Annotated in this window: 45 protein-coding genes and 1 other annotated feature (1 of these 46 only partly in view); of the genes, 2 read left to right on the forward strand and 43 right to left on the reverse strand. The window is 50.6% G+C overall.

Annotated elements, in window-relative coordinates:
* Positions 1 to 226: 226 nt before the first annotated feature.
* From DWZ45_RS08860 to DWZ45_RS09015, 32 genes are all read right to left on the reverse strand, one after another.
* Positions 227 to 829, reverse strand: coding sequence for an ECF transporter S component (locus DWZ45_RS08860; RefSeq protein WP_118468649.1), 603 nt, complete (start codon positions 827 to 829; stop codon positions 227 to 229).
* A gap of 117 nt (positions 830 to 946) precedes the next feature.
* Complete coding sequence (locus tag DWZ45_RS08865; RefSeq protein WP_107000407.1) at positions 947 to 1597, reverse strand: thiamine diphosphokinase; 651 nt, start codon at positions 1595 to 1597, stop codon at positions 947 to 949.
* Positions 1598 to 1602: 5 nt separating this feature from the next.
* Positions 1603 to 2268 carry a ribulose-phosphate 3-epimerase gene (gene rpe, locus DWZ45_RS08870; RefSeq protein WP_022360278.1) on the reverse strand — a complete coding sequence of 222 codons (666 nt, stop codon included), beginning with the start codon at positions 2266 to 2268 and terminating at the stop codon, positions 1603 to 1605.
* Between the two features lie 32 nt (positions 2269 to 2300).
* Positions 2301 to 3194 carry a ribosome small subunit-dependent GTPase A gene (gene rsgA / locus DWZ45_RS08875; RefSeq protein ID WP_106999960.1) on the reverse strand — a complete coding sequence of 298 codons (894 nt, stop codon included), beginning with the start codon at positions 3192 to 3194 and terminating at the stop codon, positions 2301 to 2303.
* Between the two features lie 25 nt (positions 3195 to 3219).
* The gene (gene pknB, locus DWZ45_RS08880; RefSeq protein WP_118468651.1) at positions 3220 to 5466 is read right to left on the reverse strand and encodes a Stk1 family PASTA domain-containing Ser/Thr kinase; all 2247 of its coding nucleotides are present in this window, start codon (positions 5464 to 5466) and stop codon (positions 3220 to 3222) included.
* Complete coding sequence (locus DWZ45_RS08885) at positions 5463 to 6209, reverse strand: Stp1/IreP family PP2C-type Ser/Thr phosphatase (protein ID WP_106999962.1); 747 nt, start codon at positions 6207 to 6209, stop codon at positions 5463 to 5465. Before DWZ45_RS08885 ends, pknB begins: the two co-directional genes overlap by 4 nt.
* Entirely contained in the window at positions 6206 to 7270 is a 1065-nt protein-coding gene (gene rlmN, locus DWZ45_RS08890; RefSeq protein WP_118468653.1) for a 23S rRNA (adenine(2503)-C(2))-methyltransferase RlmN, read from the reverse strand. Before rlmN ends, DWZ45_RS08885 begins: the two co-directional genes overlap by 4 nt.
* Positions 7271 to 7341: 71 nt before the next feature.
* Positions 7342 to 8673, reverse strand: a complete 1332-nt coding sequence (gene rsmB / locus DWZ45_RS08895) for a 16S rRNA (cytosine(967)-C(5))-methyltransferase RsmB (protein ID WP_118468655.1) — start codon at positions 8671 to 8673, stop codon at positions 7342 to 7344.
* Positions 8666 to 9376 (reverse strand): zinc metallopeptidase, encoded by a 711-nt coding sequence (locus DWZ45_RS08900; protein WP_118468657.1) that lies wholly within the window; start codon positions 9374 to 9376, stop codon positions 8666 to 8668. The genes rsmB and DWZ45_RS08900 overlap by 8 nt, the downstream gene beginning before the upstream one ends.
* 65 nt (positions 9377 to 9441) lie before the next feature.
* Positions 9442 to 10386, reverse strand: a complete 945-nt coding sequence (fmt, locus tag DWZ45_RS08905) for a methionyl-tRNA formyltransferase (protein WP_118468659.1) — start codon at positions 10384 to 10386, stop codon at positions 9442 to 9444.
* A 49-nt stretch (positions 10387 to 10435) separates the two neighbouring features.
* Complete coding sequence (def, locus tag DWZ45_RS08910) at positions 10436 to 10909, reverse strand: peptide deformylase (RefSeq protein WP_118468661.1); 474 nt, start codon at positions 10907 to 10909, stop codon at positions 10436 to 10438.
* A gap of 18 nt (positions 10910 to 10927) precedes the next feature.
* The gene (priA, locus tag DWZ45_RS08915; RefSeq protein WP_182426652.1) at positions 10928 to 13144 is read right to left on the reverse strand and encodes a primosomal protein N'; all 2217 of its coding nucleotides are present in this window, start codon (positions 13142 to 13144) and stop codon (positions 10928 to 10930) included.
* Positions 13145 to 13305: 161 nt separating this feature from the next.
* Positions 13306 to 14715: a UDP-N-acetylmuramoyl-tripeptide--D-alanyl-D-alanine ligase gene (gene murF / locus DWZ45_RS08920; protein ID WP_117795534.1), complete on the reverse strand. Its 1410-nt coding sequence runs from the start codon at positions 14713 to 14715 to the stop codon at positions 13306 to 13308.
* Between the two features lie 18 nt (positions 14716 to 14733).
* Entirely contained in the window at positions 14734 to 16197 is a 1464-nt protein-coding gene (locus DWZ45_RS08925; RefSeq protein ID WP_118468665.1) for a UDP-N-acetylmuramoyl-L-alanyl-D-glutamate--2,6-diaminopimelate ligase, read from the reverse strand.
* Between the two features lie 42 nt (positions 16198 to 16239).
* Positions 16240 to 19536: a DNA translocase FtsK gene (locus tag DWZ45_RS08930; protein ID WP_227589732.1), complete on the reverse strand. Its 3297-nt coding sequence runs from the start codon at positions 19534 to 19536 to the stop codon at positions 16240 to 16242.
* 139 nt (positions 19537 to 19675) lie between these two features.
* Positions 19676 to 20482: an ATP-dependent Clp protease proteolytic subunit gene (locus tag DWZ45_RS08935; protein ID WP_118468813.1), complete on the reverse strand. Its 807-nt coding sequence runs from the start codon at positions 20480 to 20482 to the stop codon at positions 19676 to 19678.
* 326 nt (positions 20483 to 20808) lie between these two features.
* Positions 20809 to 22488 (reverse strand): SH3 domain-containing protein, encoded by a 1680-nt coding sequence (locus tag DWZ45_RS08940; RefSeq protein WP_118468667.1) that lies wholly within the window; start codon positions 22486 to 22488, stop codon positions 20809 to 20811.
* Between the two features lie 15 nt (positions 22489 to 22503).
* Entirely contained in the window at positions 22504 to 24189 is a 1686-nt protein-coding gene (locus tag DWZ45_RS08945; RefSeq protein WP_118468669.1) for a C40 family peptidase, read from the reverse strand.
* 556 nt (positions 24190 to 24745) lie between these two features.
* Positions 24746 to 25543, reverse strand: coding sequence for an ABC transporter ATP-binding protein (locus DWZ45_RS08950; RefSeq protein ID WP_117795542.1), 798 nt, complete (start codon positions 25541 to 25543; stop codon positions 24746 to 24748).
* A complete protein-coding gene (locus DWZ45_RS08955) occupies positions 25543 to 26460 on the reverse strand; it encodes an ABC transporter permease (protein ID WP_118468671.1) in 918 nt (305 codons plus the stop codon). The genes DWZ45_RS08950 and DWZ45_RS08955 overlap by 1 nt, the downstream gene beginning before the upstream one ends.
* Positions 26461 to 26590: 130 nt before the next feature.
* Positions 26591 to 27613 carry an ABC transporter substrate-binding protein gene (locus DWZ45_RS08960; RefSeq protein ID WP_106999973.1) on the reverse strand — a complete coding sequence of 341 codons (1023 nt, stop codon included), beginning with the start codon at positions 27611 to 27613 and terminating at the stop codon, positions 26591 to 26593.
* A gap of 182 nt (positions 27614 to 27795) precedes the next feature.
* Positions 27796 to 29196: an ATP-binding protein gene (locus DWZ45_RS08965; protein WP_118468673.1), complete on the reverse strand. Its 1401-nt coding sequence runs from the start codon at positions 29194 to 29196 to the stop codon at positions 27796 to 27798.
* Between the two features lie 7 nt (positions 29197 to 29203).
* On the reverse strand, positions 29204 to 29932 hold the full coding sequence (locus DWZ45_RS08970) for a response regulator transcription factor (protein WP_117795548.1): 729 nt from the start codon (positions 29930 to 29932) through the stop codon (positions 29204 to 29206).
* The gene (locus tag DWZ45_RS08975) at positions 29932 to 31605 is read right to left on the reverse strand and encodes a Na/Pi cotransporter family protein (protein ID WP_118468675.1); all 1674 of its coding nucleotides are present in this window, start codon (positions 31603 to 31605) and stop codon (positions 29932 to 29934) included. The genes DWZ45_RS08970 and DWZ45_RS08975 overlap by 1 nt, the downstream gene beginning before the upstream one ends.
* A gap of 166 nt (positions 31606 to 31771) precedes the next feature.
* Positions 31772 to 32872, reverse strand: a complete 1101-nt coding sequence (locus DWZ45_RS08980; protein ID WP_118468815.1) for a tRNA-dihydrouridine synthase family protein — start codon at positions 32870 to 32872, stop codon at positions 31772 to 31774.
* A 5-nt stretch (positions 32873 to 32877) separates the two neighbouring features.
* Complete coding sequence (gene cbiT, locus DWZ45_RS08985) at positions 32878 to 33444, reverse strand: precorrin-6Y C5,15-methyltransferase (decarboxylating) subunit CbiT (protein ID WP_117795550.1); 567 nt, start codon at positions 33442 to 33444, stop codon at positions 32878 to 32880.
* Positions 33445 to 33483: 39 nt separating this feature from the next.
* Positions 33484 to 36666, reverse strand: coding sequence for a cobyrinate a,c-diamide synthase (locus tag DWZ45_RS08990; RefSeq protein WP_118468677.1), 3183 nt, complete (start codon positions 36664 to 36666; stop codon positions 33484 to 33486).
* Positions 36659 to 37342 (reverse strand): precorrin-3B C(17)-methyltransferase, encoded by a 684-nt coding sequence (gene cobJ / locus DWZ45_RS08995; RefSeq protein WP_117795792.1) that lies wholly within the window; start codon positions 37340 to 37342, stop codon positions 36659 to 36661. Before cobJ ends, DWZ45_RS08990 begins: the two co-directional genes overlap by 8 nt.
* A 29-nt stretch (positions 37343 to 37371) precedes the next feature.
* Positions 37372 to 38715: a cobalamin biosynthesis protein gene (locus DWZ45_RS09000; protein ID WP_117795553.1), complete on the reverse strand. Its 1344-nt coding sequence runs from the start codon at positions 38713 to 38715 to the stop codon at positions 37372 to 37374.
* 19 nt (positions 38716 to 38734) lie between these two features.
* The gene (gene cobM / locus DWZ45_RS09005) at positions 38735 to 39508 is read right to left on the reverse strand and encodes a precorrin-4 C(11)-methyltransferase (RefSeq protein WP_022358712.1); all 774 of its coding nucleotides are present in this window, start codon (positions 39506 to 39508) and stop codon (positions 38735 to 38737) included.
* Between the two features lie 23 nt (positions 39509 to 39531).
* Positions 39532 to 40764, reverse strand: coding sequence for a cobalt-precorrin-5B (C(1))-methyltransferase CbiD (gene cbiD / locus DWZ45_RS09010; RefSeq protein ID WP_118468679.1), 1233 nt, complete (start codon positions 40762 to 40764; stop codon positions 39532 to 39534).
* Positions 40765 to 41087: 323 nt separating this feature from the next.
* The gene (locus DWZ45_RS09015) at positions 41088 to 41321 is read right to left on the reverse strand and encodes a hypothetical protein (protein ID WP_022358715.1); all 234 of its coding nucleotides are present in this window, start codon (positions 41319 to 41321) and stop codon (positions 41088 to 41090) included.
* A 128-nt stretch (positions 41322 to 41449) separates the two neighbouring features.
* Between DWZ45_RS09015 and DWZ45_RS09020 the strand changes: the two genes are divergently transcribed.
* Entirely contained in the window at positions 41450 to 42865 is a 1416-nt protein-coding gene (locus DWZ45_RS09020; RefSeq protein WP_118468681.1) for an alanine/glycine:cation symporter family protein, read from the forward strand.
* 65 nt (positions 42866 to 42930) lie between these two features.
* Here the strand turns inward: DWZ45_RS09020 and DWZ45_RS09025 are convergent, their stop codons facing one another.
* A complete protein-coding gene (locus DWZ45_RS09025) occupies positions 42931 to 44109 on the reverse strand; it encodes a phosphoribosylaminoimidazolecarboxamide formyltransferase (protein ID WP_118468683.1) in 1179 nt (392 codons plus the stop codon).
* A 205-nt stretch (positions 44110 to 44314) separates the two neighbouring features.
* Positions 44315 to 45028: an IMP cyclohydrolase gene (locus DWZ45_RS09030; protein ID WP_117795557.1), complete on the reverse strand. Its 714-nt coding sequence runs from the start codon at positions 45026 to 45028 to the stop codon at positions 44315 to 44317.
* 568 nt (positions 45029 to 45596) lie between these two features.
* Here DWZ45_RS09030 and upp point away from each other — a divergent pair.
* A complete protein-coding gene (gene upp, locus DWZ45_RS09035; protein WP_022358719.1) occupies positions 45597 to 46226 on the forward strand; it encodes a uracil phosphoribosyltransferase in 630 nt (209 codons plus the stop codon).
* A gap of 91 nt (positions 46227 to 46317) precedes the next feature.
* Here the strand turns inward: upp and DWZ45_RS09040 are convergent, their stop codons facing one another.
* The 9 genes from DWZ45_RS09040 to DWZ45_RS09085 form a co-directional block, all read right to left on the reverse strand.
* A complete protein-coding gene (locus DWZ45_RS09040) occupies positions 46318 to 48276 on the reverse strand; it encodes a fructose-1,6-bisphosphatase (RefSeq protein ID WP_117795592.1) in 1959 nt (652 codons plus the stop codon).
* A 292-nt stretch (positions 48277 to 48568) separates the two neighbouring features.
* Positions 48569 to 49051, reverse strand: a complete 483-nt coding sequence (locus DWZ45_RS09045) for a GNAT family N-acetyltransferase (protein ID WP_118468817.1) — start codon at positions 49049 to 49051, stop codon at positions 48569 to 48571.
* 386 nt (positions 49052 to 49437) lie between these two features.
* Entirely contained in the window at positions 49438 to 52089 is a 2652-nt protein-coding gene (locus tag DWZ45_RS09050) for a valine--tRNA ligase (protein WP_117795594.1), read from the reverse strand.
* A gap of 110 nt (positions 52090 to 52199) precedes the next feature.
* Entirely contained in the window at positions 52200 to 52391 is a 192-nt protein-coding gene (locus DWZ45_RS09055; RefSeq protein ID WP_022358726.1) for a DUF6472 family protein, read from the reverse strand.
* A gap of 116 nt (positions 52392 to 52507) precedes the next feature.
* Positions 52508 to 52804 (reverse strand) — a binding site (T-box leader).
* A 270-nt stretch (positions 52805 to 53074) separates the two neighbouring features.
* On the reverse strand, positions 53075 to 54007 hold the full coding sequence (locus DWZ45_RS09060) for a type II secretion system protein (protein WP_207663861.1): 933 nt from the start codon (positions 54005 to 54007) through the stop codon (positions 53075 to 53077).
* 195 nt (positions 54008 to 54202) lie between these two features.
* Positions 54203 to 55084 carry a MetQ/NlpA family ABC transporter substrate-binding protein gene (locus DWZ45_RS09065; protein ID WP_118468685.1) on the reverse strand — a complete coding sequence of 294 codons (882 nt, stop codon included), beginning with the start codon at positions 55082 to 55084 and terminating at the stop codon, positions 54203 to 54205.
* 98 nt (positions 55085 to 55182) lie between these two features.
* Complete coding sequence (locus DWZ45_RS09075) at positions 55183 to 55848, reverse strand: methionine ABC transporter permease (protein WP_022358729.1); 666 nt, start codon at positions 55846 to 55848, stop codon at positions 55183 to 55185.
* 1 nt (position 55849) lies between these two features.
* Positions 55850 to 56863 carry an ATP-binding cassette domain-containing protein gene (locus tag DWZ45_RS09080; RefSeq protein ID WP_118468821.1) on the reverse strand — a complete coding sequence of 338 codons (1014 nt, stop codon included), beginning with the start codon at positions 56861 to 56863 and terminating at the stop codon, positions 55850 to 55852.
* Positions 56864 to 57289: 426 nt separating this feature from the next.
* A protein-coding gene (locus DWZ45_RS09085) for a glycosyltransferase family 2 protein (RefSeq protein ID WP_118468689.1) crosses the window boundary here: on the reverse strand, positions 57290 to 57671 show its final stretch. It continues 710 nt past the right edge of the window; 382 of the gene's 1092 nt are visible here — the last part of the coding sequence; the start codon falls outside the window, past its right edge; the stop codon is at positions 57290 to 57292.

Here is a 57671-nt window from a genome sequence, read left to right on the forward strand (position 1 = left end):
ATTTTAAGCAACTTTATAATCTAACATATTCTCGCGGCAGATACGACTGCCTGCAGCATGATTCTGGTTTCTACAAGCGTGTATCTATGCATTTGTGTTTTATAAACCGCACACTCCAATGACGCAACAAGGAGACTGCGCCCGGACAGATGTTTTTCCCATTCTGCCCAATCACAGTCTCCTGTATGTATTTCATTTTAATTCTTCTCGACTGAGATAAATTGCCTTATGCTCTCGCTTCTACAGACAATGCATCCAGAAAACCTGCCTTGCGGAGTGCCGGACGAACTGCCATATATATAACAACAGACGCAATCGTAGATGTCACCGCATTGATCGAAGTCGCTGCGATATTCCATGCAAGTGTAAGCTCTGCCGCCGGTTTACCAATGATCCAGAGTTTATAATAATATCCAATCAGCGGATCTGCAATGACGTTGAATAAAAGACCTGCCACCGCTGCTGCAATCGTAAAACTAAGGATGTGGTTCTTATCGGTGCTCCGGTCAATTTTGCCCATACGATGTGCTACGAATCCGGCGATCAGTCCGATGCAGAGTTTGCAGATAAATGTCTTCGGTGCATATACAATATAAACCGGATCGAGAAGGTCACCTATCGTCATGCCGATAGCACCTCCCAAACCGCCGTAAAAGCCGCCGACTAAGAGTGCCCCGATGACACAGACTGCATTTCCCAGATGAATGGAAGTTGCATCGCCGCCCGGAAGTGTGATCTTCACCTGTCCGTATGTAAATACGACATAGGAGAGAGCTGCCAGCAGACCGACCATCGCGATCTTGTAAGCCTGATTTGATTTGTTTGCCATGATGTTTCATCCTCCCTTGTTATTGGACTCATCATAGCACAATCTTGTCCCCTGAAAAACATACAGTTTTTATCATTTTAAGCAGGTCAGTTTTAACTTGCCACTTTTTTATCCGAATTAATCATGTGCCTCCACGCACAAAAGGACGCCTCTCTCCAGCTCCAGAATGCCCTCTTCCCGTTTGAGTTCATTGCTGATGCAGAGACTCGTCCCCAGCCCGATCGTCCGCCGCTGGAGCGGGTATTTAAATCCCCGCAGCGTCAGTCCCTCGACAGTCTCGGTCATCGGCAGGAACGAAATGTATTTTCCATACACCTCTTCCCGGTGAAATACCTTATGCCCGCCCAGAAGATACAGGCGGTTGCGGGCATCATAAATATTCACTTCCATTCCCTGGCAGAAAAACTGATACATCAGCTGGATATTGCCGATGGCGTGATCCATACGGCCGCCCAGCGCCCCCAGGATATCAACTGCCTCACAGCCCTGGCGCGCCGCCGTCAAAAGCGCCAGCTCCGTATCCGTCTCATCCTTCTCCGGTTTATGGATCTCAAATTCGATGTCCGGCTGGTTCTGATATTCTTCCAGAACCTTTTTGTCCACCGTGTCCAGATCGCCGACCACCGCATTCGGAGAAATATGCAGCGGGCGCAGAACCTCCAGCCCCGCATCTGCCGCAATTACATAGTCATACGAGCGCTGTGAGAGAAAATCTTTCGCAAACGCAATATCAATCGTTCCGCCTGTCACAATCAAACAACGCTTCATCTTCATCATCCCTGTTCAAATTCCTGAAAAATATTTAAAAATGTTTTTACATTCCCAGCCGGGTTTCCCTTAAATACGGCGCTTCCCGCCACGATCACATCGGCTCCTGCCTCTAATACCGTCCGCACATTGTCCGGCGTGATTCCTCCGTCCACCTCAATGCGGGTGGAAAGTCCCCTCTCGCTGCACATTGCGCGCAGCTTCTTGATTTTTTCTACCGTATATGGAATAAATTTCTGACCGCCAAATCCCGGGTTGACCGTCATCAGAAGAACCATGTCCACCTCCGGCAAAATAACATCCAGTGTCTCGACCGGGGTCGCCGGATTTAACGCTACACCTGTTTGCAGCCCTGCCTCACGGATCTGCGCGATCGTGCGGTCCAGATGAAGACAGGCTTCCTGATGCACACAGATCAGATCCGCCCCCGCTTTTTTGATATCCTCTACGTAACGTCCCGGTTCTTCCACCATCATGTGTACGTCAAACACACGATCCGTCACCGGGCGCAGGCTCTTAATTACCGGCATTCCAAAGGAGATACTCGGCACAAACGCGCCATCCATCACATCCAGATGGATGTACTGTGCGCCTGCCTTGTCCACCTCAGCGACCTGCTCTCCCAGCTTCGTAAAATCTGCCCCCAGAATCGAAGGTGATAATATAATCATGGTTCTTTCCTCCCATTTTTTGTATAATATCCTCAACGGCTGCTTCTGCCGTATTTCTTTTTCTCTTTTAATTCCTGATACATCAAACGGTAATTGTCATACCGGCTCTGCCCGATCTTATGCTCCTGCACCGCCGTCTTGACGCCGCATTCGCGCTCGCCAATGTGGACACAGCCTAAGAAACGGCATTCATCCTCATATGCCTCAAATTCCGGGAAAAAGTCCTTGAGCGCCTCCGGCTCCAAATCCTCGATATAGAGAGAACTGAATCCCGGCGTATCCATCATATAGGTGCTCTCTTCCACGAAAAACAGTTCTGAATGGCGCGTCGTATGTTTGCCCCGGCGGATCTTCTCACTGATACCGCCCGTTTCCATCTGTGCCTCCGGCTGGATAAAGTTCGTGATCGACGATTTTCCGACACCCGAAGGTCCTGCTAAGACCGTTGTTTTCCCAATGATCAACCGATGAAACTCCTCCAGCCCTGATTTTTCGTAGGTGCTGATAAAATGCACCGGATAGCCCGCCGGTTCATAGATCGCACGCAGCTTCTCCTGCTCGGCTGCATCAACCAGATCGATCTTGTTGAAACAGATGCTGACCGGAACTTCCTGCCGTTCCATCATGACGAGGAAGCGGTCGAGAAGGTTTAAATTTGGCATCGGATCGGTGATGGCAAAAACCACCACCGCCTGATCAACATTTGAAACCGCCGGGCGGATCAGACGGTTTTTACGAGGAAGGATCTCATCGAGATTGCCTGTCGCCTTCTCCTCATCGAGAACACTGATCTCCACGTCATCGCCTACCAGCGGCTTGATGCCGCGATTTCGGAAAATTCCCTTTGCACGGCATTCATATACCTTTCCAATACCGTCGTGTACATAATAGAAACCGCCGATCCCTTTAATTATCTTTCCCTGCATATCTGTACCTTACAACTACCTCTTATTAATTATCTGAAACTTCCACAAATTCAAGCTGATACGTTTTTAGAACCCGATCGTTCGTCAGATCGAGGATCTGCAGCTCACCTGTCTGCACACCGTCCGCTCCCTCGATATTATAATGAATCGGAAGCGTGATATCGCCGCCGATCTCCCTCGGTTCCATGACCGTCTTAGTCACAGTATTGCCGGCAATCGTCTGCTTCATCACAATACTGACGCGGATATGCGTATCTCCGGAACTTGGTCCAAACAGTTCACTCATCTGGAATTCATCGTTGATCGCCGCCACATAGCGGGTTCCTTTTCCCAGACTGACTGTATAGCCAATGGCACTTCCCTCCGGTGTATCTGTTTTCTCCAGGACATCCTGACTGATGATCTTGCCCTTTGCCACTTCTGAACTCTTCGCTTCCTTGCGCTCGCCAAGCTCTAATCCGACCGCTTCCAGAACAACTTTTGCATTTTCCTCTGAAAGCCCTGTAATCCTCGGCATCGGTACCGTCGGTACGTTCGGACCTGTGCTGACATACAGCGTCACCGTACCGCCTGGATCCACGCTGGACGGACTGTATCGGATCACTATACCGGAGGCAACCGTATCGCTGCTCTCTTTCTGCACTACTACGGTCAGTTTATTTTCTTCTGCCAGAAGCGTCTCTGCATCCTCGCCGGACATCTCTTCCAGTCCAAGTTTCGTCAAATCTATTGCCTCATTGCCTTCTCCGATCGTGACGATAACTTCCGTCTGTTTCGAGACAACCGTGCCGCTGGCAATACTCTGACCGATGACCTTCCCCTTTTCAGAGGTTTCCGACTTTTCATATTCATAACGGATTTTCAACGACTGCTTTTCCAATGCTGTCTTCGCCTCATCCTCCGTCATGCCGTCCAGAGGCGGAACCCTGCACTCCGTTGATTCCAGACTCTCGCTCTCAGACGCATCCGAAGAAGCTTCAACGGTCGTCTTCGGATGCTTCTGACTACCAGATCCCAGATTAAAGATGCCTGTCAACTTCGCAGCAATGACAATCACAACCACCACAATCAATACGGCTGCACCGATTCCAATCATCGTAAGCAGGCGCTCCATCTGCGGATTGACATCCTCGCTGTCTTCTTCTATACGGCGTCCCTTCCGTCTACGGTCTGGGCGCCTTGAGGTTTCTTCCTCATAGACATCCGTCTCTTCTTCCTGCCAACCTTCTATCTCGTTCTCCGACGGTTCCGGCTCTTTCCAGACTACCTCACCACGTTCATTTTCTGTCGGAACCGGTCCGGTCTTTTCACTCACTGCCGGATGTTCCATCGTCTGTTCCAGATTTCGATTTCTCTGTGCCTCCATCTGGCGGTTCAGTTCCTCTGCCCCGCGCACGACTGTCGGGGAATTTTCATCAAATTCCGGTTCTTTTTTCAGGAAATCATCGTTTGGATCCACCAGCGCATGGCGCAGATCCGCGATCAGCTCATACGCATTCTGGTAACGGCGTTCCGGCTTTTTTTGGGTACATTTTAAAATAATGCGGTCCAGGCTTGCCGACACCTCCGGGTTGATGCGGCTCGGCGGCTGCACCGGTTCTTCCAAATGCGCCAGTGCCACTGAAACCGGGTTATCCCCGTCAAACGGAAGTTTTCCTGTTAGCATCTCATACATCGTGATTCCCAGTGAATACAGATCGCTTCGTCCGTCGCTATAATTTCCTTTTGCCTGCTCCGGCGAGATATAATGCACGGAACCGACCGCATTGACCCCGATCGTCTGGGACGATACAGCTCTGGCAATACCGAAATCCGCCACCTTCACCTTGCCGTCACGCGAGATAATCATATTCTGCGGTTTGATGTCCCGGTGCACAATATGCTGGTCATGTGCCGCTGCCAGCCCCTGCGCTACCTGGATGGCAATTCCAATCGTTTCTTTGACGCCCAGATGACCTTTCTTGAGAATGTAGCTTTTCAGCGTGATTCCCTCGATGAGTTCCATGACGATATAATGAAGACTGCCCTCATCCACAACGTCATAAACACTCACAATATTGGGATGGGAAAGCCCTGCCGCCGCCTGCGCCTCCATCTTGAATTTGCTGACGAAATTCGCATCCTGGCTGTACTCATCCTTTAAAACCTTGATCGCCACCAGACGGTTCAGAGTGTGGCATTTTGCCTGATACACCTCTGACATGCCGCCCGTGCCAATCAGTGAGAGGATCTCATAGCGATCCTGCAGATAAGTTCCCGGTTTCAGCATCATGATTCTCTCACCTCCTTGATCTGCGGGTCAATCAATATGACCGCGATATTATCTTTCCCGCCGTTCTGGTTTGCGAGCGCCGTGAGCGCCCTTGCCTTGGTGTCCAGGGTTCCCGGCAGAAGCACCATCCGGTAAATTGCTGAATTATCCACCATATTGGTTAACCCGTCCGAACACAGCAGTATGTAATCGCCCGGGTTCAGTGAAACCTCAAAGAAATCCGGCTCCACATGCCCACCGATCCCGACTGCGCGGGTAATGATATTTTTCTTCGTCTCATATTCCCGGCTGCCGCGGCTCATCTGTCCCAGCGAGACCATCGCCTCCACGTAGGAATGATCCCGGGTAATCTGATGAATGCCGGAGCGCTCAATCCGGTAGAGACGGCTGTCCCCCACGTTTGCCACGTAGAGTGTATTTCCCTGAATTGAAGCCGCTACCAGCGTTGTTCCCATGCCGGCAAGCTCCTCGCGCTCACAGGAAAGGGTATAAAGTTCCTGATTGACTGCCTCGATCCCCTTTCGAAGCGCCGCGACCGGCTCATTCTCACCACTCTCTTTGATATATTCCGGCATATGCTCGATCAGATAGCGCGAAGCAAAATCTCCCGCCTGATGACCGCCCATTCCGTCCGCCACGACAAACAGGTTGGAAAGTTCTCCCACCGGCTCCGTGCTGGCAAACTGAGCATCCTGATTGACCTTACGAGTTTTTCCGATATCCGTCAGTGCGTATGCTTTCATTTGACTGCCGCACCTTCTTTCTCCTGCTCTTTATCCATATAGCTCTTCCGGAGCTGTCCGCAGGCACCGTCTATGTCGCGCCCCATCTCACGCCGGATTGTCACATTGATTCCCTTAGATTCCAGACATCCCTTAAATGCTTCGATCGCTTTCCGTCCCGACTGTACATAAGAGCGCTCCTTGATCGGATTGACCGGAATCAGATTCACATGCCCGTGCTGATCCTGAATCAGCGCCGCCAGCTCGCGCGCCTCGTCCAGATTGTCGTTGACTCCCTGCACCAGGCTGTACTCAAACGTCATGCGGCGTCCCGTTTTTTCAAAATAGTAATGACAGGCCGCCAATACATCCTTTAACGCATATGTACGCGCGATCGGCATCAGGCTCTTCCGCACCTCGTCATTCGGCGCATGCAGAGAAAGTGCCAGCGTGATGGTCAGTCCCTGATCTGCCAGCTCCCGGATCTTCGGAACCAGCCCACAGGTGGAAACCGTCACATTCCGCTGACTGATATGCAGTCCGCCTTCCTCCGTCAAAAGATGGATAAAGCGGATCAGGTTATCGTAATTGTCCAGCGGTTCACCCGATCCCATCACAACCACGTTGGAAACGCGTTCGCCTGTATCGCGCTGAATCTGATAAATCTGGTCCAGCATCTCCGACGGGCGCAGGTTCCGTTCCAGGCCGTCCAGGGTCGAAGCACAGAAACGGCAGCCCATCCGACACCCCACCTGCGAGGAAATACAAACGGAATTTCCATGCTTATAACGCATCAGGACACTCTCGATGACATTGCCGTCCGCGAGGCGGAACAGGTACTTGCGGGTTCCATCGATCTGCGAAATCTGCACCCGTACCTTTTCCAGTGATACATACTCGCACGCGTCCTGCAGCTTCTGCCGGAGTATCTTGGAAAGGTTTGTCATATCGTCAAAGGAAGATGCCAGTTTTTCATGCATCCACTGATAGATCTGGGCGGTCCGGAATGGTTTTTCGCCCAGACTCACCAAAAAGGCACGCAGTTCCTCCTGCGTCATTGATTTTATATCCTGCTTTTCCATATCGGACTGCCTCCCTCTCTCCTATATGCACTCTCGGAGTCTTTCCTGTATTCATACACTGTTCCGTCCAGTTATCCTTTTCTTTTCATCACAGAGATGAAAAATCCATCACACGGATGAACGCCCGGATAGAGCTGGATGTATCCCTCTTTCAGGCTGTCTTCCTGAAAATCAATCCCCAGACGACCACTGATATCAACCGGCTCAAATGGATATTCGTTTAAAAACCATGCCCGGTTTTCATCATTTTCCAGACGGTTGACCGTGCAGGTGCTGTAAACCAGCACTCCACCCGGCTTCACGTACTGCCAGACCACCGACAGCATCTGCCGCTGCAATGCAGCCAAGTCCCGGATTCCGTCCATTGAAGCGTTGTATTTGATATCCGGCTTGCGTCCGATAATGCCAAGTCCTGAACACGGCAGATCGGCAATGACCACATCCGCTTTCTGCTCCATCGAAGCATCGAATTCACACGCATTCCAGGCGCAGGCAGAGACGTTTGTACAGCCGCTGCGGGCAATATTCTCCTTGATCAAAGATACCTTGTAATCACTCACATCCCGGATCTCAACCTGTCCAGTTCCGTGCAGCAGATCCGCCGCATGAAGCCCTTTTCCACCCGGTGCCCCACAGACATCGAGTACAAAATCACCCTCTTTGATACCCGCCGCATCACCAGCCAGCGACGAACTCAGATCCTGAATCCGGATTAGTCCTTCGCGGAACGCATCCAGACTCTCTGGATAGTCCACTCCCGTCAGACGGTAAACGCCGCTTCCCGTCGCTGTCTCCTCTGCCGTCACGCCCTGGGCGGACAGGGAGGCAAGAATCTCTTCTTTCCCTGCACGGTTCTCGGCAAACCGTACCATAAACGGACGTTTCTCCAGACCAGCCTGTGCCATCCTGTGCGTCGTCTCTGCCCCATAGTTTTCCTTCCAGAGAGATAAAATCCAGTCCGGCATTGAATACCGCACTGAATCATCCGGGAAGGTCAGTTTGCCTTTTCCACGCGCCACAGAACGCAGCACACCATTTACAAAGCCGGAAAGTCCGGAAAATCCACGTTTTTTCGCAAGGCGCACCGCCTCATTGCACGCCGCCGAATCCGGTACACGGTCCATATAATAAATCTGGTACACGCTCATCCGCAGAAGTGTGCGGATAAACGGTTTCATCTTATGAACTTTTGTTTTGGAATATGCGTTGATAATATAATCAATCTGGATTTTATACTCCACCGTCCCGTCCACAATCCGTTTTAAAAACGAGCGGTCTGATTTTTCCAGATACTGATATTTAGAAAGAGCCTGAAAAAGGGCCAGATGTGTATACTGTCCCTTTTCCAGAATCTCGGTCAAAATTTCGGCCGCTATTTCACGCAGCGCAGTTCCATCAGTCATCGCGTCGTCCTCCAAATAATATAATCAGACGCAGAAGCTGTAAAATCGAACCAGCCGCCGCTGCCACATACGTCAGTGCCGCCGCACCAAGCACCTGTTTGGTATATCCAACTTCTTCCCCGCGAAGAATCCCTGTTGAATCAAGCAGACGTACCGCACGCGCGGATGCATTGAACTCAACCGGAAGCGTCACCAGCTGGAACAGCACCGACAAGGAAAATAAAAGAATTCCAAGTGAAACGATCGGAGATCCCATGCCGCCGACCAGGACACCAATCAGGATCATAGGCCAGGAAAGCTGTGCGCCGATGTTGACCACCGGCACCATTGAACCGCGCAGGCGCAACGGAACATACTCAGATGCATCCTGCATCGCATGTCCGCACTCATGCGCCGCAACACCGATCGCCGCGACCGAAGTAGAACCATATACACTCTCAGATAAATTCACGGTCTTGGTCCGCGGATCATAGTGGTCGGTCAGGCTGCCTGCCACCTGGCGGATCTGGACATCATAAATGCCCTGTGAATTTAAAAGCTGTCTCGCCGCCTCGGCTCCCGTCATGCCGGTCATGCTCCGGACTCTTGAAAACCGCGCGTAGGTGCTTTTTACCTTCGCAGATGCCCCTAATGACAGAAATACACCAATTAATACCAGAATCATCGTCGGATCAAACATACTGTAATATCCGTATCCGTACATATCACTCCAACTCCTTTCAAACGCCTGGCTGCCTGTAGCAGTTCAGTTCCTGCTGAAGCATTATTTTATCCGAGCTTTACTCCCGTTTCCACCGGATATCCGCGTAAAAATGCCGCCGTATCCATCCGCTTCTTGCCTTCCAGCTGAAGTTCCCGGATCGTGAGAAGCCCTTTGCCGGTCTGGACAGAGAATGCATCTTTACCGACACGTACCACCTGTCCGAATGTCTCCGGTGACGGCCTTCCCGCCGCATCTTCCTCGACATCCGCCGACCAGATTTTCAGGGTTTTTCCTTCAAATTTTGTATAAGCGCTCGGCCATGGATTTAAGCCGCGAATCAGGCGCTCAATCACTGCCGCATCCATCGACCAGTCGATCTGCCCCATCGACTTATCGAGCATTGTCACATGGGTTGCCTCTGCCTCATCTTGTTTAACCGGATGCAGGATTCCTGCCTCCGCTTTCTCAAGCGTGGAGAGAATCAGCTTTCCTCCCGCAAGGCTCAAGCGGTCAAACAGGCTGCCGCCTGTCTCTTTCGGATCCAGGCGTACTTCCACGGTATCCAGGATATCTCCGGTGTCCAGACCGACATCCATCTGCATCGTCGTCACACCGCTGACCTCATCGCCATTGATGACCGCCCACTGGATCGGGGCTGCCCCACGGTATTTTGGCAGAAGCGACGCATGGATGTTGATACAGCCGTATTTCGGCAGGTTCAGAATCCGCTCCGGCAGAATCTGACCAAATGCAATCACGACGATCACATCCGGCTGAATCTTCGTCAATTCCTCAAAAAATGCCTCATCCTTGCGGATGCGCACCGGCTGATACACCGGGATTCCATATTCCAGCGCTTTTTCCTTGACAGGCGGCATTGCCATCGCCTTGCCGCGTCCCTTCGGCTTATCTGGCTGTGTCACCACCGCCGCTACTTCATGCCGACTCTGATAGAGCGCTTCCAGTGTCGGAACCGCAAAATCCGGTGTTCCCATAAATACGATCTTCATATCTGCCTGTCACCCCACTCTTGTTTCTCTCTCATTCTGCCAATGTGCTTTATTCTTCCTCTGCCGCTACATCCTCTAACGGACCTTCTACCAACTCCACATACAGATGTCCGTGCAGATGATCGCACTCATGGCAGATCGCACGTGCCAGGAAATCATCTGCTTCCAGGACAAACTCTTCCATTTTTTCGTTCAGCGCGCGTACCTTTACGTGGCTCGGACGGGTTACCATACCAGCCTTGCCCGGAACGCTTAAGCAGCCTTCCTGACCAGTCTGGCTGCCGGACATTTCCTCGATGACCGGATTGATCAGGACATACTGGTTGCCGTCCTCCACGTCGATTACTACGATCTGTTTGCGGATACCGACCTGCGGTGCTGCCAGACCTACGCCGCCGGCTGAATACATCGTGTCAAACATATCCTCTATCAGTTCAAGTGTGTGATCGGTTACCTCCGTCACTGCCTTACACTCTTTTTTCAGTACCTCATCGCCAATAGTTCTAATTGACCGGATTGCCATTTTATACACTCTTCCTCTCTATGATATATCGTATTGAATCTGGACCGCCTGCCATTTTGTATCTGCGGCAGCCAGGGTTTCAATCTGACCCCTGATTTGATCCAGTATAGCACATTTTTCACACTTTATATATAAAATTTTTCTGTAGATGTCATTAACTTTGTATACCGGTGCCGGAACCGGACCGATACACTCGGCACTTTCGCGCAGCCGCCGCGCCGCCATTTCCGCACATTCATCCAGCACCACCTCATCGCCGCAGGCAAAATAAACCGCAGCCATCTGGCAGACTGGTGGATAATGAAGCAGCCTCCGGTAATTGATCTCATGGCTGTAAAACAGCTCATAATTCTGCGCCGCTGCCGCCTGCACGGCATAGTGTTCTGGCCGGTACGTCTGGATGACCACATCGCCGGGCTTCCCGGCGCGCCCCGCTCTGCCAGCCGCCTGCGTCAGAAGCTGGAACGTCCGCTCCGCGCTGCGGTAATCCGGCGTATTTAAGGAAAGATCCGCCGCCAGGATTCCGACCAGCGTCACTCCCGGAAAATCATGCCCTTTTACAATCATCTGCGTGCCGATCAGGATATCTGCCTCACGATTTGCAAATGCCTCCAGAATCGCTTCATGTCCGCCTTTTTTTGCCGTTGTATCCGCATCCATCCGCAGGATCCTCGCATCCGGAAACCGAATTTTCGTAAATTCTTCCATCTTCTGCGTTCCGGCCCCAAACCCGGCAATATACGGTGATCCGCAGGACGGACACTGCTTCATCAGTGGAATCGTATAGCCGCAGTAATGACAGACCAGACGGTTCTTCCCGTGTAGTGTCAGGGAAACATCACAATGCGGACAGGTCACCGCCTTTCCGCAGGAACGACAGGAAACAAAATTGGAATAGCCGCGCCGGTTCATAAAAAGCATCGCCTGCTCGCCACGTGCGAGTCTCTCTGTCAACATTGCATCCAATGACCGGCTGAACACCGATTTATTGCCTGCCTGCATCTCCGCACGCATATCAGCGATCTGTACCTTCGGCAGGATACTTCCCGCCACTGCCCGGTGATGCAGGGGCAGAAGCACATATTCGCCATTCTGAGCCCGCAGATACGATTCCAGAGAAGGAGTCGCTGAGCCCAAGACCAGCGAAGCCCCGGAAAGCCGGGCGCGCTCCGCCGCTACTTCCCTTGCATGATAGCGCGGCATCGTCTCGCTCTTATAGGCGCCCTCATGTTCCTCGTCGATCAGAATCAGTCCCAGATTGGAAAATGGGGCAAACAGCGCCGACCGCGGTCCGATCATCACGGAAACCTCGCCCCGCGCCGCCCGTTCCCACTGATCATAGCGTTCTCCCGCAGAGAGACGGGAATTCAGAATCGCGATCTGATCGCCGAATCGCCGGTAAAACCGCATCACCGTCTGATATGTCAGCGAAATTTCCGGGATCAGCAGAATCACCTGCTTTCCATCCCGCAGGACACGCGCCATCAGCTCCATGTAGACTTCTGTCTTTCCACTTCCCGTAACGCCGTGAATCAGATACGTTTCACGTTTCCCCGTCTCATAATCCTCACAGAAACGGTCAACCGCCGTCTGCTGCTCTTCATTGAGACGCACGGTCTGTCCGGCTGGACGCGGCAGTTTTGCATGGTTTAACCCGCGTTCCTCACGGGAAACTTTCACTGAAAGCTGTCCCTGTTCCTCCATCGGGCGGATCGCCGCCAGGGTCAGGTCAAGCTCCCGTCGGGCAAATTCCATCGGAATATCCAGATTGTCCCGGAATGCCTCAAGGAGCCGCACCCGCGCCTTATAATGCCGCTTCTGTGCCGCCAGGATTGCCGCTTCCAGCTCTTCCTGGTTTAAAAGACAATGCAGCGTCTTTTTCTCGCGCGGTTTTATCTTTTCCTTGACGGGAAGTACGGTTTTGAGCGTCTGGTTCATCGTCGCGCCATAACGTTCCCGCATCCACCACGCCAGACGGATAAGCTGGGATTGCACCGACATACTGCCCGGTGCGATCCCAGCTATCTCCTTGATGCGGGATGGGTCATACTCCGCCGTATTTCCCATTCCCACCACATATCCAGTCCGAAGTGAATTACCCTTTCCAAACGGTACCGTCACGCACGTTCCCGCCGTAATCTCCTCCGCCAGCTGCGCCGGAATCCGGTACTGAAACGGGCGATCCACCTTCTCATGGGATATATCTATAATAATATCCGCGTATTGATACGCCATGATTCCTTCTCTTTCTATTTCTAATTCAAGTCGAACGTCCGTGAGACTTGGCGCGTGATTCTGGTCAGCGAAGCTGACATATTCTTTACAAAATCACTGCGCATCCTCGCGGAGCGTTTATCTCAGTCGGAGAATGGACTCCCACTGAGACAAACTTGCTATTACTTACCACCTGAAGAGGTGGGAGTCTTCTCGACTGAGATAAACCTCGCTGCCGTCTCCCCCAGCTTCATACTGTTGGAACCCTTGAACAGGACCGCATCTCCCTCGCCGATCTGTGCATCCAGCCAGTCAAGCATATCTTCTTTTTCGTCCTCTTCAAACGAAACGACATGCAGATCCGGTTTGACTTTTTTTGCTCCCTCGGCGATCGCCTGCGCCAGTTCGCCATATACAACCAGGATATCGACCGGTTTTTCCGCCAGAAACGCACCAACTTCACGGTGGAACTGAATCGTATTCTCTCCCAGTTCCTTCATATCTGCCAGAACCGCAATTCTGCGTCCTGCCGGCAGGGAAGAAAGTACACCTATCGCCGCTTTCATCGAATCCGGGCTTGCATTGTAGGTATCGTCCACGATCGTATAACCATTTTTATGATAAATCTGCTGACGGTTCTTGAACCCGCCAAATTCAAGCAGCTTTTCCGCTGCATCGGCAAGCGGCACACCGTAGGCATCCGCAACCGCCAAGGCAGCCAGCGCATTCATGACATTGTGCTCGCCCATAACAGTCAGCTTCACCGGGACGCGCACCTCGCCGTGTACCATCGTAAAGGACGGAAATCCATCCGGGTATGAAAGATCCTCGGCGCGGTAGTCGTTATCTGCTCCAAGTCCATAACGGACGGTATGGCAGCCTGCTTTTGCATGCACGGTGGAAAGCATATCATTATCTCCATTTACAAACAGGATTCCGCCTGCCTTCATACCGTCCTGGATATGCAGCTTTTCTTTTAAGATATTCTCGCGGGAGCCCAGATTCTCAATATGCGTCACACCGATATTCGTCATGACTGCCGAATCCACCGCCGCAATCTCCGCGATCACCGCCATCTCGCCCGGCTCACTCATTCCCAGTTCCAGCACGCCGATCTCATCATTCTCAGAAATCTCCGAGATCGTGAGTGGCACACCGATCTGGCTGTTGTGGTTTGCCGGTGTCTTGAATGTCTTATATTTCGCTGAAAGCGCCGCCGCCACCATTTCGCGCGTCGTCGTCTTTCCCACGCTGCCGGTGATACCAACTAACGGGATAGAAAGACGTGCCCGCAGGCAGCGTCCGATCGTCTGCAATGCCAGTTTCGTATCTTTCACCTGGATCAGCGCGCCGTGAAAGCCCTCCGGTGCCGCCTCATGCTCCGAAGTCAGTGCGGCTGCCGCCCCATTGTCCATCGCCTGAACCAGGAAACGATGCGCGTCTGATTTCTCCCCGATCAGCGGAACAAACAGATCCGCCCCGCGCATACTCCGGGAATCAATGCTGATGTGTTTTAACTCCGTATCTGCATCTCCGCAGAGCAGTGTTCCCGACACTGCTTCCACGATATGTCTGACTGTAATATGGTCCATATTTTGCCTCCAAATTGATTACATATGCAGCTTCTTCACCGTCTCCTGCACTACTTCCCGGTCAAGAAAATGATAGCGCACGCCCTCGATCTCCTGATAATCCTCATGCCCTTTTCCGATGATCGCGATGATATCGCCATCTTCCGCATGGGACAAGCTGTACTCAATCGCTTCGCGGCGATCCGGGATTTCAACGTATTTGCCATCGGTTTTTGCAAGTCCGACCTTGATATCTGCCAGAATATCTTCCACTTTCTCAAAGCGGGAATTATCCGCCGTGATGATCGACAGATCTGCCAGCTTTCCGCCAATCTCTCCCATCGAGTACCGGCGATCCCGCGCCCGGTTGCCGCCGCATCCGAAGACGCAGACGAGACGCTTCGGCTTGTAGTCGCGCAGCGTCAGAAGAAGACTTTCCATGCTGACCGCATTGTGGGCGTAGTCAACGATCACGGTGCACTTTGCTGATTTATATACAATCTCCATCCGTCCATCGACCTGGATATGTTCCAGCGCATGGCAGACTTTCTCCTTCGGCAGATCAAAGAAGCTGCACACGCCCGCTGCCGCCAGCGCATTGTCCACGTTAAATTTGCCCGGAATGCCGACACGCAGATCGCTCTCATATCGTCCATGCGTCTGAAATTCGACGCCCACGAAATCATGTTCGCGTACATAGTGAATGTCATCCGCTGTAAAATCAGCCGCCTGTTCCAATGAAAAGGTCAGGATCTCTGCTGTCGCCCCTTCTACGATCGCATCAAAGTTCGGATCATCGCGGTTGACGAGCGCTGTCCGGCAGTTTTTCAAAAGCTGCTTTTTGTAGTAAAGATATTCTTCAAAACTTGCATGTTCATTCGGGCCAATATGATCATTGGAAATATTCAGGAAAATTCCATAATCAAAGAAAAGTCCATCTACCCGGTGCATCAGGTAGCTTTGGGAAGAAACCTCCATCACGATGTAACGGCAGCCCGCTTCCACCATTTTTGCAAAATATTCTTGCAAAATGTAGGATTCCGGCGTCGTATTTTTGGTTGGATAATGATTCTCACCGATCACAGCGCCGTTCGTTCCGATGAGACCCGTCTTCTGTCCGGCTGCCTCCAGAATCGCCTTGATCATATAAGTGGTAGTCGTCTTTCCCTTCGTGCCGGTCACACCGATCGCCGTCATCTTCCGCGCCGGATAATCAAAACGTGCCGCCGAAAGAAGCGATAGCGCGTTCCGTCCATTCTCCACTTGAATGACCGTCACGTTCTCAGGCGCCTCAACCGGATGCTCGACCACCAGAACCGGCGCGCCCTTTTCAACTACATCCGGGATAAAGGTATGCGAATCGACGTTTGCCCCGCGCATACACACAAACACCGTCCCCGGCGCCGCCTTTCTTGAATCGTAGACCACCTCGTCAACCTCCGTCTCCAGGCTGCCCTGCAATAATGTATACGGCAATTCTTTCAGCCAGCTTTTAAGCTTCATAGGATACCTCCTGATTTTGATATTTTATAATGATTCCGCTTTTTAATATCCTTCTTCCATCATGTTTTCAAACTGCTCCATGCTCATCAGCACCTTACGCGGCTTCGTGCCTTCTTCCTCACCGACCACGCCTGCATCTGCAAGCTGATCCATGATACGCGCGGCACGGTTGAAGCCAATCTTAAACATACGCTGCAGCATGCCGATGGATGCTTTGTCTTTCTCAATAATAAATTTACCTGCCTGTGCAAAATAGGCATCGCGCTCACCGCCGCCAAAGCCCGCATCCATCGCCGTCGAACGGATCTTGGACTCAACCTCGGCGCTGTACTCTGCGGTCAGCCCCTCCTGTTTCAAAAATCCGACCACATCCGAAACCTCATTGTCGGACACAAACGCGCCCTGTACACGCTGCGGTTTCTGATAGCCCGACGGATAGAACAGCATATCGCCCTTTCCGAGCAGTTTCTCCGCGCCGTTCATATCAATAATGGTACGGGAATCCACTCCGGAAGAGACGGAAAAAGCAATTCTCGACGGAATATTTGCCTTGATCACACCGGTGATGACATTGACCGATGGTCGCTGCGTCGCAATCACCAGATGAATGCCCGCTGCACGCGCCAGCTGGGCCAGACGACAGATCGAATCTTCTACTTCGCCCGGCGCTACCATCATCAGATCGGCAAGCTCATCCACGATAATGATGATCTGCGGCAGTTTCTCCGGTTTCTTCGGATCGTCGATATCCGCGATCGACTCAACCTTGGCATTGAAACCCTTAAGATCGCGCACGCCGTATTTTGCAAACTTCTGGTAACGGTCGGTCATCTCTGCCACCGCCCAGTTGAGGGCGCCGGACGCCTTTTTCGGGTCGGTCACAACCGGAATCAGAAGATGCGGAATACCGTTGTATACACTTAACTCAACCACCTTGGGGTCGATCATGATGAGCTTGACCTCGCTCGGCTTCGCTTTATAAATCACACTCATGATCAGCGTATTGATGCAGACTGATTTACCCGATCCGGTCGCACCCGCGATCAGAAGATGCGGCATCTTCGCAATGTCGCTGACAACCGTCTGACCTGCGATATCTTTTCCGACCGCGAATGCCAGCCGGGACGGATATTTCTTAAATGCCTCCGACTCCAGCAGATCGCGCAGCAGAACCACATGGTTCTCCTTGTTCGGAACCTCGATACCGACCGCCGCCTTGCCAGGAATCGGTGCCTCGATACGGATGTCCGCCGCTGCCAGATTTAACTTGATATCATCCGCCAGCGCTACAATCTTGCTGACCTTGACACCCTGCTCCGGGTGAAGCTCATAGCGGGTAACCGTCGGTCCACAGCTGATGTTTGTAACCGTCACGCCCACGCCGAAGTTCTGGAGCGTCTGCTGCAGCTTGATCGCTGTCTCCCGGTACTCCTGATCCGAGAAATCGGTCTGTCCCGTGCCACGTTTTAAAAGCGTCAATGGCGGGAATATGTATTCTTTCTGGATCTTCTTTTCTTCCTCTTCCTTGCGCTCGATCTGCTCTGGAACCGTCAGTTCCTCAACTGGAAGTGCTTTTCGTTCTTCCCGTTTCTGCTCCAGTTTTTTCTGTATCGCCTCTGTATCCGTCTCGATCACCTTTCCGGATGCGGTCACGACCGTTTTGGAGTCCTCCGGGACAAAGAAACTGCCCTTTGCCTCGCCCCGCTCCGATTCCAGCGTCTTATAATAGCCATCGATTGGTTCGGAATCCGTTTCCCCAGATATAGGTTCGTTCCCTTCATTCTCATTTTCCATCGAAACAGTTTCCCACTCGTTTTCCGATGGCTCAAAGACATCCTGATGCCCTAAATCTGTATGAACCTCCTCTGCGGTCAAACCGGACGCCGCCTCCGCAGCCGGTTTCTCCCGTGTCTCTACCGGATAATAGCCTGGACCTTTCCGGCTCTCGCTGCCGGCAAATTCTTCCATCGTCCGGGTATCACGGCGTACATACAGGCGTTTCAACAGCTGGTCGCTCGCACTGTCCTCTGTCTCTGCGGGCTCCTTTGCAAATTCTGTCTCCCTTACTGCCCGCGCCATCTCGCGCTCCGATTCTTCCTGAAACTGGGATTCTGAACCAGCGTATGCATATGTATCCTGCTCCGATTCCACCGGTTCTTCTTCGTACTCCACCGGCTCTTCTTCATACTCCATCGGTTCTGGTTCTACCGCTCCGCCACCGTGGAATATCTGCCCGCGAAATACATCTGCCGGATTCTCCTTCTCTACTCCCTGTCCGGAATCCTGTGCCAGATTTTTTCCCTCTGCCGGAACATCGGTCCAATCATCATAAGCCACGGCCTCATCCTGCAAGTTTTCCTGCCTTCCATGCATCTCACGGAATTCCTCCGGTGCATCCTCCGGTCCCAGCACGGTTCCCTCCGGGACTCCTTCCGAGAAATTCCGCATCACTGGCAGCTCGGTCAGCTTGGCGCCCTCGAGATCAACGCCACGGACCCGCTGCTCCTCCCGCAGACGGCGTTTTTCTTCCTTTTTCTCCTCATGTATCTCACGGCGGCGGCTCATATCTTCTTTCGCATACTCATATGCCCTTCCGCTGCCCTGTTTAACGAAGTTTACCAGGGAACGCTCCGTAATGCACACAGCACCGAGTGCCAAAAGCACCAACAGAATCAGAACTGCTCCGATCGTTCCCACTGTTCCGCACAACAGCAGCATCAGAATGCCACCGATAAAGCCGCCTCCACCTGCCTGCGCGTAATAATCGCCCAGATTCCAGTCCAGATGCCGACCGCCTCCCATGAGAAGCTGGGAAAGTCCGCAAAATGCCAGAAGCACCTCGCCAACCGCCACCAACTTGGCTACGGCTTTCTGGTTGCCTCGGTTTGAAAGATAAAAACAAGTCCCCATAAATAAAAGGAATGGCACCAGATACCCCATCACGCCGAATACGCCAAGCAGAGTCGATCGCAGAAAACTTCCGACAAAGCCGCAAAGCCCGAAATTGCTCAAAAACAAAAGTACCGATATTGCAAATGATACAATAATCGCCACTTCCGTTCCCATAAATGCCCCTGTACCACTTTTCTCCACCAGCTCCGGCGCCTGGCTGGCGCGGCTTCGGCTTCCTGTTCCTTTCGCGGTGCCTTTTCCAGACGAAGCTTTCTTCTTCCCCCTACTCTTTTTCTCGTTCAGCGTCTCCTCCGCTTTCTTCGCCGCAGGGGACTTTCTGGATCGCCCGGCTTTTTTCTCTGTCCCAGCTGTCTCCCCGGCACGCTCTGTACTCTGTCTTTTCCTGCTTGTATCTGCCACCTGTCTCATGCCTCCAATATTTCCCATGTATCTGCGGTTCCTCCTGTTTCACAAAATACAGCCTCCCGCAGACTGCTTTTCTCATTTTACATTCTTATTATCTCATTCAGTATACCCAAATTCAGGGAAAAAAGCAACGCTTTCCTAAAATTTTCGCACGTATGTTCTACTTTCTTTTCAGATTTTCACTAAAATCCGTCTTCGTCATCCGGTCGTGTGCATCTATTTCTTGTTTCTTCCCATCGATCGCCCGGTTCAGCCATGCAAGCGCTTCCCGGATCCCGCCGCATTCATCGATCAGTCCCTCCTGGACCGCCTCCCCGCCAACCAGGACCGTTCCCAGATCTTTTGTCATCATCTCCGTATTGAGCATCAGGCTCCGGAGGCGCTCATAGGAGATCTGACTGTGTCCGGACACAAAGCTTAAAATACGATCCTGAATCATTTCAAAATAATCATACGTCTGCACGGCACCGATCACCATCCCCGTCATCCGTACCGGATGTACCATCATCGTCCCGGTCGGGACAATAAAAGAGTGATCGACCGCCACTGCGAGCGGCACACCGATCGAATGGCTGTCTCCGATGACCAGTGAAACGGTCGGTTTGCTGAGCGAAGCAATCATCTCCGCCAGTGCCAGTCCACAGCTTACATCGCCGCCCACCGTGTTAATCAGGACTAAAACTCCCTCCGTCTCACCGCTCTCCTCGATCTCCGCCAGCTTAGGCAGAATATGCTCATATTTCGTCGTTTTCGTATTGCCGGACAAATTTTCATGTCCCTCTATCTCTCCGATGATCGAGATTAATTCAATGTGATTGCCATTCTTTCCCGTAATATCCGTCTGTCCATTTTCACGCTTCTGAATCGGATCCTCCTGCGCCTGTTCCCGACTTTCTCCCACCTTATCTGCCTGCTTGTCCCACGCTTCATTTTCCCATTCCCTGTTTTCACGATTTGCCCGAATCATATTTTCCTCTTTTCTGCGCTCTTTCCATCTTACACGCGGATTCAATGTTTTTTCTCAACTGCCTAATTCATTCTTAGTATTCTGTCTTCCTATTATCTTTATTCACTGAAACCGCTTTTTATACAAACAAGGATGTACCTTGGCACATTCGGGCGTCTCGCGCGGTCACTTGCGACATGTTTCTGCTTCGCGCGAGTGCGCATCCCCGCGATGCGTTTTTTATTTCATAGGACACAATTTCCTATGAAACAGAAAAAAGAGAGCTGGGAAAAGCTGCCTTTTCTCCCTGCTCTCTTTCAAATAATTTTTATTGACTTTCCATGGAATTAATCGCCCAGTACATTGACGATCTTCGCCGGGGTACGGTAATTCCAGGTGGAAATCTTGATACCATCCCTTGCATTCGATGCATGGCACACGCGCCCGCCGCCGATATAGAGTGCTACATGGTTGATCGTTCCACCGCTGTTTGTGTAGAAGATCAGATCACCCGGACGCATCTGGGAAGAACTGATACTTCTTCCTGCTCCCGCCTGGGAACCCGAATGATGCGGCAGGCCGACGCCGAAGTGTGCCATAACCGACATCGTAAATCCAGAACAATCCGTACCATTTGTCAAGCTGGTACCGCCCCATACATACGGATTCCCAAGGAACTGAGTCGCGTAGTTTGCGATCTGCGCACGCTTGGAGGAGCCGCTTGAAGATGCTTTCTGGCTGCCAGAACCACCGTTACTGCTGCTCTTGCTTCCAGAGCCTCCCTTGCTGCTCGCCGCCTTGGTCTCAGGCTCCGGGGTCTCCTCAACCGGTGTAAACTCGATCGCCTCATTTAACGCATACCGGACATCGACAAATTCAGTCGCTACATAGGCACTCGTCTCATCCAGTGCAATCTGCACCCAGCCATCCTGCTGGCTCATAACCGAATACCGCTCGCTGTTGGAAATCTGCGTCCAGATCGGCGCGTCCGTGTTCGGCTCCGTACGGGCATTCAGACGGTCAGTTGATACGATCGCCATCAGCTGTGCAACCTGCAGTGCCTCCTGCTTCGCCGCATCTCCAGTCAGAATAAATTCGGATTTAACATAGCCAGTAACCGGACCGGACTTGATCTTATACCAGCCGCCATCCTCGGTCGTTTCCAGAATCTCACCACCGGACTTGCTCGTCATCTTACCGATGATCTTCGCATCCTCCTTCGGCTCCACGCGGATATTTAAGTAGTTATTGACATTGGAAATACCCAGATTGTCATACATATTGAGAACCATCGTCCGCAGATCCAGCTTACGCGCTTCATTTAACGCATAGCGCACATCCACATAATCCGCTGAAATATAGCCCCCGCTGATCTGAATCCAGCCGTCCTGCTCGCTGACAATGGAATAACGCTCATTTTTCAGCGCCTGTTCCAGCACCTGCGCGTCCTCACTCGGCTCACTCCGGATATTCAGCTTGTCAGTCGTGATGACCGCCATCTTCTTGACCAGCTCAAATGCCTCCGTTTTTGCCGCCTCGCCGGTCTGTACAAATTCGGAACTGATGTAGCCCTCCAGACCGCCGGAAGATACCTGATACCAGCCTTCCTGGGAATCGTCCAGAATCTCGCACGCACTGCCGCCCATCAGTTTGCCGATGACATCGGAGGTCGTGCTGGCGCTCTCACGCATATTAAGATAACCAGATACATCCACAATACCCAGATTCTGGTAGGACTCGACTACATTTTTCTTTTCTTCGTCCTCTTTTGCCTGTTCCTCATCCTCCGGCAGCGTCTCTCCGATCACGGTTTCCTGCACCTCTGCCTCGGATGCCGATGCCACCCGGGCGTTTCCAGAACCTCCGAACGTGCCGCCCTGTGCCAGCTTCACGATGATAACCAGAGCCAGCACCACAATGACAGCACAGCCTCCGATCATGAACCAGTGCATCGGATCTTTGCCATTTCGTCTCTGACGTACTTTCTGCAGGCGTTCTTTATAATCTTCTGTCTTTTGCTCTTCCATCTTATCCTCTCCCTATCAGTCTCCCAGCATATTGACAATCCGGTACGGATTCCGGTAATTCCAGGTAGAAATCTTGATGCCGCTTCTCCGGCTCGCCGCATGGACGATCTGACCATTGCCAATGTACATCGCCACATGGTTGACCGTTCCCTTGCGATTCGTATAGAAAATCAGATCGCCCGGACGCATCTTCGAAGAATCAATCTTCGTACCCGTCCGCGCCTGTTCCCGGGACACCCGCGGCAGGGACACGCCCGCCACATGGCTGTATACATACTTTGTAAAACCAGAACAGTCCACACCCGAATGCGGGTCATTACCGCCCCAGACATAACGGTTTCCGACAAACTGAAGGGCATAATTGACAATCTGGGTCCGCAAGGATTCCTTTTCTTTTAATGGGGTAAATGGGATCGCCTCCGGCAATGCATAACGCACATCTACGAAATCAGTCGCCACATACGCACTCGTCGTATCGAGCGCAATCTCGACCCAGCCATCCTGCTGGCTTATAACATCGTAACGCTCATTGTTAGAGATCTGCGTCCAGATCGGCGCATCCGTGCTCGGCTCCGTGCGGGCATTCAGGCGGTCGGTTGAAACGATCGCCATCAGTTCTGCAACCTCCATCGCCTCCTGCTTCGCCGCATCTCCTGTCAGGATATACTCCGCCTTCACATATCCAGTGACGGGACCCGACTGGATCTTATACCAGCCGCCGTCCTCGCTCGTCTCCAGAATCTCTCCGGCAGACTTGCTCGTCATCTTACCGATGATATTTCCATCCTCACTTGGCTGATCGCGCACATTCAAGTAATTATCCACACTGGAAATACCTAGATTTTTGTATAAATTCAGCACCATCGAACGCATATCCAGTTTCCGCGCCTCATTGAGTGCGTATTTGATCTCTGCATAATCCGTGGAAATATAACCGCTCGAAATCTGAATCCAGCCATTCTCCGGCTCACCCTCGACCACATAGCGCTCATTTTTCAATGCCTGACCGACAACCTCAGACTCCGTGTTCGGCTCTTTTCGGATGTTCAGGGAGTCTGCCGTGATGAGCGCCCGCTTTTCAACCAGTTCCAACGCTTTTTTCTTCGCCTCATCCCCGGTCAGAACAAACTCTGAGCTGATATAACCGGAAATACCGCCAGATTCGACCTGATACCAGCCTTCGGTTGAATCATCCACGATCTCACACGCACTGTCGCCCATCAGCTTGCCGATGATGTTGCCATCCGTGCTCGCCGTCTCACGCATATTCAGATAACCAGACACCTGCACGATACCCAGATTTTTATAAGAAGCTACCACTGCTTCTTTCTCTTTGATCTCCTCCGCTCTGGACTCTTCGGATGCCTCGTCCTTCGAAAACTCTGATGCTGTCGCCGTCCCATTCTTTGCAGTTCCGGCTCCCGCCTGACGGCTGAGCAGGGACTTGCCTGCAAGCGCTGCAACTGCAAGGGCAATTACCACTCCTGCTGCTATCACTCCGAAGCGCAGGTTCTGACTCTTATCTTCGCCCTGGCGCCTGCGCGAATGTCCCGCGGATTCCCGGACCGGCTTTGGTGTCTGATCCTGGGTCTGAGCTGGCTCTGATTCCTGACTCTGAACTGCTTCCGGCTCTTGAATCCGCTCCGCCGCTGGCACCTGTTCTGACTCCTGCGTTTCTTTTTTGTTTTCTTCTTCTAACATATGGATCGCTCCTGATTTTTCTTGAAATTATAACTTAATATCTTAAACGTAATTTTTATTTTATCATATTCGTAGGGAATTGCCAAGGAAGGATGTGGAGGAAAAAATGAATTTTCTATAAATGAATTATTACAGAAGTGTTAAGTTGTAGATAAACGGTTAAGTCGTGAAAGGGGGAATTAGTTGGAAATATGGGAGAGGAGAATGCACGACTATAAGTGAGAAAAGAATGCCCTCCGACCGCCCGCGCCGCCGGAGGGCATTCTTTCTCACTTATAGTCGTGGTTTTTAATTTGTTGACCCACTTTTCATTCCGTATACTTTTTGTCTGTTATCGGTTATTGATTTTATTCAAGTCGAACGTCCGTGAGACTTGGCGCGTGATTCTGGTCAGCGAAGCTGACATATTCCTATCAGAATCACTGCGCATCCTCGCGGAGCGTTTATCTCAGTCGGAGAATGGACTCCCACTGAGACAAATTTGCTATTACTCACCACCTGAAGAGGTGGGAGTCTTCTCGACTGAGATAAAACCCTTCAAATCTTATACCCCTGCTTATTTGGCAAGCATCATACGGTCATTCGCAAATTCTTCTCCGCTTACCTTTTCAAATCTCTCTAACAGGTCTTCTACCTGCAGATTCTTCTTCTCTTCCCCTGCTACATCGTAGATAATCCGACCTTCGTGCATCATAATCAGACGGTTGCCGATCTGAATCGCATCTTTCATGTTATGGGTAACCATAAGCGCGGTCAGATTTTGTTCGTCTACGATCTTTTCGGTAAGATCGAGGACTTTGCGGGCTGTTTTAGGATCGAGGGCGGCGGTGTGTTCGTCTAAGAGAAGGAGCTTTGGCTTCTGGAGAGTTGCCATCAGAAGGGTGAGCGCCTGGCGCTGTCCGCCGGAGAGTAAACCCACTTTGCTGGTCATACGGGTCTGAAGCCCCAGATCGAGCTGTGCCAATGCCTCACGGTAGAAGTCCTTTTCATTCTTTTTGATGCCCCAGCCGAGTCCTCTGGATTTGCCGCGGCGCAGTGCCATGGCAAGGTTTTCCTGTATCTCCATATTGGCGGCGGTGCCGCGCATCGGATCCTGGAAGACTCTGCCGATATATTTAGCGCGTTTGTATTCTGGCTCCCTGGATATGTTTACACCGTCGATCTCGATTTTACCAGAATCGATCGGATATACGCCTGCGATCATATTTAACATGGTGGATTTTCCAGCACCGTTTCCGCCGATGATCGTCACGAAATCGCCCGGTGCCAGGTGTAAGTTGATACCGTTTAAGGCTTTTTTCTCATTAACAGTTCCTTTATTAAAAGTTTTCTTTACATTTGTTATCGTCAGCATTACTCCTCGCCCCCTTCTGAATAATCTTTTCTCAGCCGATATTTAGCGAGTGCTACCGGAATACAGAGTGCCAGTGCTACAATGACAGCAGAGAGCAGCTTCATGTCGTTTGCATCCATACCCATGCGGAGTACAACCGCACGGATCACAAAGTAAATGACCGAACCGACAACCACGGAGGTCAGTTTCCAATAAAAAGAGGTCAATCGTCCCATCAGGACTTCGCCGATGACGATCGCCGCCAGACCAATGACGATCGCACCCGTACCACTTCCAACATCACCATATTTCTGGCTCTGGCAGACGAGTGCGCCGGAGAGAGCGACCAGGCCGTTGCTGACCATCAGGGATAAAAGCTTCGCCATACGAGTGTCCACGCCCAGCGCACGCACCATATCCTCGTTGTTACCGGTTGCACGCATCGCACTTCCGATCTCGGTTCCGAAGAACCAGTAAAGAAACAGAATAGCCGCCACCGCCAGCACAATTCCAACGATCATCGATGCCTGTGCCTGAGTCATCCCGAAGGAAGCAGCCAGACCACTGATAAGTGTCTTGACTTTCAGAAGCGGCAGATTGCTCTTTCCTCCCATGATCCGGAGGTTGATCGACCAGAGGGAAATCTGGGTCAGAATTCCTGCCAGAATCGCTGGTATCTCAAATACAGTATGAAGAATACCCGTTACCGCACCAGCCACGACACCGGCTGCCACTGCAACTAAAAGTGCCAGCACCGGATTTACTCCTTTGTTGACTACCAGGACTGCACAAACGCAGGCACCCAGCGCGAAACTTCCGTCTACCGTCATATCCGCGATATTCATCAGGCGGAATGTAATGTAAACTCCCAATACCATGATTCCCCAAAGAACGCCCTGTGCGACCGCGCCCTGCAGGGATACTAATAAACCGCTCAAACTTTTACCTCCCCGTGTTTCGTATTTTCTTCATCTGATTAACTGTAAAGACTGCCAGATCGGCATATTTATTTTATGCTTCTGATCTGACAGTCCATCTCATTTGAAGTTTAGGTCTTTCTGGTACTCTTTATTTCTCAAGTCCAGATACATCGATTCCCAGCGTCTGCGCTGTCTCTTCATTGACACTCAGCTCGCACTTGGAAGCGTCCAGATAACCGATCGGCATCTTAGAAATATCGGCGCCCTCAGTCAGGATTTTAACGGCCTGCTCACCGGTCATGTAGCCTAACTGGTAGTAATCAATACCGTAAGTAGCAAGACCGCCTGCATCTACCATGCCTTTCTCGCCGCAGATAACCGGAAGTTTATTCTCATTTGTTACCATCGTTACGGTTGCCATACCAGCTGCGATCATGTTGTCGGTTGGTGTGTATACACAGTCTACATTGCCAACCATAGATTCTACAACGGTAGGAATCTCATTGGAATTGGAAACGGTGTAATCTTCATACTCAATACCAGCTGTATCAAGTGCTTCTTTCGCCATGTCAATCTGAAGAACGGAGTTTGCCTCCGCGCTGCAATACAGAAGCCCGACCTTTTTTACATCTGGAATAATCTGCTGCATCAGATCAATCTGCTCTTTAACCGGAGTCAGATCAGAAGTACCCGATACGTTGCCGCCCGGAACCTCGTTGCTCTCTACCAGACCGGAAGCCGCCGGATCGGTAACGGCGCTTACAAGAATCGGAATCGAATCCGTCACACCTGCAACTGCCTGTGCTGCCGGGGTTGCGATTGCAAAAATCAAATCATCTTTATCGTTGACCAGTTTCTCTGCGATCGTCTGGCATGCAGACTGCTCGCCAGCTGCATTCTGCTGGTCGATCTCATATTTGATGCCTGCATCGTCCAGCGCTGCCACGAAGCCCTCATTGGTCTTATCCAGTGCCACATGCTGGGTCAGCTGTAATACGCCAATCTTATAGGTCTCGCCGTCTGCTGTCTGCTCTGCCTCTTTGCTTTCTTCTCCGTCTGCGGACTCCGCTGCTGTCGTGTCCGTACTTGCTGTCTGTCCTCCGCAGGCTGCCAGGGATGCCGCCATTGCGCCAGCCAGCATCAGGGCTGCTAATTTCTTTGTCTTTCTCATAATATCATCCTCCTGAACCTTTTCAACGTATGTAACAGATTTTCCTCTTATGCTTCAAACCATGATTTATTTTTCGCTTTAAAGAGCTGAACTGTTACGCTTTAAAGCAATCATACTACAAACTCCAAAAAGAGTCAACCTAAAATTCCGCTATTTTATAGGGAATTTAGGTTGACTCTTTTTTATTTTGCTTCCGCGATCTGCAGTTTCACCGTAAACGTTGAACCTTTTCCGACTTCCGACTCTACCTTCACGCTTCCATGATAAAAATTCACGATATGCTTGACGATCGAAAGACCAAGCCCGGTGCCGCCCTGTCTGCGGCTGCGCCCTTTATCCACCCGGTAAAACCGCTCAAAAATACGGCTCTGGCTCTCCGCCGGGATGCCGACGCCGGTGTCGCGGACCGTCAGTATCATATCCGCGCCCCAGTGCTTGACCTGCACCCAGATTTCGCCGCCCTCGTTGTTATACTTGACCGCGTTTGTCAACAGATTGTTAAACAGCTCCTGTATCTGGCGCAGATCGGCACGAATCGTGAAATTCTCGCACTCTTTATGGACTGTGATGCCGCGCGACGCCGCCTGCGCGGCAATCGAAGACAGGCTGTCCTCCAGCAGTTCCACCGTGCGGATTGTCACAATATCTGCTTTCGCACCGCGCGATTCCAGACGGGAGATCATCAAAATATCATCCACCAGGTTCGTCATCCGCATTGCCTCTTTTTTTATGCGTCCCAGAAAATCACGTGCCGTGCCCGGATCCTGTGCCATGCCGCTTTCCAAAAGCTCGACGTAACCGCGGATCGAAGTGATCGGTGTTTTCAGCTCATGCGATGCATTGCTGAAAAACTCCTGCCGGATCTGTTTTTCTTTCTCAATGCGCTCCAGATATTTCTTCATATTCCGGGACATCCGCGTCGTCGTGTCCGCGATGACATTGATCTCCTCATACGGGCATTTTTCAAACTGAAAACGCGTGTAGTCGTCATCCATCCGCACCATTTCACTGGAAATTTCCTGCAAAGGACGCGTGATGGACTGGGAAAACCGTTCCGCCTCCATTGCCGATGCAAAAAAAGCTATTCCAAAGCTCAAAAAAGCGGCCGGAATCAACATCAGGATATATTCACCCAAACCGGTTGAACAGGCAGAAAGGCGCAGTATGTATTTGCCGTCCGATGAACGGATCGCCGCGTACGCCATCTGCATTCCTAACGTTCCGGAACGCCGCACCGAATATCCATAGCCCGTCGCCAGCGCATCCTTCACTTCCTTGCGCTCCAGATGATTTTCCATCTGATTCACCTGCGCTACTTCCGTATCAGCCACCACCGTGCCATCCATCCGGATCAGCGTATAACGGCTATTATTGTCGTTCGTAAGGTCGCTCAAATCCATCAGCTGTTCTTCCACATTTCCCGTATAATCCAACATACGGTCAACGGATTCCAATGCAAAATGCATATCCTCCCTTGACCGTTTGAGCAATACACTGCTGGTAACCACCAGAGCGATAAATGTATTCAGAACCAGCGCCAGAAATAACAGATGAATAAATTTCGTCAAAATCGCTTTTCGCATCGTTTCATCACTTTCCCGCTTCTTTTTCCTTTAAAAACCGATAGCCCACGCCGCGCACTGTCTTGATCTGGGCTCCGGCGTCATGCAGCTTCTGCCGGAGTGTCTTGATGTGCATATCCAGCGTTCTCGTCTCCCCATCATAGTCATAGCCCCAGATATGGTCGAGAAGCTCGTCGCGCGTCACCACCCGGTTGATATGTTCCATGAGATATGTTAAAAGTTCAAATTCTTTGAGCGTCAGCTCCGTCCGGTCGCCGCAGGCAATCACCTCCCGCGTCTCCCGGTTGATGCTGACTTCACCGATCGTCAGGCTGGAAACCTCCTCTTTTGCAGGTTCCACCCGCTTTAAAAGGTTTCTGACGCGCGCCGAAAGCTCCAGAATACCGAACGGTTTCGTCATGTAGTCGTCAGCACCGTTGTCAAGTCCCTGTACAATATCCATCTCACGATCCTTTGCCGTCAGCATCAGGACCGGGGCTGCGGAAAAGTCCGGCATCTCCCGGATCTTGCGGATCGCCGCCATGCCGTCCATCCCCGGCAGCATCCAGTCGAATACAAACATCGCCGGATACTCCCGCTGCGCCTCCCTGCCTCTCCGGAGCAGGGCCGAGAGGTTGTCAAGCGCTTCCTCTGCCGTCTCAAATCCGCTGGCGCAGTAACCGAAGTTTTCCAGTGCCACGCAGATCAGATTCCGGATATTTTCATCATCCTCAATCACATATATCCGATATTTCATTACTGCATCTCTTCCTTTACGTAGCCAGCTACATTCTTGGCATGATCCGCGATTCTCTCATAATTTGCCAGTGCATCCAGGAAGATAACACCGCCCTCAATCTTGCATTCTCCATTGGAAAGACGGTTCATATGGCTCTCGCGCATCTCCTCCTCCATATTGTCAACCTCTTCCTCCCAGCGGGCAGTCTGGCGTACTTTCTGCATGTCATGCGCCTGACGCGCCTCCACGGACGCCTCGACCGATTTAAGCGTTGCATCTGCAATCGTCCGCAGCTCTTTCAGCGCCAGATCCGAGAAATCAATATTCACATTCTCAATCCGTTTCTTGGCAAGCTCTGCTAAGTTTTCACAGTGGTCACCGACACGTTCAAGATCACCGATTGTATAATACATATTCTTAACGAGAAGATGCTGTTCATCATTCAAGGAGAGGTTGTTGATCTTTAAGAGATATTCGGTCAGCATTTTCTCCATGCGGTCGATCGTCTCTTCATTTTCAAATACCTGTTCACAGAAATTATCATCTGCATCCACCAAGGCTGCTGACGCTATTTTTAGATTGGCAACCGCTACCTTACCCATGTTGACAACCTCGTTGCACGCCGTCTCAATCGCAAAGGACGGAGTTTCGAGGATACGGTCGTCTAAGTGACGGATCATGTCTGTCTCGACACTGTTTGCCGACCACTCTTTCTCTGTCTCCTTCGGCTTCGGAACAATCACATCCGATGCCTTTACCAGGAAACCAGCAAACGGGAACATAATGCAGGTGTTGACAACGTTAAATATCGTATGGAAAATCGAAATTCCCACACTATCCGCACGCGTCATCGCAAGCTCCGGATTCATCATAAACACGATGTATAAAGCGACGCCAAATACAACTGCACCCGTCACATTGAACAGAAGGTGAATGACCGCCGCACGCTTTGCCGTACGGGTCGTACCGATACAAGATAACAGCGCGGTCGCACAGGTACCGATGTTCTGTCCCAATGTAATAAAGACTGCTGACTGCCAGTTTACCATGCCGTTGATCGCCAGCATCTGTAAAATACCGACGGACGCGGAACTACTCTGGATGATTGCGGTAACTGCCAGACCGACTAAAATACCTAAAAGCGGATTCTGTCCCAGTACCCGGAAGGACTCGGAGAAGATCGGCGCATCCCGGTACGGCTCAATCGAACCGGACATGAAAGAAAGACCGATAAACAGGAGTGCAAAACCGATCAGGACTTCGGCACCCTCTTTTTTCTTGTGGCTCTTCGCAAACATCGTGATGAATGCGCCGATACCGAAGAGAACCGGTGCAAAGAACTCTGGCTTTAACACCTCGCCCCACTCACTCATCGACACAATCCAGCTCGTCACAGTCGTACCAATATTGGCACCCATGATGATGCCGGTCGCCTGCAGAAGATTGATAATTCCGGCATTTACGAAACCAACGACCATAACCGTCGTCGCGGAACTACTCTGGATGATCGCGGTAACGCCCGCGCCCACCAGCACGCCCAGCAAGCGGTTCGAAGTCAGGATCTCAAGCACACGTTGTAAACGGTTGCCCGCAAACTTCTGCAGACCATCCGCCATCGACTCCATTCCATACAGGAACATTCCCAGTCCTCCAATGAACTGAAAGAGTGTTCCCAAAGTACTAATAGACATACATATTCTCCCATCATCTTTTGATCTTTACACATAGTATGTCTTCACTATATCAAATAAATGTAAAAATAACCAGCAGGAAATGTAAAATCTGTGTAAAATTTGATATTCGCAACACTGTACTGCCTGAATGAGAGGATGGTTACAGGACAGCCCGGTATCACTCCTATGGTGCCGGGTTGCGAAAGCCGCCTTCCACAAACCGCCCGCTCGCAAACATCGCCTGAACAGCAGCCCGGTAGTCAGACAGCTTCTGTGCCTTCTTAATCTTCTTCAATTCTTTTTCACATCCCGGAAAATGGCACTGGAAATAGTACCAGAGTTCCTTCATTTTAAACAAAGTATTCCGGTCGCCGGACATGATTTCTGCATAACCGGTCAGGAGGCGATCGTGGAATTGCTGGAAGGATTGGAGATGAGTCGAGGATGGCAGATTCCGCACCTCTCCAAAAATCCACGGACTTGCAACCGCCCCTCGCCCAAACATCAACGCGGCTAATTTCGTTTTTTTCTGCATTTCGCCTTTGTCAGACGATTCATCTTGTCCTACAATTTCTTCCATGAGCGCAGACGCATCCGCCGCCGAAAAAAGATTTCCATTATAGCTGACCGGGCAGCGGCTCTGCTCCAGCGCATACTCAAATGACTCCATCCGTATTTTCCCCTTATAATAGTCCTCGCGCACTCTCGGGTGTACAATCAGTTCTTCCAGCGGATAATGATTATAGATAGCAAGCAGGCGTGGAAATTCAGACGCTTCTTTCATGCCGATCCGGGTTTTGATCGACAAACGCACCGGCTTTCCATCCGACGCGTGGATTTTTTCCAATCCGTTGCAGACTTCCTCCAGAAACAAGCTCAAATCTTCCGGCTCGGCTAAAAATCCCGCGCCCTTTTTCTTCGTAACCACCGTTCCCGACGGACAGCCCAGGTTCAGATTAACCGTCCTATATCCATACTCCGCCAGTTCCTCGCAAACCCACAGAAAATCTTCCGCCGAATGCGTCAGAATCTGCGGGATCAGGCATAATCCCTGATTATGCTCTGGAAGAATATCGTTCCTCTCCCTGGATGTCAGCTTATGACTGGAACCTGGTGCAATGAACGGACTGTAATACCGGTCAACGCCCCCATAAATGACTGCATGCGCCTGCCGGAATACGTATCCCGTGATTCCCTCCATTGGTGCAAAATCTAATTTTACACTCCTTGCATCGTTCGCGCTTATACAATTCGCGCCCACTTTTAATGCCTCTGGCTGAATCATTTTCTTCACGCTTCATTTCCTCCCAGTGATATGATATAGATCGGATTCTGCCCTTTCATCAAATGACTGGAACCAATCTTCTCCGCTTTTGCAATCTGCATGGACAGAATCTCCGCCTCTATCCCGCGCTCTTTCAGGTAACTCATAAGCACTGTCAGAGACTCCAGCGCAATCAGGTTGATCACAATCCGGATATCTGGGTTCAAGCGGAACAATTCATCCAGAATCTCGCGCATCTGTCCGGTTGTTCCCCCGATAAATGCCCGATCCGGTCGGTGAACACTTACCTGTGCAAATGTCTCCGGCGCCTTTCCCGGCACGATCGTGACCGCCTCTGTTCTGGCTTTCTCACAATTTGCCCGGATCAGTTCAACCGCCTCTTCCTTATATTCAAACGCACACACATGAATCCCCGGACAGCTTACCGCCGCTTCCACACTGACAGAACCCGTTCCCGCGCCAATGTCCCAGAACTCACAGTCCTCATACAATTCCAGCTTGGACAATGACACGGTCCGCACCTCACTCTTCGTCATCGGGACCTTGCCCCGGATAAACCATTCATCTCGCATTTGCTACTCCCCATTTTCTAGATTCTCATATAAATTCACTCAATTGATATATTTTTTCTGACTCCCTTTGGCACATACATCCAGCCATTTTCGCAAAAAATCTGGACAGGATGCATAATAGAGATGCGGAAATCCGCCAATCTGTCCTCCCTTTTCATGGATGCAGCGCCAGCTTCGGTTTCCGGTCGGTTTGACTGCCTCCCAGTCGGTGCCCGGATCTTCGCTCTCCCAGTAATGGAACTCATGCCCGTGAATTTCCTGACCAGATGAGGTCAGCAGACGCACATAGCCAAACCGGCGCAGGCGGTTCGTCCGGTAAGCGTCAAATGGATAAACGCCAGCCATTTCCCAGTGTTTTCCATCGCTTCCTTCAAGAGTACGGTGTAAATATAAAAATCCACCACATTCCGCCAGAAACGGCATTCCCGCCGCAATCGACCGCCGGATACTCTCACGCATCGCCGCGTTCTTTGCCAGCTCCCGTGCATAATTCTCCGGATAACCACCGCCAAATAAAAGCCCATCCACTCTGTCCGGGATTTTTTTATCCCTCAGTGGACTGAAATAAACCAGATCCGCACCCATCTGTTCCAGAAGGTGGAAATTTTCCTGATAGTAGAAGCAGAATGCCTCGTCACGGGCAACACCGATGCGGACGCGCGAGGTGACTTTTTGCTCTTGACATGCTGGGAATTTCGCTATACTTTCCGCCTCCATTGATTCGTTTTCTGCTTTTTCTTTCTCTTTGTTTTCTATCCTCAATGGAAGCATCCCTGCCACTTCCAGCACCCGCTCCACCGCGATCGACTTTTCCATCTGATCTGCCAATCGCCCGATCCGCTCGCGCAGCCGATCGATCTCGCCCGGCAGAAAAAGTCCCAGATGGCGGCTTTCCATGCGGTATTCCTCGGATTCTGGCAGATAACCAAGCACCGGAAGCCCCGACGCCTCTTCCACGGCTGCCGCCAGCCGCTCATAATACATCGAAGAAACCCGGTTCAAAATCACTCCGGCAATATGGCTGTTTTTCCGGAAATGCAAAAATCCAGATGCCATTGCTGCCGCCGACAACGATGCGCCCTTACAGTCCAGCACCAGAATCGCCGGCGTGTCTGTGATCTCTGCAATCTCCCAGCTGCTGGCGGACGTTTCTGTTCCGCCCAAGCCGTCATAATAGCCCATGACACCCTCTAAAACTGCGATTCCCGCCTGTTCTTCCCGCACTGCATCCGCCAGAACCTCCCGCACGCCTTCCGGTGGCAGAAAAAAGCTATCGAGATTTCGCCCGGGAATGCCGAGCACATAGCGGTGAAACATTGGATCGATATAGTCCGGTCCACATTTGCACGCGACCGGATTCAGACCGCGGCGGCGAAGGATTTCAAGCAGTCCGCAGGTCAAAAGAGTTTTTCCACTGCCGCTTTTTGGGGCGGCAAGCATGATGCGTGGACATGCTCTGACAGAAGCCTCATGTGGCAAAAGTTTATCTGCATCATTTTTATATGATTCTGTTACTCGAACATCGGATGGCATTTTTTCTGACACCATTTTCTGTTCATATATCAACTTCTCTACATTTTTTGTTTCTGTATTGTTACCATCTGTAATCTTTTCCTCTTCGTTCTGCCCACGCTTTATTTCATCCGTGACTTCCAGCAGCATCAAGCTCAAATCCGCAAATTCCAATTTTCTCATTTCTTCCGCGGTTCCGCTCCGGATCTGCTCTTCCGGGTACGATAAGTTTTCACCAACCGTCACCTGTACATTTCCATATCCCGCCTGTGTCAGACGTTCACAAAACTGTCCAGCTCCATTTTTGCCGCCCATGAGGATAAACGCACGCTTAGCCGGTTCTTCTGGATCACACAGACGTTTCATCACCCGATCGACAGACAATTCTCTTCCATGTGCGGAATAAATCGCCGCATCTTCCCAGTGCGTCCCCAGGCGTGCCGCCAGATAACTGACACAGGATGTACCCGGATAGACGGTAAATGGATAACCAGCTTCCCGCAGCCTCTCTGCCATCCTGGATGCCCCGCTGAAAAAGCCGGTATCACCCGAATACAGGATGACCGCCTGCTTCCATTCCGGGTGCTTCGATACAATCTGTATCACATCGTCAGGAAGATATGCTTTATAGCACTTCGTTTCTTTTTCCACCGCAGCCGTTGATTCCTGTCTGTTTTCAGCTTTTTCTTCCTTGCTAATCAGCAAATCATTCTGCAGCGCTCTCTCCGCCGATTCCAGCATACGCCCCGCGCCAATCAAGGCGTCACTCTCTCGAATTGCCCGAAGGACTTCCCCTGTCATCTGGGACGGCTGTCCCATGCCAATTCCCGCCAGAATCAAATGTGTTTTTAACTCTCCAACCTTCCCCTCATCCGCCTTCTTCAGCACCTCCATCGCCTCTTCCAGCGAAATGCCATTCTCCTCCGGTCTGCGGATCACAACCACTCTGGTTCCATTTTCACGCGCCGCTTCCACCTTTTCCTGAAATCCGCCCGCACGCCCGGAATCTTTCGTCAATAGCCACTCCGCTTTTGTCTGTCGGAGAAATAGCGTATTCATTTCGGTGGAAAAAGGTCCCTGCATCGCAATCAGATGGCTGCCAGTTATCCCCAATTTTTCACATTTCTTCAAAACATTCGAAGTTGGAAGCACTCTCGCATACACCCGTTTTTGATAATCTGGTATCTGGCACAGGGCTTCCAGTTCTTTACTGCCGGTTGTGGCAAAAATCACGCCGGAAACAGAAGAAAGAAATGACACTGCCTCCTGAATGGAATCAACCTCGACCAAATCACGTGCTTTGTTTTGTTCGCCCTCTGCGCGCAGGCACCGTTCCAGGCGGACACCGGTCCGTCCGCACGCTTCCTGGATTTCTTCTGAAACAAGTCTGGCATGCGGATGTGTTGCATCGATCACAAGATGAATCCCCTGGTTTCGGATAAATTCTTCCATCTGGTAACGATCCATCCGTCCACGTAAGACTTTTATCACTGAGGATGCCTGAACCGTTTTCAAGTTTTTCTTTGCAAGGCAAGTATTGTGGTTCAAATCTGGATTCCCTGCATTCCCAGATTCCATCAGCTCCTCCTGCAAAAGCTCCTCTCCATACTCCGAAGCCACGCTGACCCACGCCTCAATCTTTTCCCGGCTACAATATTCCGCCAGCAGGCGCCCTTCTGTCGTTCCTCCAAATATCCATATTTTACACATCGCGGTATCCCCTCGGTGTCACCAGACATCCATTTAACATCTGCGTTTCCTTATTTCCAATAAATACGGTCGTAAACATATCCACCGGCGTCTTTTCCAGTTCTGCCAGTGTCAGCAGGTGCACCGCCTCGCCCTCGCGGCCAATATTCTGTACATATCCGCAGGCAGTCTCACCACTTTTATACTCTAAAAGAATCCGGCAGGCACGCTCCAGATAATCGTGGCGTTTCCGGCTGGATGGATTGTAGAGGCAGATAATAAAATCCGCTTCCGCCGCTGCACGCAGCCTTTTTTCGATCACTTCCATCGGCGTCAGAAGGTCACTCAGGCTGATCACCGCAAAATCATGTCCCAACGGTGCACCGAGAATGGCTCCGCCTCCCAGCGCTGCCGTCACTCCTGGAATTACTTCCACGTTCACATCCGGGTACGCCTCTGCCATCTGCAGCACCAGCCCCGCCATGCCATAGACGCCGCTGTCCCCACTGCAGATCATTGCTGTTTTCCGACCATCCTGCGCCGCTTTTAATGCCATCTCACAGCGTTCCTTTTCCTGGCGCATCGGCGTTGTCAGAAATTCCGCCTGTGGATAAAATTCTTTTACCAGGTCCACGTATACCGTATAACCGATGATCACCTGGCTTTCCCGCAAAATGCGGTCTGCCCGGACCGTCATCTGTTCTCTCGCCCCCGGTCCAATTCCGATCACGTATAATTTTTTTTCTTCCACTGCTGCCTCCTTACTTGCTCCGATGCCGGAACCGCTACTGCTGCCGTCACACCGTTAAACGCCATTTTCTGTACTCTCAGATCAATCGCAGGCAGATTTTTCTCATCCATCTCCCGTTCCCGGTAAATCCGGCGCACCCCCATGACGGCTGCACGCTCACAAACATTTCCTACCCCTACTGTCTTCCGCACAAACGGCGATTCTGCAAACTTCGTACCGGCACTTTCCAGCTCTTCCGGGGTAAAACTCCACAGTTCCACATCCCACTCCTTCGCAAGCGCCAGAAATGCCATCTCATTTTTCTTCCGATCTACCGTTGCAATCGCCCGCACCGCACTTTTATCAATCATCGCCCGAGAAAGTGCCACTCTTGCCATCTCCCGGACAGCATTCAGGGACGAATCCCGGCGGCATCCCATTCCAAGAACAACCGTTCGCGGATACAGGCGCAGAAGTTCCGGCGTACCTGATTCATTTTCCGACTCATAACTTTGCTCTTTCTTCTGCTCACTTTTCTGCCCAGGCGATCCTATATCGGATTTTCCGACAGACATATCTATCTCAGCCACCTTCGCCGAATCGCCGGTTTCCACTGCCACTACCGCCGCTGCTTTGACTGCATCCCGCTGTTCCTTCTTCTCCTGCAGCCCAATCACCATATCCCGGCGCACCAGAGACGCTGGGGCATTTTTCGGGCATCCGCCCTGTTTCAGCGTCACATAGATGTTTTCCTTCTGCCATACGCCCGGAGTAATCTCTGCCGGAACGATTCCATCTACTGGATAATCACTGAAAAAGCCAATTTTTTCACCGCGCAGCTCCGCCGCGGAGATTTGTTTCGCCAGTTCCCGATCACTAATCACCAGCTCATTTTCCGCTGCAAATACATCAACTGCAAATGCCTGCCGCAGATCCGTTGCCGTCGTAATTACCGGTTCTGCCCCCAGAATCTGCGCCGCTGCCTCTGCCAGTTCATTGCATCCGCCCACATGTCCAGACAAAATCGGGATCGCATAACGTCCCTGCTCATCGATCACCAGCACCGCCGGATCTTTCAGCTTATCCTGCACCCACGGCGCAATCAAACGGACTGCAATCCCCGCCGCCCCGACAAACAAAATTGCTTCCTTCTCCTGAAATGCTTCCTTGACCACCTGTTTCAGCGGTTTCGAATGTTCGGATCCTGTATAATCTAAAAAGTCAAACGCCTCTTCCATCTGCTGGCTTAATTTCTCCAGCAGGCGCGTCGCCGTCTCTTTTCCCTGTGCAGTAAAGCAAATGCAGATACCGTTCCTGACCCGAAGTTTCAACTGCTCCATTTATAACAATCCCTTTCTATTACTCATATACAAAACCATCCGTCCCCTGACGGAATTCAGTTGTGAATTCTGGCGCATATAAACGTGAACGCTCGTATCCCGCCTGGGCAGTCACATCCCCGACGATAATCAGAGCTGTTTTTTTGATATTTTCCCGCTCTGCCGCCTCTGCAAGCGTGGCAACCGTGCAGACAACCCGCTTTTCATCCGGCCAGGTCGCTTTGTACACGATCGCCGCCGGCGTGTCCGCCTCATATCCGCCCTTTATCAGCTCTTCCGAAAGCTTCTTCAGCATTCCCGTGCTTAAAAATATAACCATAGTCGCATGATGCGCTGCAAACGACGCGATGCTCTCCCGCTCCGGCACCGGCGTCCGCCCCGCCATCCGGGTGATAATCACGCTCTGCGAAACGCCCGGCAAGGTATATTCCAGATTCAATGCAGATGCCGCGCCGCAGAAAGAGCTGACGCCCGGGCATACCTTATAAGAGATATTTAACTTGTCCAGCTCGTCCATCTGTTCCCGGATCGCACCATACACGCAGGGGTCGCCCGTGTGAAGCCGCACCGTCATCTTACCCGTCGATTCCGCTTCTTGGATCTTTTCGACTACTTCTTCCAGCGTCATTTTCGCACTGTCATAGACAACGGCTGATTCTTTTTTATAATCCAAAAGCTCTGGATTGACCAGAGAACCTGCGTAAATAATCTGGTCTGCCTGATTCAAAAGGCGTGCTCCCCGCACTGTGATTAAATCTGGCGCTCCCGAACCTGCTCCGACGAAATATACCATATATGTGATTTCTCCTTTTTTATTTAATATTCGAATCTCAACTTTTCGTAATTTATGATTCTTCTATCTATCATTACTTCCATGCCTCTCTCCATCTCCAGCAGCTCCCGCACATACGCATCCGCCCCAGCTGTCCGCGCCATCAGTCCATAATTGCTTGAAAATAGCATTACCTCCGTCTGAACGCCGCTCTCTTCTTCCAATACCGCTTTGACCTGATTCGCCACCTGCTCCATGACCTGTTTCAGATATCCATGTTCATATAGGAAATCTGCCGCTTCCTCAGTCGTATTCATCGGCAGCAGGGCATCTGCCTCCGGAAATCCAACGGTCCGCGCGCATGCAGACAAAATCTCCATCCGTCTGTCACCATACCGGGAATGTGTATTCATCACACCACCTGCCACTTTGACCAGTTTTCCAACATGCCCTGCCAAAAGCGCCTGGTGAATTCCTTCCTGTGAAAGCATTTTAAAGCTGGTCCCGATAAAATTACTGCACTTGATAAAATTTTCCATCGAAAGCCCGGTTTCTTCTTTTAAAAATCGTTCTCCATAATTGCCTGGCGCCACTGCCAGCAGCGAAACATCCTCCTGGGCGTGCACCCGGATATCCAGCCGGATCGTCTCAACCAATGCCGCCTCACTCATCGGGTTCACAATCCCAGTTGTTCCAAGCACCGAGATACCACCGATGATCCCCAGATGCGGGTTAAACGTTTTCTCCGCCAGCTCCCGCCCGGAAGGGATAGAAATCTCAATCCGCAAAGGTATCTCCGGCATGCCCGCCTCCCGGCGTGCCAGAGCCGCCTCCCGGAAAATAGCCGTCCGCGGTACCGGGTTGATCGCGTAATGCCCCACCGGACACGAAAGACCGTCCCGCGTCACCATGCCGATGCCCTCGCCGCCAGTTACCTCAATTCCCGGATACGCCGGGTCTGTGTAACCGCTTTCAGTTATGCTATCATGACAAGCCAGGACGGCCCGTGCACAAACCAATGTCCCATTCGTCACATCCGGATCGTCACCAGAGTCCTTCTGTACACCGCATACTGCGCTATCTTCCTCCCGCTCTGCCCGGACAATCGGCAGAATCGCCCGGACGCCGGAAGGTGTCACTGTCTCTGCCGCCGCAGGTGCTTCCCCTGTGCAGAGAAACAACACCGCCGCCCGCGTACACGCCGCCGCGCAGGTTCCGGTCGTAAATCCGGTTCGAAGTTCCTTTTTTTCATCTGTCTGTTTCTTTTCCGTCTCCATCTGCCTCCCTGTATGCCATTTTCTGCCTGAGGATTCTTCTGTCCATTATAGGAGATTTACACCCGACTTTCAACTTATTACTATTTATCTTTATTTAAAATTCCAGTAACAATCCCTCATTTTCCCCTTGCACTTTCCTCAACTGTGCGGTACAATACGAAATATAAATAAGTAGATTTAATTACATATTCAAGAAATAGTTATTATAAACGTGCAAGGACAGCTAACATGTAAATATAAAAAACCGGAAAGATCTTCTCTTTCCGGCATTTTAAGTCTCACACACTTTAAAACAATACAGTTTTAAACAACAACGTGAAACATTATTTGGTACGGACAACCAGATGGGCATTGACATACTCCCAGGAGTATGTGCCTGCTTTGCCGCCGTCCTCAATGAAAAATGGAGTTACCATCTTGTAGCCTTCATCCATCATCATGGTTGCAGCTTCCAGACATGATTCCTCTTCGTTTTCAAAATCAACATTAATGCATGGATTCTCTTCCATGGAAGGATTGTCCTCATTCGGATCTAAATGTGCAATTGCGTACTGCATATGAATTCTCCTTTTCCTTATGATACTGAGAGTCTGAAAACTCCCTGCCACTCATTATAACTATCTTTCAATCAAGCGTCAAGCACCTGCGGGCGCACCTTTACTATATAAAATTTTGGGGTGAAAACATGAACACAATTATCAATTTAATCGAAAAAACCTACTATTTCCTCTGGGGTGACTGGATTCATCTGCCGCTTCCTGGCGGAACAACCATCAACCTGCCGCTTCTGGTTCTTCTGCTCGTCCCGACCGGTATCTTCTGTACTATCCAGACGCGGTTCCTGCAGATCCGAATGCTTCCGGATATGCTGCGCGCGCTGCTAGAAAAGGCCGAAACCGGACACAAAGGTGGCTCTCTCTCCGCACTCCAGGCACTGATCGTGTCAACTGCGACTCGCGTTGGTATGGGAAATCTTGTCGGTATCGTTGCCGCTCTCTCCGCCGGAGGCGCCGGTGCGTTGTTCTGGATGTGGGTAACCGCGCTGCTCGGTTCGGCAACCGCTTTCATCGAGGCGACCTTAGCCCAGCTTCACAAACAGCCGGATCCGCTCTACGGCGGTTACCGCGGCGGTCCTGCTTACTACATTCACGACTGGATCAACAGCAAACGCCAGAAACAGGGAACGCCAGTTTCGAAGAAAAATCTTCTCTCCGTACTGTTTGCGCTCTCCGGTCTGATCTGCTGGTGCGGTATTAGCCAGGTCATCAGTAATTCCGTGACCTCTTCTTTTAAGAATGCATTCGGCATCCCGCCGATCTACTCATGCCTGTTTTTAGTTCTCCTTGCGGCAGTCATCGTTCTTCGGAAAAATGCCTCCGTCAGGGTTCTGGATCTGCTGGTTCCGATCATGGCAGGCATTTACATTATCCTGACCCTGTTTTTAATTATCGTGAACTTCCGCCAGCTTCCAGGCGTTTTTGCCCGCGTTTTTGAGGAAGCACTCGGTCTGCGCCAGGCAATCGCAGGCGGCTTCGGCGCCGTATTGATGAACGGTGTCAAACGGGGACTTTTCTCCAATGAAGCAGGAAGCGGTTCCGCCCCGTGTGCGGCAGCGACGGCAGAAACCTCCCATCCTGCCAAAGTCGGACTGATGCAGGCGATGGGCGTTTTCATCGACACGCTTCTCTGCACCTGTACAGCCATGATCATGCTGCTGGTCCCGGCTGATAAAATCTCCGGTCTGGAGGGCATGGATCTGCTGCAGGCGGCGATGAGCTGGCATTTCGGGGAATTAGGCGTCATTTTCATAGCCGTAATCCTGTGGCTGTTCAGTTTCACTACCTTCATCGGCATCCTCTTCTACGCCCGCTCCAATGTGAGCTACCTCTTCGGAGACACCTGGGCCGCCCAGACGGCGTACAAGATTCTCGCCCTGATCATGATGTTTGTCGGCGGACTGACCGCCTACACCTTTGTCTGGGATCTCGGTGATGTCGGTGTCGGTCTGATGACCGTCTTCAACCTGATCGCGCTGATTCCGATGTCGAAAGAAGCGCTTGTAAGCCTGCGGGATTATGAGGCAAAATATAAGAAATCATAGCCACTTTATTTCGAAATAAAAAGGGCGTGTGAAAAACCTCTCGTTTTTTCACACGCCCTTTTTCATTAATGATGGAACAGACGGATTCCCGTAAATGCCATTACAATGCCATATTTATTGCAAACCTCGATTACATTGTCATCACGAACCGATCCGCCCGGCTGTGCGATGTACTGAACGCCGCTCTTGTGCGCGCGCTCAATGTTGTCGCCAAATGGGAAGAATGCATCAGAACCAATGGTTACACCCTTCATGCCGTCCAGCCATGCGCGTTTTTCCTCACGGGTAAATACCGGCGGTTTTACCTTGAAAGTTTTCTGCCATGCGCCCTCTTCCAGCACATCCATATATTCTTCTCCGATATAAACATCGATCGCATTGTCGCGGTCTGCACGCTTGATTCCATCCACAAACTGAAGATTTAACACCTGCGGAGATTGGCGCAGATACCAGTTGTCGGCTTTCTGACCTGCCAGACGGGTACAATGTACACGGGACTGCTGACCTGCGCCGATACCGATCGCCTGTCCATCCTTCACGTAGCAGACAGAGTTGGACTGTGTATATTTCAGGGTAATCAAAGATACGATCATGTCGATCTTCGCGTTATCCGGCAGCTCTTTATTCTCAGTCACGATATTCTCCAGCAGCTCACGGTTGATTGCCAGATTATTTCTACCCTGCTCAAAGGTCACGCCAAATACCTGTTTGCGCTCCACCGGAGCCGGTACATAATCCGGATCGATTTCAATGACATTGTACTTGCCATTTTTCTTTGATTCCAGAATCTCCAGCGCCTCCTTGGTATATCCCGGAGCAATCACGCCATCCGATACTTCTCTCTTGATGATGCGCGCCGTATCTGCATCGCAGACATCCGACAGAGAAATAAAATCGCCGAAGGAAGACATGCGGTCTGCACCTCGTGCTCTGGCATATGCACACGCAAGCGGAGATAAGTCTCCCATATCATCGACCCAGTAAATCTTACGCATCGTCTCATCTAACGGAAGTCCTACCGCTGCACCTGCCGGAGAAACGTGCTTAAAAGAAGTTGCCGCCGGAAGCCCGGTTGCCTCTTTCAGTTCTCTTACCAGCTGCCAGCCATTGAACGCATCCAGGAAATTGATATATCCCGGTTTGCCGCAAAGTACCTTGATCGGAAGCTCACTGCCATCCGCCATAAAAATACGGGACGGTTTCTGGTTCGGGTTGCATCCATATTTTAACTCAAGTTCGTTCATCTTCATTCCTCCTGTATACCCATTTAAACGCATGATTCAAATGCTGTTTCAAGTCGAACGTCCGTGAGACTTGGCGCGTGATTCTGGTCAGCGAAGCTGACATATTCTTTACAGAATCACTGCGCATCCTCGCGGAGCGTTTATCTCTGACCTGTTTTCATCTTCAGACGGTTTTTGACTTTTTTAACTATTTTCCAGTCTGTTCCTACTTATTTTTATTAATGATCTTCGTCTGTGTCTCTCTGGTCGCAATATCAATATAGCGCACAAACAGAGATACCTTATTATCCGGGTTCAGATTCTCCCAGAGTGTCGCTGCAAACTCATCCAGGCTGTCCGGAATCTCGATCTTTTTCGGCTCACCCTCGAAGCTCGGAAGCGGATTGCCGTCGTGCATATAGGTGTGGATGAAATGTCCCTCGCCTGCAACCGGCTTCTCATACGCATATGTATAACGATGGCAGGAATCCGGATTGCCGTCGTTGGATTTCAGAATCGACAGCGCATAGTTGTAACCGCCATCCTCAATATGCAGGATACCAGAAATACGAGGTGTGTAGTTCGGCGCATCCGGCTCGAACTCGCGGCTTCTGAGGGACTGCTCAAAGGTCATCTGGCGATCCATTCCCTCATAAATCGTATCAGTCTGATCGCCGTTGGTCACGATCGTTTTATTTCCCAGCACACGGACCGGTGCATAGATAATCAGACTCGGATCTTCCAGCTTCGCCGGGTCAAATGCCTGTGTGCGGATGCCCTCACCTTCTTCTACAAACACACGGTTGCGGCTGTTCTCGCTTCTTCCCATGATAAAGTATGCCGTAACCGCCTTCTTTCCGTCCGGCGTCCGTCCAATGATAATTCCGCGTCCCGGATAAGAATTGTTTTTCAGTTCCTCTGCTATCGATACAGTCTTCATAATGGCAAAGCTTCCTCCTTCATTGTTGTGCAATAATTCACTACTTTATATTTTACCACATTCTATTCTCATTTCCAGTTAGATTTATTGATTTGTTTTCAGAAGTATTGCTTATATATAATACTGGTATTATTTTTTATTCTAATAAACATATAAAAGCACCTGCATTCTTTTACAAATGCTCTGCACTACTTCATGACAAACCGCGTTACTGTTCACGCATACGTGCCCAGTAACGGAATTTGCCGTGGCTTCGCATTTAAATACGGCAAATTCCTGCTGCCACCACGTTTTCTTACGGCACTTTCAGTTCCAAAAGTGCCTACCCCGGAACAGTAACTTTACCGATGCTTTTTAACAAAATACATCATAAAACAGACTGTTCAATCTGTACAATTCGGTGTATAATTAAAGAAAATATGCCATCAGGGCGATACATTTCACATATGTATACAGATTTTGGGAAATGACGGCATGAAGATAGCACAAAATTAGCAAGCGGTCTGCGCTATGCACCGTTACGAAAAAACGTTCATCATCAAAATTCAAGAAAAGGCAGGTTATGAATATGAAAAATGTAACAATTCTCGATCACCCGTTGATTCAGCACAAGATCTCGCTCCTCCGCAACAAGAACACCGGAACCAACGAATTCCGTTCCCTGACCGATGAGATTGCGATGCTGATGGGCTATGAAGCACTTCGCGATCTTCCGCTGGAAGATCAGGAAGTAGAAACTCCGATCGAAACCTGCAGCACTCCGATGCTGGCTGGTAAAAAACTTGCCGTTGTCCCGATTTTACGTGCCGGTCTCGGTATGGTAAATGGTATTCTGGCACTCGTTCCGTCCGCAAAGGTTGGTCACATCGGACTCTACCGCGACGAGACAACCCATGAGCCGCACGAATACTACTGCAAGCTGCCAACCCCGATCGAACTGCGTACTATCGTTGTCACCGACCCGATGCTGGCAACCGGCGGTTCCGCAGTGGAGGCAATCGACTTTATCAAAGCACGCGGCGGAAAGAACATCAAATTCATGGCAATCATCGCTGCTCCGGAAGGATTAAAGAGACTGCATGAGGCACATCCGGATGTCCAGATCTATGTCGGTCATGTCGATCGCTGCCTGAATGAAAACGCTTACATCTGCCCAGGTCTGGGAGATGCAGGGGATCGGATTTTTGGTACGAAATAAATACTATAGCATTCACAAAAAATCGCTCTTCCCTCTTCCGGGTTGAGCGATTTTCCATTTTATCTTTATTTAAAATTTCGTTCTCAAATCGCTATCGCGTAAATTTTTCTGCTATAGCACCGCTATAGTACGCATTCAGCAATTTTTCCAGATCCTTGATCTTCTCTTTCAGTTCCCGTCCGATATCGGTATCTCCGACACACTTGCGCTCCGGCACCCATTTGACCATACGGCTCTCGGAGTGGATGTCACTCTCCTTTTCGATCGCCGCCTCGGTGGACTCAAACGGATCGTGCGCGGCCAGAATCAGACCGTAGGAGTTGTATATCAGCGTATACCCCGCGATACCGGTTTCTTTCTGATATGCTCTTGAGAAACCACCGTCGATGACGAGAAGCTTACCGCCGCATTTGAGCGGGCTCTCGCCGTCTTTGGATTTGACCGGGACGTGACCGTTGATGATGTGCGCGCCCTCCGGTTCCAGACCGAATTCACGGAGAATGCGGTCAAGCACTTCCTCATTTTCCAGCATATCGTAATACGGATTTTTTACTTCTTTATGTGTCTCTTTTTCTGCCAGAAAATAGCGTTCAAACGTTGCCATCTTGTCCTTGCCGAACAGCGGGGAATTTTCATTCAGCCAGATATACCACATCATATCCCTGCCTTTTTCCCGCTCTGCCTTATCGACCGCGACAAACCCCTTGCGGACATAATTGTCCAAAATATCGTACAGCGCCTTTCCCTTATATTGCTTGCCGTAGATCTCTACCTCCTTGAAGGTACCGTCCTTATTTAACGGAACGCAGCCATGGTAGAGAAGGTTATTGTTGTATACTTTATAGAGACTTCCCTTCGCCAGCAGGAATTTCATATGCTGCTGCAGCTTCTCGCAGTTCATGAATGCACGTTCCAGACGTTCCATAATATCCGCTTCTTCCGGTGTAAATGCATATGGATCTTTCGGATCTACGGTCGGGAAATTCATATCGAGCATCTTGTACTCTTTGCCGCCCAGCTCCAGAACACCGCGTTCAAAATCAATATGATGCAGAAGATTTCGTTTCTCCAGACCAAATTCCGGATGGCGCTTGATGATCTGCCCTTCCGCCTTGAACTGGATAATCGAGATCGCCTTGTGCATCTTCTGGTTCATCTCGCGCTCAGACGCACTGTAAGAGTCACTGCCCTTTAACTGGAAGCAGGTGCACGGGTCATCCCCATATGTATTGATCGCAAAGGTTGCCAATGGAAGAAGGTTGATGCCGTAACCATCCTCCAAAATATCCAGGTTTCCATATCGCGCGCAGATACGGATTGCGTTTGCAATACAACCCATCTGTCCCGCTGCCGCGCCCATCCAGAGCACATCGTGATTGCCCCACTGGACATCAATCGAATGATAGGTCATCATCTTGTCCATGATGATATGCGGTCCCGGACCTCGGTCATAGATATCACCCACGATATGAAGATGATCGACCGTCAGGCGCTGAATCAGCTCACTTAGCGCTATGATAAAGGCTTTCGCCCGTCCCACACGGACAATCGTCTGGACGATCGCATCGTAGTAGGATTCCTTGTCCTGCAGATCGCCGCGCTCAGTCAGAAGCTCTTCCAGCACATAAGCAAATTCCTTCGGAAGCGCCTTGCGGATCTTCGAACGCGTGTACTTACTCGCTGCCCGGCGGCAGACCGCAATCAGACGATAGAGTGTGATCTTGTACCAGTCATCCGGATTCTTCTCCGTCTGCAGAATCCGGCTCATCTTCTCCGCCGGATAGTAAATAAGGGTTGCCAGCGACTGCTTGTCCTGACGGCTCAGGGTATTTCCAAATACATCGTCAATCTTTCGCTTGACGGAACCGGAACCATTTTTCAATACATGAGAAAATGCCTCGTATTCCCCATGGATATCGGTCAGGAAATGTTCCGTTCCTTTCGGCAGATTTAAGATCGATTCCAGATTGATGATCTCCGTCGATGCCGCTGCAATCGTCGGGTAAAGCTCTGCCAGTCGATCCAGATAACGCGCCTGCAATGATTTCATGTTTTCTCTAACCCCTCCTGTTTGCGGACGCCCCTTTTGACCCTTTTTCACCCAATCCCGTGCAGCCTGCTTCCGATGCCCGTTATGCATATAAAACACACGCAAAAGATACACGCAGAAAGATGGAAAAGAATTTGTAATGCTTGTTGCAAACAATTACAAAAAATCGAAATGGCGTCTCATTTTTAATTCTGATACTTGTATCTTATCACACTTCTATTAAAAACGCCATTTCGATTCCTATAATAAGTATTATTAGTATTTGCGGGCAATCACGTATTTCTTCTTAAATTTAAAACTTATACCGCATCTGATACCAAGTCACATTCCCATGCACCGATTCCGAGATCCCTTCATTCTCAAATCCAAACTTGGCATAATAGGCTATCAATTTTTCCTTGCACGTCAACACAAGTCCCTTCCTCCCCTGTTTTCTGGCATCCTCGATGGCGCACTGGAGCAACTGTCCCGCATAGCCATGTTTCCGGTATGCCGGGATCGTATTGACACCAAAAATCATCTGCCATGCACCGTTCTCATCGTGCATTTCTGCCCGTTCGTACATCTCATCCGTCAGATCTGGCTTGTCTGTGACGAAGCCGTCCACAAACGCAATCAGCTTTTCGCCTTCAAACATGAGCCAGAAATGATTTCCATAATACTTAATTCTCTCCGCAAACTCCTCTTTCGTTGCGGCTTCCGCTGCCGGAAAGCATTCTGCTTCCACGGCTGCAATCTGAGCCAGATCTGCTATTGTCGCTGTTCTTATCTCCATAATATCTCGTATCATCCAATTATCCTCGTTCAAGAATAAAAAAATAATCTCCTTTCTCTCTTCAAAGGCATTCGCCCATATAATTCAAGTCGAACGTCCGTGAGACTTGGCGCGTGATTCTGGTCAGCGAAGCTGACATATTCTTTACAGAATCACTGCGCATCCTCGCGGAGCGTTTATCTCAGTCGGAGAATGGACTCCCACTGAGACAAATTTGCTATTACTCACCACCTGAAGAGGTGGAGTCTTCTCGACTGAGATAAAAAAAAGAATAATTTCGGTTCTTTCTTTGCAAATAAGCCAATGCATATAGTTTTCCCCATACACATCGGCTTATTTCACGCATCAGGCGGATCTCTCGATCCTGCCTTTTACTTCATATTCAACTATTTCCGCAGCTGTGCCAGGCGCTCCTGTACCTGTGCCATCATCTGGCGGTATTTCTCCAGCTTCTCACGCTCTTCGGCAATCTTTGCCTCCGGTGCGCGGCTGACGAACTTTTCATTACTTAACATGCCCTCGGAACGAGCAAGCTCTTTTTTCAGCTTCTCCTCTTCCTTGGTCAGACGCTCGATCTCCTTGTCCAGATCCACCAGCTCTGCAAACGGCATATAGATGGTTGCCTTTGCAGTCACAGCCGATACGGCATCGTCTGCGATTCCGCTCTTGTCCTTCTGAAGGACAACCTCGCTCGCGTAGCCAAGAGTTGCGAAGAAGACACGGCTGTGCTCGAAGATGGCCAGAACTTCCGGATCCTCGGATACAACGTATACTTTTGCCTTCTTGCTCGGCGGTACGTTCATGGATGTGCGGACGCCGCGGATCGCGCGGACTGCATCCTTGATCGTCTCTACAGCTTTCTCCTCGTCTGCGAAATTCCACTCATCCTTGTACTCCGGCCAGGAAGAAATCATGATGGACGGTTCCTCATCCTGCAGGTTGCAGAAAATTTCCTCGGTGATAAACGGCATATATGGATGCAGCAGTTTCAAGGACTGGATCAGAACCGTTTTCAGGGTCCAGAGTGCAGCTGCCTTGGTGGTGTCTTCCTCGGACCAGAGTCTCGGTTTTACCATCTCGATGTACCAGTCGCAGAACTCCTCCCAGATGAAATCGTAAACCTTCTGGAGGGCGATTCCCAGCTCGTACTTATCCATGTTCTCGGTAACATCTTTTGCCAGCGTGTTGACCTTGGAGAGGATCCAGCGGTCAGCCATCTGCAGGTCAGAAAGTTTCACATCCGTTACCGGCGCTTTCTCAATGTTCATCATGATGAAACGGGATGCATTCCATACCTTGTTTGCAAAGTTACGACTTGCTTCCACGCGCTCCCAATAGAAGCGCATATCGTTGCCCGGTGCGTTACCGGTCATCAGGGTCATACGAAGTGCATCGGCGCCGTACTTGTCGATAACCTCAAGCGGATCGATACCATTTCCAAGGGATTTACTCATCTTGCGTCCCTGGGAGTCGCGTACCAGACCGTGGATCAGGACGGTGTGGAACGGCTCTTTGCCCGTCTGCTCCAGACCAGAGAATACCATACGGATAACCCAGAAGAAAATGATATCGTATCCGGTTACCAGCACGTCGGTCGGATAGAAATATTCATATTCCGGTGTGTCCTTCGGCCAGCCGAGCGTAGAGAACGGCCACAGGGCGGAGGAGAACCAGGTATCCAGCGTGTCCTCATCCTGATGCAGGTGGGTGCCGCCGCATTTCGGGCATACCGCCGGTGCGCTCTTGGCAACGGTCATCTCGCCGCAGTCATCACAATAATAAGCCGGAATCCGGTGTCCCCACCAGAGCTGACGGGAAATGCACCAGTCACGGATGCCCTCAAGCCAGTGCAGATAGGTCTTTCCGAAGCTCTCCGGAACGAACTTAAGTCTGCCGGATTTAAGTGCCTCTACCGCCGGTTTCGCCATCTCTTCCATCTTGACAAACCACTGCGGTTTTACCATCGGCTCTACGGTTGTGCCGCAGCGGTCGTGGGTACCTACGTTGTGGGAATGCGGAACGACTTTGACTAAAAGTCCCATTTCCTTCAGATCCTCTACCATGGCTTTTCTCGCCTCGTAGCGGTCCATGCCCTGATATTTGCCCGGTACGCTGATGGTTGCATCGTCATTCATGATGCAGATCTCTTCCAGGTTGTGGCGTTTTCCTACCTCAAAGTCGTTCGGGTCATGTGCCGGTGTGATCTTTACGCAGCCGGTACCGAACTCTTTATCTACATACTCATCCGCAATGACCGGAATCTCTCGGTCGGTCAGCGGCAGTTTTAACATCTTGCCTACGATATCCTTGTAGCGCTCATCCTCCGGGTTGACAGCTACCGCAGTATCGCCTAACAGCGTCTCCGGACGGGTGGTTGCGATCTCGACGAAACGTCCCTCTTCGCCGACGATCGGGTAATTGATGTGCCAGAAAAAGCCGTCCTGCTCCTCATGCTCTACCTCGGCATCCGAAATGGAAGTCTGGCAGACCGGGCACCAGTTGATGATACGGGATCCCTTGTAAATATAACCTTTTTCATACAGTCTGGTAAATACTTCCAGAACCGCCTCGGAACAGCCCTCGTCCATCGTGAAACGCTCGCGGTCCCAGTCAGCGGAGGAACCCAGCTTGTGAAGCTGTTTTACGATACGGCTGCCGTACTCTTCTTTCCACTCCCATGCTTTCTCCAGGAAGCCCTCACGACCCAGATCATGCTTGTCAATGCCCTGCTCTTTCAGCTTATTGATAACCTTAACCTCCGTTGCGATCGCCGCATGGTCGGTACCCGGCTGCCACAGTGCCTCATAGCCCTGCATTCTCTTGTAACGGATCAGGATATCCTGCATGGTGTTATCCAGCGCATGTCCCATATGAAGCTGTCCGGTAATATTTGGCGGAGGCATCACAATCGTGAACGGCTTCTTGCCGTTTCTGCGTCCGCGCTCTGCATCGGCGTGGAAATATTTGCTGTCCAGCCATTTCTGATACAGGCGATCTTCAATATCCGCCGGATTATATGTTTTTTCCAGTTCTTTCATTGATCGATTCTCCTTTTGTGTTTTAACTCATCAAATGCTGTTTATCCTCGCATTCTATCATGAACCGCATCTTGTTTACCTTCATTTTGTGTAATTTCCGATGCAGTTTCTTACATCTGTTTCCGGACAATCTTGTACTCATCATCCGTCTGGTAGTACGGGCAGACAAAACGCTGGTTGCTTAAAAATGCCGCCATCTCGTCCTCATCCAGATCTGCCTCGCACAGATAATACCCATAATCATCGTCATAGACATAATTGCCGCACGTATCACAGCTTGTCAGCGGACCCTGTTTTTTCATCTGTTTTGTCCTTTCCGAAGCGCGTTTCCTATGAAAAAGAATGTGCCTTTTGTGTAATAGGGAATTCCAAGGAATTTTCCATTACATGAAAAAAGCCCCTTGCAGACATATCATCTGCAAAGGGCGTCATATACGCGGTACCACCTTAATTCAATCAGGATTTCCGCCTGCCGGTGTTTTCTTTGCACACATCCAGACTTTACCCCAATCCTCTTGATTCTATAACGGGAACTCCCGGGATCTCTTATCCACCACTCTCTTTCACAGCATTCCTAAGTCATAGCAGAACGCGGTTTTTCAGAAATCCGGCTCCGAAGCTACCTTCCACATCCGTTTCCCGGAACCGTCTCTCAACCTGCGCGGTTCTCTCTGTCAGGGCTTCTATGTGTACTCCTCTTCTTCACTGCCTTTCATTTTTCAGTTCCTTGTTATCATAGAGGTTTTTCAGGAAAATGTCAAGGTTTTCGGCACAGGTTGATAAATGATATATGCCCGTTACTGTTCACAGGTAGGCACTTTTGGAACCGAAAGTGCCGTAAGAAAACGTGGTGGCAGCAGGAATTTGCCGTATTTAAATGCGAAGCCACGGCAAATTCCGTTACTGGGCACGTATGCGTGAACAGTAACATATGCCCTGGCTCTTCCCACTTTAAAGACGCCCAGCTGTAACAGCTGCACAGCCCCTATTTCGGCAACGTATCCTTATATTGTTGATACGTCCCATCCGTCACCAGCTTTGCGTATGCATCATATGCCTCCTGCAGATTCTCATACTTTTTATCATTCGAAAGATATTCCGTATACTGTTTTGGAGTTCGATGATCGGCGATTGCCACATAGTTACCAGCTGTATTCTTTCGAATAGCGGTAGTTGTTTCCGAAATATAAAACCTTCCATCTGCTGTACTGATAATAACCGGTATCTTCTTTCCTGCACCAACCGAATCTGACGATATATCTACAGATGTCCAGAATAAATATCGCTTTGACTTATCCTTCGCATCTCCCAGATAGGCCCAGGTTCCCTTTTTTAACAGGCTGTCCTCCTCAATCTTTGCCTGTATCTTTGGAAGCATATTGGATTTTGTACAGTTGGAATCAATTTCAAAATTGTTGTTATTACCCAGCATTTCCAATACGCCGCTGTTATTCAAGGGCGCATGCATATCGCAATTGATATTAAACGTATATTTCTGTTCCGAACCACCTGCACCATTTCCACCTTTCCAGTTAAAAAGCACTCCCGAATTTGGCTGATAGGAAACTTCACACTCCCCACCCGGAACCGGATAACCAATCCAGTTGGCCGTATCACTCTGATCATTATAATGCATCACTCCACCTATCGTCACCGGGTCATGCGACTGCCATTTTGCTTTTTTCTGCTTCAGCTTTACAACCTTCACTTCATTCTCTGTATCCTCAATCATGACCGCTGCCATCACCTCTGCATAGGCAGAACGGACATTGGCAAGATCCGTGGCCTCCCGGCTGGCCTCCAGCTGCCTGGTGAAAATAGGAATAGAAATTGCAGCTAAAATGGCAACAATCGCAACGACTACCAAAAGCTCCGCCAGCGTAAAGCCCTTTTTCCTATTCTGTATATGAATTTCCATTCTTATCACCCACCTGTCACCTTTATCCCTTTTTTTGTTTTATTCTATCACATGATTCTAAAAAATTCACGCAAAACGTTTTGCATCTGACGCACATTCCCATAAATCGAAAGAAGAGGCCTCCGCCTGCGGTTTTCACCGCAAAGCATCCGCCTCTTCCCCATTTCATTGCTGTAATCAAATTCCTGCCGTCAATTAAAACAGCGGAACAACCGCTCCATCATACTTCGTCTCGATGAACTCTTTGATATCATCACTTGTCAGGACTTCCATCAGAGCTTTTGTCTTGTCGCTCTCCTCGTCACCTTCACGGACTGCTACGACATTTCCGTATGTCTGGGCTGCCAGAGAATCAGAAGCCTCTACTGCCAGAGCATCGGTTACCTTTAAACCAGCCTCGATTGCGTAGTTGCCGTTGATAACTGCAATATCAGCATCCTGTAAGGAACGCGGAAGCTGTGCTGCCTCAAGCTCTACGATATCCAGGTTCTTCGGGTTCTCTGTAATATCATTGATAGTTGCGGTCAGACCTGCATCTTCTTTCAGTGTCAGAAGACCCTGATCCTGAAGAAGCAGAAGTGCTCTTGCCTCGTTGGTTACATCGTTTGGCACCAGAACCTCTGCGCCGTCAGCCAGCTCATCTAAAGAATCGCTCTTGCCTGCGTAGATGCCGAATGGCTCATAATGAATTGCACCTGCACTTACCAGGTGAGTGCCATTTTCCTCATTGAAGGTATCCAGATATGGTTTGTGCTGGAAGTAGTTTGCATCCAGATCGCCGGACTCCAGTGCGTTGTTCGGCTGTACATAATCAGTATACTCTACGATCTCCAGATCGTAGCCCTTGTCTGCCAGAAGGTCTCTTGCAGCTTCCAGGATCTCAGCGTGCGGTGCCGGGCTTGCGCCTACTACCAGCTTCTCCAGATCGCCGTCTGCCTCTTTAGCCTCTGCGGTGCTCTCCTCTGCTGTCTCTGCAGCAGTCTCAGCAGTTGTCTCATTCGAGCTGGAAGAGCAGCCTGCTAAGGATGCAGCTGCCAACAGTGCCAGGAATGTGGTTCCTAAGAATGATTTTTTCATAGTGATCTCCTCCTCTTTGTGTGTTTAAATTTATATTTCAGAAATGTCCTGCATCTGCCACAGACGATAGGCTGCATTTCATTTCTGTAAATATCTTATTAACGGATTCTCTTATCACTTCTTCTCGAACTCCGCGTAAAGATCTCCTGAATCAGCTGTGCGATAATAACCAGAATCACAACGGTAACCAGCATCATATCTGCCTGATAACGGTGGTATCCATATCGGATCGCCACATCGCCCAGACCGCCGGCGCCGACACAGCCTGCCATCGCAGAATATCCGAGGATTGTCGTGATCGAAATCGCCGCGCCGACTAACAGGGACGGCTTGGACTCCGGAAGCAGCACCTTGAAAATAATCTGCCAGGTTGAAGCGCCCATTGATTTTGCTGCTTCAATCACGCCTGCATCAATTTCCTTTAATGATGCCTCTACCATACGACTGATGTACGGGAACGCCGCGATTACCAGCGGTACAACTGCCGCATTTGCTCCGATCGTCTTTCCCACGATCGCGCGGGTCAGCGGCATTACCATCGCTAACAGGATGATAAACGGCACCGAACGGAGCAGGTTGACAATCACGCCCGCCACTTTGTTGAACAGCGGCACCGGACGGATGCCGTCTTTATCGGTTACAACCAGCGCCACGCCGAGCGGGATGCCGATCAAATAAGAAATCAGGGAAGAAAGACCTACCATATATAAGGTTCTCCAGGTCTCTTTTACCAGCATACTGACTGTCTTCGCATCAAATACCATCTTAGCGCACCTCCTCATAGGTCACACCGACCGTTTTTAAATAATTGCAGATACGCCCTGCATCTACCTCGTCCTCCGGGAGCTGCAGAAGCATCTGTCCCATCGCCTTGCCCCCGATATCGTGGGTATCCGCGAGAAGGATATTGACCGGAACCTTGCAGGCTAATACCATATTAGAAATAATTGGCTCCGAAGATTCCTGTCCATTGAAAATAACGCGGATCTGGCGCGCTCTGGCAAAGCTTGTCTTCTGCCCTGCCGTCTCTCCTAGAATCAGCTGCCGCCCAATCTCCGACTTCGGACCGGAGAAAATCTCTGATACCTTGCCAGACTCTGCAATGTGGCTGTGGTCGATGATCGCCACACGGTCACAGATAGACTCAATCACCGCCATCTCATGGGTAATCACGATCACAGTAATGCCGAGTTCGCGGTTAATCTTCTTGAGAAGCTCCAAAATCGATTTTGTCGTATTCGGGTCGAGCGCACTCGTCGCCTCATCGCAAAGCAGCACCTTCGGGTTCGTGGACATCGCACGTGCAATCGCCACACGCTGCTTCTGTCCGCCGGAGAGCTGTGCCGGATATGCCTTCATCCGTTCTTCCAGACCGACTAATTTTAAAAGCTCAGCCGCCCGTTTCTTCGCCTCTGCTTTCGGGACACCGGCAATCTCCATCGGAAAGCACACATTCTGGAGTACATTTCTCTGTGCCAGAAGATTGAACTGCTGGAAAATCATCCCCATCGACTGTCTGGCTTTCCGAATCTCCGACTCCTTCATCATCGACAGGTTCTGTCCCTCAAAAATAACCCGTCCCGCCGTCGGTGTCTCCAGATAATTGATACACCGGACCAGCGTACTCTTTCCTGCACCCGACAGACCGATAATTCCAAAAATCTCACCCTGCAGGATTTCCAGGTTAATATCATCTAACGCGGTCACCGTTCCGTTCGTTGTCTGGAATTGCTTTCCCAGTCCTTCCAGGCAGATGATCGCTTCCTTTCTCTGCTCCATTGTCTTTTCCCCTCTCTTTTTCCGAATATACAGCATTGATACCCTGTCGCATAAAAGATACCACTACTGTTTTTCTGTCACAGGAAGCAGTTAGTGCCTTTTTGTGTCATAAGGAATTTCAAGGAATTTCCTATGACACAAAAAAGCCGCAAATCCAGTACGGATCGCGGCTTCCTATGCTATACTTACAGGTCTATCCGACCAGCCCGTTCCGTCTTTCATGCACACAAATATGACAGCACATCATACACATGCCGTTCATCATCATATTCATCTGCATGGCTTTACTCTGACGCATCGGACCTGTCCCCTTTCAGCTTATATTCCCTTATTCCTGATAGGAATTATTTGTTTATGAAGATACACCCATTTTCCGGGTTTGTCAAGTGTTTCCTGAATTTTTAAGAGCTATTTTTTAGAGCTATTTCATTCCTGCTCCGGTTTTTGCACAGCTTCTCTTCTTTTTGATATCTGGAGTTCCCGTGCTTCTGCACGGCTGCGGCGCAAATTTTCTCCTGGCATCTCCTGTTTCCGGCTGCGCCCTTTCTCACGCTCGCGGATGCGATCCGGCGTGCGGCTCTCAATGATATAGCGCGGGCGGTGCTTCGACTCCAGATAAATCTTTCCGACATACTCTCCGACGATTCCGACCGAGAGAAGAAGCAGTCCGCCGATAAACCAGAGCGATACCATCATGCTCGCCCAGCCGGTGATCGTATTGCCCCGGAAGAAATCAACTACCGCCCAGATAAGGAATCCAATACTGACAAAAAATGCCGCAATTCCCATGAACGTAATCATCCGGATC

It is taken from the genome of Clostridium sp. AF32-7AC, from assembly GCF_003477925.1.
GTDB classification, from domain to species: domain Bacteria; phylum Bacillota; class Clostridia; order Lachnospirales; family Lachnospiraceae; genus Otoolea; species Otoolea fessa.

What these genes read in the sequence shown, in the direction of transcription:
- DWZ45_RS09050 (WP_117795594.1), bottom strand. Translation starts at nt 52,089, where the DNA reads ATGAAAGAACTGGAAAAAACATATAATCCGGCGGATATTGAAGATCGC.
- DWZ45_RS08990 (WP_118468677.1), bottom strand. Translation starts at nt 36,666, where the DNA reads ATGTGTAAAATATGGATATTTGGAGGAACGACAGAAGGGCGCCTGCTG.
- upp (WP_022358719.1), top strand. Translation starts at nt 45,597, where the DNA reads ATGAAAAATGTAACAATTCTCGATCACCCGTTGATTCAGCACAAGATC.
- pknB (WP_118468651.1), bottom strand. Translation starts at nt 5,466, where the DNA reads ATGATGCTGAAACCGGGAACTTATCTGCAGGATCGCTATGAGATCCTC.
- rsgA (WP_106999960.1), bottom strand. Translation starts at nt 3,194, where the DNA reads ATGCAGGGAAAGATAATTAAAGGGATCGGCGGTTTCTATTATGTACAC.
- DWZ45_RS09040 (WP_117795592.1), bottom strand. Translation starts at nt 48,276, where the DNA reads ATGAAATCATTGCAGGCGCGTTATCTGGATCGACTGGCAGAGCTTTAC.
- DWZ45_RS09080 (WP_118468821.1), bottom strand. Translation starts at nt 56,863, where the DNA reads ATGGAGCAGAGAAAGGAAGCGATCATCTGCCTGGAAGGACTGGGAAAG.
- DWZ45_RS09020 (WP_118468681.1), top strand. Translation starts at nt 41,450, where the DNA reads ATGAACACAATTATCAATTTAATCGAAAAAACCTACTATTTCCTCTGG.
- DWZ45_RS09045 (WP_118468817.1), bottom strand. Translation starts at nt 49,051, where the DNA reads ATGGAGATAAGAACAGCGACAATAGCAGATCTGGCTCAGATTGCAGCC.
- DWZ45_RS09025 (WP_118468683.1), bottom strand. Translation starts at nt 44,109, where the DNA reads ATGAACGAACTTGAGTTAAAATATGGATGCAACCCGAACCAGAAACCG.
- DWZ45_RS08965 (WP_118468673.1), bottom strand. Translation starts at nt 29,196, where the DNA reads ATGCGAAAAGCGATTTTGACGAAATTTATTCATCTGTTATTTCTGGCG.
- DWZ45_RS08930 (WP_227589732.1), bottom strand. Translation starts at nt 19,536, where the DNA reads ATGGGAAATATTGGAGGCATGAGACAGGTGGCAGATACAAGCAGGAAA.
- cbiT (WP_117795550.1), bottom strand. Translation starts at nt 33,444, where the DNA reads ATGCGAGATGAATGGTTTATCCGGGGCAAGGTCCCGATGACGAAGAGT.
- DWZ45_RS08940 (WP_118468667.1), bottom strand. Translation starts at nt 22,488, where the DNA reads ATGGAAGAGCAAAAGACAGAAGATTATAAAGAACGCCTGCAGAAAGTA.
- rlmN (WP_118468653.1), bottom strand. Translation starts at nt 7,270, where the DNA reads ATGGAAAAGCAGGATATAAAATCAATGACGCAGGAGGAACTGCGTGCC.
- DWZ45_RS08950 (WP_117795542.1), bottom strand. Translation starts at nt 25,543, where the DNA reads ATGCTGACGATAACAAATGTAAAGAAAACTTTTAATAAAGGAACTGTT.
- murF (WP_117795534.1), bottom strand. Translation starts at nt 14,715, where the DNA reads ATGGACCATATTACAGTCAGACATATCGTGGAAGCAGTGTCGGGAACA.
- DWZ45_RS09015 (WP_022358715.1), bottom strand. Translation starts at nt 41,321, where the DNA reads ATGCAGTACGCAATTGCACATTTAGATCCGAATGAGGACAATCCTTCC.
- DWZ45_RS08860 (WP_118468649.1), bottom strand. Translation starts at nt 829, where the DNA reads ATGGCAAACAAATCAAATCAGGCTTACAAGATCGCGATGGTCGGTCTG.
- DWZ45_RS08960 (WP_106999973.1), bottom strand. Translation starts at nt 27,613, where the DNA reads ATGAGAAAGACAAAGAAATTAGCAGCCCTGATGCTGGCTGGCGCAATG.
- DWZ45_RS09030 (WP_117795557.1), bottom strand. Translation starts at nt 45,028, where the DNA reads ATGAAGACTGTATCGATAGCAGAGGAACTGAAAAACAATTCTTATCCG.
- fmt (WP_118468659.1), bottom strand. Translation starts at nt 10,386, where the DNA reads ATGAAGATCGTATTTATGGGAACACCGGATTTTGCGGTTCCGACACTG.
- cobJ (WP_117795792.1), bottom strand. Translation starts at nt 37,342, where the DNA reads ATGACGGTCCGGGCAGACCGCATTTTGCGGGAAAGCCAGGTGATCATC.
- cbiD (WP_118468679.1), bottom strand. Translation starts at nt 40,764, where the DNA reads ATGGAGACGGAAAAGAAACAGACAGATGAAAAAAAGGAACTTCGAACC.
- def (WP_118468661.1), bottom strand. Translation starts at nt 10,909, where the DNA reads ATGGCAATCCGGTCAATTAGAACTATTGGCGATGAGGTACTGAAAAAA.
- DWZ45_RS09055 (WP_022358726.1), bottom strand. Translation starts at nt 52,391, where the DNA reads ATGAAAAAACAGGGTCCGCTGACAAGCTGTGATACGTGCGGCAATTAT.
- DWZ45_RS08945 (WP_118468669.1), bottom strand. Translation starts at nt 24,189, where the DNA reads ATGTTAGAAGAAGAAAACAAAAAAGAAACGCAGGAGTCAGAACAGGTG.
- DWZ45_RS08885 (WP_106999962.1), bottom strand. Translation starts at nt 6,209, where the DNA reads ATGAAAGCATACGCACTGACGGATATCGGAAAAACTCGTAAGGTCAAT.
- rpe (WP_022360278.1), bottom strand. Translation starts at nt 2,268, where the DNA reads ATGATTATATTATCACCTTCGATTCTGGGGGCAGATTTTACGAAGCTG.
- DWZ45_RS08970 (WP_117795548.1), bottom strand. Translation starts at nt 29,932, where the DNA reads ATGAAATATCGGATATATGTGATTGAGGATGATGAAAATATCCGGAAT.
- DWZ45_RS08865 (WP_107000407.1), bottom strand. Translation starts at nt 1,597, where the DNA reads ATGAAGCGTTGTTTGATTGTGACAGGCGGAACGATTGATATTGCGTTT.
- priA (WP_182426652.1), bottom strand. Translation starts at nt 13,144, where the DNA reads ATGGCGTATCAATACGCGGATATTATTATAGATATATCCCATGAGAAG.
- DWZ45_RS08935 (WP_118468813.1), bottom strand. Translation starts at nt 20,482, where the DNA reads ATGATTCGGGCAAATCGTGAAAACAGGGAATGGGAAAATGAAGCGTGG.
- cobM (WP_022358712.1), bottom strand. Translation starts at nt 39,508, where the DNA reads ATGGTATATTTCGTCGGAGCAGGTTCGGGAGCGCCAGATTTAATCACA.
- DWZ45_RS09060 (WP_207663861.1), bottom strand. Translation starts at nt 54,007, where the DNA reads ATGGAAATTCATATACAGAATAGGAAAAAGGGCTTTACGCTGGCGGAG.
- DWZ45_RS08900 (WP_118468657.1), bottom strand. Translation starts at nt 9,376, where the DNA reads ATGTACGGATACGGATATTACAGTATGTTTGATCCGACGATGATTCTG.
- rsmB (WP_118468655.1), bottom strand. Translation starts at nt 8,673, where the DNA reads ATGACTGATGGAACTGCGCTGCGTGAAATAGCGGCCGAAATTTTGACC.
- DWZ45_RS08925 (WP_118468665.1), bottom strand. Translation starts at nt 16,197, where the DNA reads ATGAAGCTTAAAAGCTGGCTGAAAGAATTGCCGTATACATTATTGCAG.
- DWZ45_RS08980 (WP_118468815.1), bottom strand. Translation starts at nt 32,872, where the DNA reads ATGATTCAGCCAGAGGCATTAAAAGTGGGCGCGAATTGTATAAGCGCG.
- DWZ45_RS09075 (WP_022358729.1), bottom strand. Translation starts at nt 55,848, where the DNA reads ATGGTATTTGATGCGAAGACAGTCAGTATGCTGGTAAAAGAGACCTGG.
- DWZ45_RS08975 (WP_118468675.1), bottom strand. Translation starts at nt 31,605, where the DNA reads ATGTCTATTAGTACTTTGGGAACACTCTTTCAGTTCATTGGAGGACTG.
- DWZ45_RS09000 (WP_117795553.1), bottom strand. Translation starts at nt 38,715, where the DNA reads ATGGAGCAGTTGAAACTTCGGGTCAGGAACGGTATCTGCATTTGCTTT.
- DWZ45_RS09065 (WP_118468685.1), bottom strand. Translation starts at nt 55,084, where the DNA reads ATGAAAAAATCATTCTTAGGAACCACATTCCTGGCACTGTTGGCAGCT.